Here is a 57,056-nt window from a genome sequence, read left to right as displayed (position 1 = left end):
GTTCTGTCCCCACCTGAACTGCGGCGAAGACGCTGCCGCAGCGGCGGCCTTGCGTGCCGCTGCACCTCAACTGCGTGCACTGCTCCAGCACGCCGGAGTACCCGAATGACATCCCACATCTACCAAGACGAGTACGACGCCTTGGCGCAAATGCTCGCCACCAGCGCGAAGAGCCCCCAGCAGTTGGCAATGCATCTGTTCCCCCACATGAAGCTGGCCTCTGCCCATGCTCGGCTGAGGGCCTGCTTGAACCCCAAAAAGGACGAGCGCTTGACCTTCGGCCAGATCATCGCAGCCATGCGGTTCTGCGGCCGGTACGACCCGCTCATGTACGCCTGCGACGAGACGTTGCATGCCAGGCCTGACCGCAAGGCGCCCGAGGACCAGGCGGCGCGCATTGCCGAGTCCATCGACAGCGCCACGGCCACGCTGAACCAGGCTCTGAAGGCGCTGGCAGCCCTGCAGGCGCACAGCGGCGGCCAGGGCATGAGGACTGCTGGATGACGGATGGTCTAGGAAAAGGGAGCTCGAAAACGATGGGCACAGATCTACCCCCACCCATGACGCCGCCCGACTGCAACCTGCGCGGCCTGCCATGGATGCCCCTGGAGACCGGGCGCCTGCTCGACTCCGACCTGTTTCTGCTGAGCACGGGGGACGAATTCAAGGCCGCCGTGGCCTTGTGGTGCAAGAGCTGGAACCAGATCCCAGGCGGCAGCTTGCCCAGTGATGAGCGCCTGCTCGAGGCACTGTCCGGATCTCGCAACTGGAAGAAGGTGCGCGACATGGCCATGCGGGGCTGGGTGAAGTGCTCAGACGGTCGCCTCTATCACCCCGTGATCGCTGACTTGGCGGTCCAGGCCTGGGACGGCCGGCAGGTCCACATGGAAGGCGTCGATTCGAAAAAAATCCGCCAACAACGTTGGAGAGAGCAATTGAAGGAGCTGTCAGCGCGCCTGCGAGACGCTGGCGTGACGCCTCCCGCCAATCCGACAAAGGCAGAACTGGTACGTCTCATCGCTCTATATGTAGACGGTCATGTAGACGCTCAACCGTCTACCAAAGCGTCTCGCGCACCGTCTACCAGAGACGCGACTGAGATGGCTAATAAGGGAGAGGGACAGGGAGAGAGACAGGGAGAGTTAATACCTCCCGTACCTGACGGTACGGCCCCTCCATCCGGCGACTCCAGCCATGGCGCGGCTCCTGGCGACGGAACCCGCAAGCGCAGCAGTGGCGAGGCAACACGGCCTGAAGAAGTGCCCGAAAAGGTCTGGCAGGACTATCTGGCCTTGCGGAAGAAGCATCGCGCACCCCTGACCGACACCGCCCTGGACGGCATTGCCCGAGAGGCCGCGACGGCCCGCATCACCCTGACCCGGGCGCTTGAGGTCTGCTGTGAAGCGGGATGGCGAGGCTTCAACGCGAGCTGGTACGCCAAGCGCATTGGCGATGACCGCGCACCGTCTGGAGGCCATGGCCAGCCCCGAAGCAATGCCGGCCGCCACAGCGGCTTCACCCATGAATATTTCGACCAAGGTATCCCCGATGACGGATCAATTCCAGCGTGAGCGCGAAGAGCGCATTGCAGCCCAAATGCGCGAGCAAAAGCAGGCGGAGTGGCGCGACCGCCAGAGCCGGTTTCAACTGCGCAGCGGCCTCGTTGGCCGTATGGCGGAGTCGTCCTTTGGCAGCTATCAGCCCATGCATCCCGGCCAGGCCGAGGTCTTGGCCGCATGCCGCCACCTCGCCGAACACAACGACTTCCGCTCAGGCGGCGGCCTGTGGCTGATCGGTCCGCCAGGCACGGGCAAGACCCATCTGGGCAGCGCCATGGTGAACCACGTCATCCGCGAGCGCGACATGGGTGCCCGCATCCTCAGCAGCCGGCAGATCGTGCGCATGCTGCGCGCCACGTGGGGCCAGGGCGGCTTTCAGGCCAGCGCCTGGGACCGGCCGGAGACCGAAAGCGAGCTGATCGAAAGCCTCGGCGGCGACGCGCTGCTGGTCATCGACGAGGTGGGAGCCAGCATGGGCACGGAAGCGGAGCGCCTGCAGCTGTTCGAGGTGATCGACCGCCGCTACGCGCTCAGCCGCCCCACGGTTCTGCTGTCCAACCTGGTGCCCGGCGACATCAAGGCGGCGGTGGGTGAGCGCTCCTACGACCGTCTGCGCGAGGGCGCGAAGATGCTGAAGTGCAACTGGCCCAGCCATCGTGGGGGCGCCGTCGAATGCTGATGGACGAGTTTCCTCCCGACGAGCAGGACCGCGCAGAATTGCGCAGTCCTGCCACCGGCCGCCACATGCCGGCCAGCGTGGCCTCGGAAGCCGCGCTCCTGGGCGGCCTGATGCTGGACCCGGAGGCGTGGGCAGCGCTGCCTGAGCTGGACGCCATGGCGTTCTACGCACCCATGCACCGCGAGGTGTTCTGTGCCGTCCGTGCCCTGGCCACGGCCGGCGCGCCCACCGATCCGGTGTCGGTCTTCGAGGAGCTGCGGCGCCAGGCGGCAGACACCACGCTGCCGCAGCTGACCGAACTCGCGCAGTTCCTGCCGGGCCGGGCCAGCATGCGGCGCTATGCCGACGAGATCCTGGACCAGCACCGCCTGCGGCAACTGATGCAGGCCGGCACGGCCATGGTGGACGCGGCCATGGAGCCCGGCGCGCTGGCGGCGACCGAGATCGACAAGGCCCAGATGCTGCTGGCCCAGCTGGCCACCAGCCGGGGCCGACGCGACCCCAGGCGCATCAGCGATTCGGTGACCGAGTACCTGGTGCTGCTGCAGCAGCTGAGCGACGGGTGCAGCCCAGCCATGGCCACGGGCATTCGAGGCTTGGACAGGCTACTGAACGGCGGCCTCCGGCGCGGTGAGCTCCTGGTGCTGGGCGCCCGGCCCAAGCACGGCAAGACCGCGCTGGCCCTGGCCATCGCCCGCCACCTGGCCCAGCGCCAGAGCGTGCTGTTCCTGAGCCAGGAAATGCCCATTGCGCAGCTGATGCACCGGCACACTGCGGCGGCCGCTGCCTTCGACCTGAGCCGCATCCTGGCTGCCGATCCCGAGGACGCGGACATGTGGCCAGCGGTTACGGCTGCTGCCCACCACCTGGAGCAGCTGCACCTGCACCACGACGATCAGACCAGCCTGACGCTGGGCGACATCCGGCGCAAGGCCCTCAAGGTCAAGCGCGAGGCCGGCCTGGACGTGATCTTCGTGGACTTCCTCCAGCGCATGGCGGCATCCGAGAAGGACAACCGCTCGCGCGACTTGGACCTGATCGTGAACGGCATCAAGGACCTGGCCATGGACCTGGACATGGCTGCCGTGGTGCTGAGCCAGATGAACCGCAAGGCCGACGAGACCTATGGCAGGCCCAACATGTCTCACCTGCGTGAGTCGGGCGCCATCGAGGCTGCAGCGGACCAGATCGCGCTGCTGTTCACGGACTGGGCGCACCCGCAGAGCAAGCGCCTGCCCGAGCTGCAGGGCTACAGCGAGCTGGAGATCGTGGCGCACCGCAACGGCCCGCAGGGCCTGGTGCCGCTGCGCTTCATCGGCCGGCACCAGCACATCACCGATTGGGACGGGCCCTTGCCGCGCCGCATGGCCGCTGGCCCGTCTACCCCTGTTTCCAAGCACTGGCAAGACCGCCAAGAGGAGGCGAATCCATGACCACCGAAGAAGCCAGCAGCACGCCCCCCCGAACCCACGCCAGAAGAGACTCGCACGACGCGGCAGATCATCTCCGATGCGATCCAGGAGCTCCACCAGCAGGGGCAAGTTGTCACCCGCGAGGTGTTGCGGGATCTCACTGGCCTTCGGCCCACCATCATCGACGACCACGTCAGCCGAATGATCAACATCGAGGGGACGGTGCGTCGCGTCAGGGCTGGCGTGTTTCTTCCCGTCACCCCTATGCCCGAGCCCCGGGCAGTTTCTGTGACTGACCTGCCTGACGGCACTTCAATCATCGAAATTGGTGAGATCGTGGCGCGGGTCTACCCCATTGAACGCCGTGCACTTGCGAATCGTCTTGCAGGTGATGCTGTGCAGCTGAGCAATATTCAAGCGGGCCATGACTACAACGTTCTGTTGAATGAGGTGGTGCGCGACTTGAGAAAGTTGAAGCGGGACTTGGGGGAGGCCTAAAAGTATGTCGCGAGTATATAAATGGTCCGAAGAAAATATTGCATTGCTTGGAACTATTTCTGATTACGCAATAGCCGATAGGCTTGGTATTTGCCGAGATACCGTATATTTGGAGCGAAAGCGCAGAGGTATAGAGCCATGGCGAATACACAAACTGCCAGAAAGTCTTTGGTCTCCTTCTGTGATCTCAAAAATGGGGAAAATGAGTGACAAATCTCTGGCTGATGAAATTGGAGTGAGCCAAGCAACTGTATCTACCAAGAGGCAAATGCTTGGGATTCCCAGTTTTGTAACGCATAGAGCCTGGGACGCAGGAGAGGTGGCCATGCTAGGCACAGCTCCGGATAAGGAGGTTGCGCAACTGATCGGCCGAGAGGTAGAGCAGGTAAGGGCTGCACGTCAGTTCAGAGGTATTCCCATACATAGGGCCGAACGATGGATAGATGGTGTTGTGCATCAATTGGGTGTGCTCATTGATGCAGAGATTGCTGCCGCAGTAGGGGTGAACCCAGAAGCGGTGGCAAACGCCAGGCGCAAACGGGGAATTCCCCCTGCGAGGGAGTGCAAGGGCGAAATATTTTCAAGTAGACCCCCGGGAGGCAGACAGCGGAAACCATGGACGCCGGAGGAAATCGCGCTTCTTGGAAAGATATCTGATGCTGAAGTAGCTCGACGAACCGGGCGCACAAAGTCTGGTGTGACTATGGAACGTCACAATCGCCGGATAACAGGCATAGATCCAGCAAAAGCAACTCAGCTTTACAAGCAAGCGCGCGCGCAAGAGTAGAAGGAATTTTCCCTGCGGCATGCTCTGGCCCGCAGTAGCTGCAATCGGAATCATTGGCGGGCCATCTAATAGGTGATATTTATGACAAACGCGACTCAAGAAAATAGCACTCGAACCATGTGCGACATCGAAAAGGCACTGGCCGCCCAGGCCCTGACTTTCTCGGTGTCTGGAATTTTTCACAGCGATGCACTGATCCAGCCGCGCCTCCAGCAGGCTTTCGGGGAGATGTTCGAGGCGAACCCCCGAGGCCTGATGGAGCTCTTCCCTTTCAAGGCGTCCAACGGCGTCGAGATCGGCTGCCAGCTGCCTCCCTCTCTTGAGGAACCGGGGACATCGCTGGAGCGGTAGGCCCTGAACTGACCAGATGGCCGAACTGAGCACAGTTTTGTGCTCAGTTGTTTGCCAATCCATTGACCTTGCTCGTCCCGCTCAATGTGCAAGATGGGGGAGGGGATCAGGTTAGGAGTTTGCTCAGCCCCGGGGCTTTGTGGAAAGAGTTCGAAGCGAATCGCTTACCATGTGTGCGCCACACATGGGAGATAGAATTGATTTCAGTTTATTTGGATAGTCAAGATTACTCTACATTGTCAAATCCGGTTTTATCTGAAGATTTGAAGAATATAAAAGAAAAGCTGAAGGCATACGCTGAAAGTGGGGGCGTTTCTTTCTATTTTTCTAGTTTGATTGTCAGTGAAGCTTCCCCCTCCGAACCGGCTGCTATTCAGCATGCCATACGAAGAGGAGACTTTTTAACTGCTATATGCAAGAGGCATGCATTAAGATTTAATCACGATGTTGTGAACGATGAGGTGAGAAATCTAGTGGAAGGAAATAGTGCGAAGGTAGAAGCTATTTGCAAGGATGGGGACTGGTTCCCCGCTGTAGACTTCCCGGAGCCGACTCCATTGGCTGAATTGGCAAAAGAGGCAGTTAATGAGGAGGCAGCAGCTCGAGGCCTAACACGCGAACAGCGACGGGCTGCACAGAGGAAGGTTTTGAAGGGTGGGGGCTTGAAGCCTGACGTCCTAAAGGCGATTCGGGAAATGAATGCCAGCGTCTATATATCAAGCGTTACAGAGCAGTATCCGATGCAGGCATGGCACGCAGAAGTGCTGTCGCGCTATTGTTTTGGAGAGGCCACGAAGGAAGAGGCAACTAATGCCTTTCGAGACGCTCTGCGTGACCCTTGCTGGCTGATGCGGTGGTTTGCAAATAAAGAGGAGCTAGCGCATCCGCTTGTTGCGATGGTTCGTAAACCAGGCAGGGAAATTGGCGAGAAATTCAGAGGTTTAGTTGGTCTCGCTGAGGAAATAAGAAGTCTTGAGCATTTGTTGGAGGATTCTCCGCTTTCGCGTGAGAGATGGAACAAGCTTTTGGATAAAGGAATTGTTGACGTTGCGACTGGTGTCGCTAAACAGCTCTTTCCTGGTTGGAGTGGTGAGTTTGATATTGAAGATGTCACTAGGCGCTGCCCCGGACTAACCGCAATGATCAGCTCCATTTATTCGTCTGTATGGGACAACGTCTCTGGGTCCAGAAAAGCGCTTCCCAGCGATAGCCAGTTCCCTGATGCTATGCATGCGGTCTACGCTCCCTACGTGGACCTGTTTCGCGCTGACCGATACATGGCTCCTCATATCCAAAAGCACGTTGGAGTTGGCGGAGCCCAGGTGGTGTCGAAGCTGGCGGATCTTCCAAAGGCAATAGAGCAGCGCCTACGCGCAGCCTCCCCCGTGTAGGGTTTCCAGTTTCCCCGCAGACCAGGAACCATCCTGGCTGTGGAAACCCCAGCTATCCCCCCATCTTCAAGCTCTCCCAATGCGGAGGGCACAGCACCGCCCAGCACCGACTGGACGGAGATCGAGCGCGTCTACCGCACCACGAACCAGTCTCTGCGGGAGATCGCTGAAGCCCATGGACTGACGCACTCCGCCATTGGCAAGCGGGCCCGGGCCAATGGCTGGACCCGGCCGGACAAGCCTGGCGCCACGCCCAAGGAGATCGCCAAGCTCGATCCGCGCCAGCAGCGCTTCGTTCGCGAGTACCTGATCGACCCCAATGGGACGCAGGCGGCCATCCGGGCGGGCTACAGCGCCCACACTGCTACCGTCCAGGCATCGGACCTCCTGAGGAGACCTCACGTCCAGGATGCGATCCAGGCAGGCCAGAAGAAGCTGCAGGACAAGCTGGACCTCAAGGCCGAGCATGTGGTGCGGCAGCTGGCCCTGATCGCCACCGCTGACCCCCGGGAACTGATCGAGGTGCGTGTCGGCTGCTGCAGGTGCTGCCACGGCCAGGGCCATCGGTTCCAGCGCACCGAGCTGGAGATGGCTGACGACCGCCAGCGCTGGGCCGCTGCAGGCAAGCAGGCCGACGACTTCGACATCCAGGGCGGGGCAGGGTACAGCCCGCACCTGCTGCCCCATCCTGCGTGCCCCAGCTGCGGCGGTGACGGCGAGCCGCGCACCGTGCTGAAGGACACGCGCCACCTGAGCCAGCGCGCGGCAGCCCTCTATGCCGGCGCCAAGCAGACCAAGTACGGCGTGGAGATCCAGATGCACTCGCAGCTGGAGGCCTGGGAGAAGCTGGCCAAGAACCTGGGCCTATACGCCCGGGACAACTACCAGCGCTCCGATCCGCTCTCGCTGCGCGACATGTCGGACGCCGAGCGAGCGATGCGCATGCAGCGTGTCCTGGCCGCCAACCCTGAGCTGATGTCCACGCTGGGCCTGGTGCTGGGCGGAGGGCTGCCCGAATGACGGCACCGGCCATCCCCACCTCGGCGGAGATCCTGCGCCGCCTGAAGCTGCTGCCCGAGGCCCAGCGCGCGCAACTGGACGTGTTCCTGCGCGAGGCTGACCCGGGCATCTGGGTGCCCCAGCCCGGCCCGCAGACCTTGGCCTACAACTGCCAGGCCGACATCCTCTTCTACGGAGGCGCGGCCGGCGGCGGCAAGAGTGACCTGCTGCTGGGCCTGGCCCTGACCGCGCAGGAGCACAGCATCATCTTCCGGCGGCAAGGCGTCCAGCTGAAGGGCTTGGTGCAGCGCATGTCCAAGATCCTGGGCTCGCGCGACGGCTTCAACAGTCAGGACAAGCTCTGGCGCTTGCCTGGCGACCGCCTGCTCGAGTTGGGCGGTGTGAACGACCCCGAGGACTGGGAGAAGTACCAGGGCCGCGCCCATGATCTCAAGGCCTACGACGAGATCTGCCACTTCACGGAGACGCAGTTCCGGACGCTCAATGCATGGATGCGTACGGACAACCCGAAGGTGCGCCAGCGCATCGTCTGCGCCGGCAACCCGCCGACGGGGCCGGAGGGCGAATGGGTGAAGCGCTTCTGGGCGCCGTGGCTTGACCCGCGCCACCCGAACCCCGCCAAGCCCGGCGAGCTGCGCTGGTTCATCTCCAACGACAAGGGTGAGGACCAGGAGGTGCCAGGCCCCGAGCCCGTGCTTGTGAACGGCGAGATGACTCAGCCGCTCAGCAGAACCTTCATTCCGTCGCGCATTGACGACAACCTCTTCTACATGGTCACCGGCTACAAGGCCACCCTGCAGGCCCTGCCGGAGCCTCTTCGCTCCCAGATGCTGCGCGGTGACTTCAGTGCCGGCGCGGCCGACCCGGTGTGGCAGCTGATCCCTACAGAGTGGATCAAGGCCGCCATGGCGCGCTGGAAGGAGCCCGAGAAGAAGGGACCGATGACGGCCATGGGGTTCGACCCGTCGCGCGGCGGGATCGACAAGTCCTCGGCGGCGCGGCGCCACGATCGCTGGTTTGACCGCCTGGTGACTGCGCCTGGCGTGGTGACGGTCGATGGTCCCACGGCGGCCGGCTTCGTCACGCCACTGGTCCGCGACGGCGCGCCCATCGCGGTGGACAGCATCGGCTGCGGCTCCAGCGCCTACGACTTCCTGGTGGGCCTGGGCCTGCACATCCATCCTGTGGTCGCATCCAACGCCAGCGAGCACATGGACAAGGCCGGCCAGCTGCACTTCCGGAACAAGCGGGCCGAGATGTACTGGCGCCTGCGGGAGGCCTTGGACCCGCACGGCCCTCAGCCCATCGCGCTGCCTCCAGACCCCGAGCTGGAGGGCGACTTGGCCGCACCCCGGTTCAAGGTCGTGACCATGGGCAAGGGCACGGCCATCCAGATCAACAGCAAGGACGAAATCCGCGATGTGCTGGGCCGCTCCCCCGACAAGGGCGACAGCGTGGCCATGACATTCGTTGACGATCTGCCGGCACCCATCCCCCTGATCCCTGGCCATGGCCCGCGCCAGAACCTGCAGGACCGCGTGCGTGCCCTGGCGCGCGGCAGCCGAGGTGGCTGGGACCAATCAGCAGCATGACCATGAACAACACCCTCTCCATCATCAGCACCGCGGACGACGCGGCACGTGCCAACTGGAACCGCTACCAGTACGGCAAGGACCGCGGGCACCTCGACTACCTGCCGCAGGCCCAGCGCTGCGAGGACATGTACATGGGCCAGGGCAAGCAGTGGACGCCCGGGGCGCGCGCGCAGCTCGAGGAGGAGCGCCGGCCCTGCTACGAGCTCAACGAGATCAAGCCCTCCATCAATGCGGCCATCGGCTACCAGATCCAGAACCGCGTGGACATCGCCTTCAAGCCACGCGGCGGCGACGCAGACCTGGACCGCGCCACGATCCTGTCGAAGGTCGCCATGCAGGTGGCCGACATGGCGGGCCTGCACTGGCACGAAACCCAGGTCTTCAGCGACGGCGTGATCCAGCAGCGCGGGTACTTCGACCTGAGGATGTGCTTCGACGACAACATCCTGGGCGAGATCGCCCTCAGCACGCTGGATCCCATGGACGTGATCCCGGACCCGGACGCCAAGAGCTATGACCCCGACAAGTGGAGCGACGTCATCATCACGCGCTGGCTCACCCTGGACGAAATCGAGCAGCTGTACGGCAAGCAGGCGCGGAAGAAGGCCGAGGAGAGCCACGACGGGGGCGTGGACTTCGGCGAGCTGGACGACGAGGAGTCGCGCAGCAAGTTCGCCAGCCGCAACCGCCTGGGCGCCTACGACGCTGGCTCGGTGGCTGAGGACGGTCTGGTGCGCTACCGCATCATCGACCGCCAGCGCTGGGTCTTCGAGCAGACGGCCTGCATGGTCTGGCCCAACACCGGGGACGTGCAGATCGAGGAGCACATGGCGCCGGACTCCATAGAGGACGCGCTGGCCCAGGGGGCGGTGCGTGCGAAGCGCATGCGCCGCCGGGTGAAGTGGACCGTCACCACGTTGACCGCGACGCTGCACGACACCTTCAGCCCCTACGAGCATTTCACGGTGGTGCCGTACTTCGCCTACTTCCGGCGCGGCCGTACCGGCGGCATGGTGGATGACGCCATCGGCCCGCAGGAGATCGTCAACAAGGCGATGTCCCAGATCATCCACATCCTGAGCAGCTCGGCCAATGGCGGCTGGATCACGGAGCAGGGCAGCATCACCAACATGAGTCCCGACGAGCTGGAGATGCGCGGCGGCGCCACGGGGCTGCACATCGAGGTGAAGAAGGGAGCCAGGAAGCCCGAGAAGATCCAGCCCAACCAGGTGCCCTCTGGGATGGACCGCATCCTGGACCGGGCCAGTGGCGTGCTCAAGGACGTGACGGTGCCCGAGGCCATGCGCGGCATCGGCGGCGCCAACGAGCCCGGCATTGCCATCCAGTCCAAACAGTTCGCGGCCCAGCAGCAACTGGCCGTGCCGCTGGACAACCTGGCGTACACGCGCCGGCTGCTGGCCAAGCAGATCCTGAAGCTGATCCAGCGCTACTACGACAGCTACCGCGTGTTCCGGATCACCGAGACCGATCCCCTGACGGGCAAGCCCACCGACCAGACACTGGAGATCAACCGCTTCGATCCCGGTACGGGCCGCTACTTGAACGACGTGACCATCGGCACCTATGACGTGGTGATCACGGAGCAGCCGGCCCAGGTCACCTTCGAGAACTCGCAGTTCAAGCAGGCCCTGGAGATGAAGCAGGCGGGCGTGGCCATCCCAGACCCGACGCTGATCAAGCACTCCAACCTGGCCGATAAGCAGGAGATCCTGGCCAGCATGCAGAGCCAGCAGCCGGTCGATCCGCGCGCCGAGGCACAGGCCCGGCTGATCGACGCCCAGGCCCGCAAGACCGATGCGCAGGCCGTGGACGTGGCCATCAAGGCTCAGTACAGCGGCACACAGGCCGCCCTAGAGATCGCGCGCAACCCGGGCGCGGCACCCATCGCCGACTCCATGCTGCGCTCTGCTGGCTACGTGGACCGGGACGCTGGACCCATCGTGCCGCAGCCCAGCCAGGCGCTGCCCGGCCTGGATGCCCCGCAGCGAAACACCGACCCGCTGACACCGGCCGGCCCCGCTAGCCCGGCGGCGGGCCAGGAGGCCGGTATCGAGCGACCCGGCCCGGATCTCGGCTGACACCAACGACCTGCCGGCGCGTGGCCGGACGTGAACCACCAAACCACCACTGAAGAGGAAGAACCATGAATCCGCTGCTGAAGAAAATCCTGTTCCGCTACATGGCGCCTGCTGGAGAAGACGGCACCGACACCACCGGCACCAACACCGCTGTGGCTGATCCCGACGACGACTACCTGGCCCTGCCCGAAGAGGAACGCCGCAAGCTGCGCGGCGACCTGGACGGCGACGACGTGAGCCAGGAATCCCTGCAATCCCTGATCGCCAGCGAAGGCGGGGAGGGCGGTGGTGGTGGCCAGCCGCCCGCCGGTGGCGACGCGGCCCATGGCGCCGAAGATGATGGCACTGGCGGCCAGGGCACGCGCGGCGGCGGCATCCCGCGGGCCCGCTTCAACGAGGTCAACGACGAGCGCAAGGCTGCGTTGGAGCGTGCCGCTGCGCTTGAGGCTGAGCTCGCCCAGCTGCGTGGCAGCCAACCGGTCCAGACGGCCGCTCCTGCTGCTGCACCAGCACCGGCTGCTGAGCGCCGGCAGCTCGATGTCGCCCAGGCCGAGGAGCAGTACGCCCAGCTGATGCTGGATGGCGACACCAAGGAAGCCGCCAAGCTGCGCATGCAGATCAATGCGGCCATCGAGGACTCCGCCTTCGAGCGCTACCGGCAAGCCAACGCTGCCAGCGCGGCGCAGGCACGGGCCACCGAGACCGTAGAGAGCCTGATCCAGGCCTATCCGTGGCTCGAGGAGCCCGAGGGCGCGGAGGCTATGGACCTCATCGAGGCCTCCGTGGCGTTCAAGACCGGTCGCGGCATACCCCTGCATCAGGCCGTGACCGAAGCAGTCCAGACCATCGCGCCGCGTTTCGCGCCGGCAGGTCACCCCCCTGGGGGTATCCAGGGGCAGGGTGGTTCTGTTGATATACGCCCTGGGCGAGCCGCACGACGCGGGGCCCAGCACTCGATGCTCCAGCCCCCCAGCGTGCAGGCCGGCCTTGGAAACCGCTCCACGGCGGCGGCGATTGATCCGACCAAGATCACCGACGACGAATACATGGAGCTTCCAGAGGCCGAGCGCAAGCGCCTACGCGGCGACTGAGCGCGGCTCACCCAGCCGGCAAGGCTTCACCCACCTTGCCGGCGCGGCATCAACGGGTTGTCGCCCTGGGCGGGCGTAAAGCTGCCTGGCGCCCTTGGCCGCCCAAAGCCATGTCTCTCGCAACTGGGCGGCGTCATGTCCCGAAAAGTGAACCAACTTCCAGGAGCATGAAATGGAAACCAATTTTGCTGCATTGACCCCAGTCCAGAAGCTGGCCTGGGCCCGTGAGACCTGGGCCGCCGCGCGCGACCTGATGTTTCTCAAGAAGTTCTCGGGCACGGGCGAGAACAACGTCATCCAGGTGGTCAAGGAGCTGACCAAGACCGATAAGGGTGCCGAGGCCTGTGTGATCCAGCTGGTGGCCGACCTGGTCGGCGATGGCGTGCGCGGCGACAACGAGCGCGAAGGCAACGAAGAATCCATGAAATCGCACAGCCAGATCATCACGTATGACCTGCTGAGCCATGGCGTGAAGAACACCGGCAAGCTCTCCGACCAGCGCACGACCATCAACTTCCGCCAGCAGGGCCGCGACAAGCTGTCCTACTGGCTGGCCAACCGCTGCGACCAGCTGGCATTTCTGACCATGTCGGGTATCAGCTACGAGTTCAACAATGACGGCTCCCGCCGCGATGCCGGCTCTGTGTTCCCCAGCCTGGACTTCGCGGCCGACGTGCGCCCGCCCAGCGCCAAGCGCTCGCTGATGTGGGACGGCACGGGCCTCGATCTGTCGAACACGGGCGCTATCGCCTCGTCGTTCAAGCCCAACTACAACATGATCGTGCAGGCGACCACCTATGCGAAGGAGAACCGCATCAAGCCGCTGATGGCCGGCGGCAAGCCCCACTACGTGGTGTTCGTGCAGCCCGGCACGCTGGGCCTGCTGAAGCAGGATCAGGCCTACCGTGAAGCGGTTACGGCCGTTGCTGCGAAGGATGGGCAGAACTCGCCATGGTTCACGGGCGCCATGGTAACCATCGACGGTGCCGTGATCCAAGAGTTCAACCTGGTCTACAACACCAAGGGCGCGGCCGTCGGCCAGAAGTGGGGTGCGGGCGGCAACGTCAATGGCACCCGCACGCTGGTCTGCGGTGCCCAGGCCCTGGGCATGGCGGACCTGGGTCCTGGCGATTGGGACGAAAAGAAGTTCCAGTACAGCAGCCAGGTGGGCCTGAACATCGACAAGTTCATCGGCTTCCTCAAGCCTCAGTTCCCTTCGATCTACAACAAGTCGGTCGAGGACTTCGGCCTCTTCACCATCGACCACTACCTGCCCTAAGCAGGCCTCTCACCGGGGCCCGCGGGTCCCGGTGCTCTCTCCCTTTGCTGTTGAAGGAGCGCACCATGCCCATCAAAAAGAACCCCTCGCGCCAGGAGCTGATCGTCGCCTATCTGGACATCGGTTTCGGCGATCCAGCTGCCTACGGCACGGCAGAAGCTGCCATCGACCTGCCCGGCAACGCCATCTTGGTCGGCGGCGACGTCACTGTGCTGACGGCCTGGAACTCTGCAACGAGCGCCACGCTGAAGCTGGGCGACACGGCCGACGACGACCGCTACACCGCCACGCCCATCGACCTGAAGACCGCAGGACGCACGGCGCTGACCATCACTGGCTGGCGTCACCCCATCGCCGAAAGCCTGAAGGCCCTGCTGGCCCAGGCCGGCGCGGCTGCCACGGCCGGCCAGGCTCGCATCTCCATCCAGTACTACGTGCCGGGCCGCTCGGCCTTCACGCAGGCCTGATTCTTTCTCGGTGGCCAGGGCCTGCGACGGCCCTTTACCCGGTGGCCACGTGCCGCCGGGCCTTTTCTCCCAAAGGACAAGACCATGAACTCCATGAAATTCCGTGCCCCCGGCACCGATCCTCTCCCCGTCTCGCTGACATCCGGCCACACGATGGTGGTGCCGGCCACGCCCGAGGGCATTGATGTGCCCCAGCGATTCCAGCGCGAAGCCATGGCGCGCGGCGCCGTGCTGGTCGAAGGCGGCACTGCCGAGGTGAAAACCCAGATCCTGTCGCGCCAACTGGCTATCCGCGAGGCGCTGCAGGCAATGGCCGAGGGTGGCAACAAAGACGACCTCACCAGTGACGGCAAACCCAACCTGGTCCGCCTGAAGGCTATCACTGGCTTCCAGGTCTCCCGCGAGGAAGCCGACCAGGTCTTCGCCGAGGTCAAGTCGGGCGCCCAGGCGTAAGCAGCCATGCGGGTCGAAGACATCATCCGGCGCTTCCGTGAAGCGGTCCGCGACACGGCCGACCCGCCGTTCTGGTCCACGGAAGACATCGTCGAGTACCTGAACGAGGCTGTGCAGGAGGCGTGCGAGCGGGCCAAGCTGATCGAGGACCGCGCCACGCCAGCCGTGTGCACCATCACCCTGGAGCCCGGCAAATCCTCCTACGACCTGCACCGAAGCGTGCTGCAGGTCAAGCGCCTGGTCTTTCGCGGCCGTGTGCTGGAGGAAACCAGCGTCGAGGAACTGGATTGCAGCCATGGCGCCTGGGAGACCCGCTCCGGCATGCCCCGCTACTGGGTGTTCGACGGCGCCAACAGCCGCGGCACGCCCCGCATCAGGCTGGTGCCCACGCCCGTGGAGGCCGGCGAAATCGCGCTGACCGTCTACCGTGGCGCGCTCAAGCCCATCGACCCGTGCAACACCCAGGCCCAGCCCGAGATCCATGAGCGCTTCCACATGCGTCTCATGGACTGGATGCTGCACCGGGCCTATCTCAAGCAAGATGCGGACGCCTTCGATCCGGCCAAAGCCGCCACGTCGCTGGCACTGTTCGAGCAGGCTTTCGGCGAGCGGCCCGACGCGAATGTGCAGCGCAAGCACCGGGACCGCCGGCCCCCCATCGTGCAGAGCAACTGGTGAGTGCCCCCTCTGGGGTTTCCAGTTTCCACAGGAGCCATAGAGACTGCATCGGGTAACACCCAAGAGGTCTCCCATGGCACAAGTTCAATCTCCGGCGGCGCGCCGGCTCCTGGCCCTCGGCAACGGTGGTCATATTCGCGGTCCTGGCACCAGCACCTCCGACTCCATCGATATCAAGGCATCCGACGGCGAATTCATTCTGCCCGCCGATACGGTGAAGAAGGTGGGCGTGAAAAGCCTGCGCGATCTGGTGGCCAGCACGCACACCCCCACGGGCAAAGGCCAAGCTGACCACTATGCAGACGGCGGATTGGTGGACGATCCCAGCGCTGTGACGCGCACCGGCAACAGCTACAGCGGCACCGACATTCGCGGGAATATCACCATCAACGGTCGCGCGCCCGGCGGAACCTACAGCGAGAACCCGGGCATGCGGCCTCCGCCCGCCGCCGCTCCTGCTCCTGCGGCACCGGGTGCTCAGCCAGCAGCATCTACTGGTGCTACACCTGCAGTTACCGCCGCTGCCACTCCAGCACCTGCACCGGCCGCACCCATGGATTGGTCGGCACGCAACGCCCAGCGCAACCTCGAAGTCACGGCCAGCTCCATCGTTCCGGGCAGAGACCGTGATGCCGCGCAGGCAAGGTTGAATGCGATGAACCAGCCTGCAGCTGTGCCGGCGCCTGGCGCTCCGCAGCAGCCCGGCGTGCCGGGCCTGCCCCAGTATCAGCAGCCCGCTGCCACTGGCACACAGCCTCGCCCTCTGTATGGCACGCAGCCGCGACCAGGATTCGCCGACGGCGGTTTGGTCAAGGCCGACGACCAGGGTGGCCGGCTGCGCAGTCTTGCTGAGCGCATGGCTCAGATCCCCGTGGACGGCTACCCCAAGGCTCCTGCAGCCGACGGATCGCAGGACTCTTGGGCAAACACCGAGGTCGGGCGCAATGCCATGAACCTGGCCAACGCAGTCCCAGGAGCAGCTGGGAATCTCACTTCCACTATCGCCAAGACCGGCGGCGCCGCCAGCAGGCTTCTGGACGCAGGTTTGCAGGCGGTGAGGACAACGGGGGCAGGTGGGACGCTTGCCCCCACTGGAGCCACGCCGCCCGTCGCCGTTGCCTCTCCTGCTATTGCGAATCGTGAATCCGGCCTGGCTCACTACAACGAAGGCGAGCTGATGGGGCCGCCTGGGGAGGCCATGCCCTCGCGGGCCACGGCCGCCGCTCAGACACCCGCGCCCGCGCAACCTGCCGGCAACGGCGCTGGCAATGAAGCCTATGGCCGTCTCCTGGCTTTGGCGACTGGAGCTGCCGCGCCCGCCCCTGGTGTGTCAGTCCCCACGATGCGCCACAGCGGCAACGACTGGCAGGCGCGCAACGAACTGCGCAATGCGCAGGTGTCTGCCAGCTCCATCATGAACACACGGCGGTTCGGCGGACGTGGTGCCGAGAACAATCCCGCCATGCAGGAGTACCGGGCCATGCTGGCCACGGACCAAGCGTTGCGCCAGGCTGAACCAGCACTCCAGATCGCGGGCATGCGCGAGCGCGGGTCGCTGCAGCGCGAGGGCGTCCAGCAGCAGGGGGCCAGCCAGCGTGCAGCCCTCGGCGCGCTGGGCACGGCAGATTCCAATGAGATCGCCCGTGGTCGCTTGAGCCTGGAGCAGATCGCGGCGGGCTACCAGAATCGCTCTGCCAATCGTCTGGAGGCGGCCCAGCAGGCAGTGGAAAACGCCCAGACGCCAGCCGAGCAGCGCAACGCCCGACAACGCCTGCTGACGCTGCTGGGCAAGGACGGTGAGGACCGCTGGAAGTCTGTTGCTCTGCAAGGCGGTACTGACGCTCAGGGCAACAAGACCGAGAGCATCTTGGGTGCGGTCAACGAGCGCACCGGGGAAATGCGGCGCATGCCGACCCAGGTGCAGCCTGCGGCCACGCCGCCCGACGGCAGCATGGTGCGCGGCAAGGACGGGCGACTGTACGAAGTGAAGAATGGCCAGCCCGTGCTGGTGGGAGGTTGAGCCATGGCGGACGTGAACTGGAACGACTACACGCCCGTGGGCGCAGGCGCGGCACCAGCGGCAGAGCCTGTGGACTGGTCGCAATTCGATGTGGTCAAGCCGGTCAGCACCGGGCGCAAGCTGGCGGACATTGCCACGGCCTTTGCCGGTGGAGCCGTGGGCGCCACGAAAGCCATCGCTGACGCCGGCGGCGCGGGCAATGCTGTATCCCAGCAGCTGGGCAGCGCACAGGACACTGTGCAGAGCTGGCTGAGCCCGCAGCGTCAGGCCGAGAAAGCCGCACGGGCGCAGACCATCCGCGAGGCTGAACAGTCCGGCTCCGTGCTGCGCGAAGTGGGCGCGCAGCTGGGCGGCATCGCTGAGGCGCCTGTCAGCACCGTGGCGGAAGCAGCCGGCTCTGTGGTGCCCATCGTGGCATCCATGTTCACGCCGGTGGGCCGCAGCGCGGCAGCCCGCACGGCGCTGGGCGCAGGCCTGGGTGCAGCGCAGGGCGCGGGCTCGGTGAAGGGCAGCATCCACGAAGCAGTGGAACAGCAGCAGCGGGAGCAGGGCGCCACGCCGGAAGCCGCACGCCAGGCCGCAGACCGTGCGCAGGCCTACATCGGCCCCAACGCCGACAACATTGCATTGGGCGCTGGGCTGGGCCTGGTGACGGGCACGACCGGCGTGGAGCGGCTGGTGAGCGGCGCGCTGGCCGGCCGGGCCACCAATCAGGCACTGCTGCGGCGCGCGGCCACGGGCGCCGTGACAGAAGGCCTGCCCGAGGCGGTGCAGGGTGGCCAGGAGCGCTTCGCGTCCAACGTGGCCCAGCAGCGTGAGGGTGGCGACGTGCCGACTTGGCAGGGCGTGGCCGGCCAGGCAGTGGCTGAAGGCGTGGCCGGAGGCCTGCTGGGTGCCGGTACCGGAGCAGCCGTGCGCGGTGGCCATGGTGCAGGCATGAAGCCCCAGGCTGAGCCAGGCGGGCAACTGCAGACGGATGCAGCTGGCGGCACCGCAGCGGCTTCTCCAGCTCAGCCAGGCGCGCAGCCGGACAGCACGCCCGTGCCGGATGCTGGCCAGCCGCTCTATGCCGACGCCGCGGGGAACGTTGGCGAAACGCCCGAGGCCGTGCAGGCGGCAGGCAATGCCGCCCAACCCGCAGCAGCGGCTGGTGCGCCAGCTATCGATCCCAACGCCGGTCCCCTGTCCAAGGCTGCTGTCATGGCTGGGGACCTGGGCCTGGCGCCCATGCCCGTGGCACCAGCAGCTGTCAGCGCGCAGGAGACCATGGCCGAAGCCATGCCGCGCATGACCGAGGAGCAGCAGCGCGCCGCCCGCATCGTTGAGGCCGACCTGGCCCGTGACATCCCGGCAGGCGTGCGAGCAGCGCGCGAGGCTGAGGCTCGCGGCCTGGCTGCAGCTGTGCCGGCCGCCGAGCCTGACCTGGCCCCCGCCGACATGGAGCAGGGGCGCATCCTGCGGAACTTCGAGCCGAGTGGGTCGCTGCCCGACGTGGCCGAGTACGCGCCGCTGATCGAGCAGGCCGTCAAGCCGGAGCTGCGGCCGCAGTACCGGCGTCTCCTGGCTGAGGCCATGGACGAGAACAGGGCGCCCGGGGCGGGGCTGGTGCCCGGCGCGCGTGAGGCTGCCGCGCAGGCGCTGCACGCGACGTTCTCCCCTGATGCTTTCATGGCGTCGCGCGCTGCCCGACCGGATGAACGGCTGACGCTGACACCAGCCGAGCGCCGGGCCTTCGGCAACGAGATCGACTTCGTGCCCGCTGCCGCTCCAGCCGTCGCCGACCCGGCAGCCGAGCAGATCAACCAGCTGGCCCTCGCGCAGCAGCTGCAGCCCGGCGCGCCACTACGTCTGGACCAGGCCCACGGCCTGCGCCGCCAGGCTGCCGCCGCCGGCATCCCTGTCTCCGTGGTGCCGCACCCCAGCGGCCGGGGCTACGACGTGCAGCCCACGGTGCGCCTGCCCGAGGAACAACGCGCCGCCGTGCCCCAGGCCGGCCCTGCGGTCTTGGGCTTCGATGCCGGTCCGTCGGGCCGTATGGTGGCGGGGCCGGAGGGGGTGCGTCCTGAGACGCGGGCTGAAGCGGTGGCGAAGATCAATGCCAACGAGGCAGAGCGCCAGGCGCTCGAGGCTGAACGCCAGCGCCGAACCGACTTGGGTATGAGCAACACCACGCCCGTGCGCCCTCTGAGCGCAGAGCCCACCTCGCCGGCACTGGCCTACGACAACTCGCCCTCTGGTCGCATGGTGGCCGGCACCGAAGGCGTGCGGCCGGAAACTCGCGCCGAGGCCGTCTCCGTGATCAACCAGCAGCGGCAGCGACGCCAGGAGGTGGAAGCAGAACGCGCGCGCCGCGCCGACCTGGGCCTGAGCAACCTGACGCGCATCACGCCGCTGGACGACCAGCAGGATGGGGCAGGGCTTGGCGCGCAGCCGGCGCCCACGCCCAGCACCGAAGTCATCGACGCGCCCGCGCGCGAGGTCGGCGCCGGCCCGGCCAGCACCATCACCATGCCCGACGGGCGCCCCTTCGAGACGCGCGCGCAGGCACAGGCCGAGCTGCAGCGCCAGGGCCTGACCAGCACCCACGAAGCCGCGCCAGCCCAGGGCGACCCGTCGCTGGGGTTCGTAGGCCAGCAACGCAGTGCCGCCCGGCCAGCGAACTGGCGGACCAACGCCATGCAGGCCGGCCGCGTGGCCCGTGGCCTGGGCCTGGAGCCGCGTGGCAAGCGTCTGGCGGAGATCGTGGCCGACATCGATGCGGCAGACGCTGCGCGCCAGCTACAGCCTGCAGGAGTGCATGCTGCAGAAACAGGAGCGTTAAGCGGCAACGCTTTGAAGCGGGAAAATCCCGTTGCAAGCAGCGCGGCCGTGGCGGCCCGGACGGCGGTGCCCGCTGGGCAGGAAGCGCCGAGCCAAATATGGGGGAATCCCACATTTGACCCAAGCGCAGAAATGCCCGGCTCGCCGTCCGCCGCCCCAGATAGGCAAGGGTCGGATCTCAAATCTGACCCCACCCAGGCGCGCCGGCCTGCGTCCGTGCGCTCGGCCCAGCAGGGAAGATCGGCGGAAAGTTCCGCTGATCCCTCGCCCTCGGCCGCCCGCGCTGCCCAGCAGCAGGGCCGCATCGAGGACTTCGGTGAGACCCTGACCGGCGCGCGCAAGATGCTCTATGCCGAGGCCTACGCCGACGGCATGGCCAAGGCCAAGGCGCTGGACGTGAAGGCGCACCCGCTTTCCAAGACCTGGCCCGAGCCCGACTATCAGAAGCTGCTGGAGGGCGGCACGCAGCCGCAGGCCGTGGCCCTGGTGCGCGCCATGCGCGATGCCGTGCCCACCAAGCCCCAGTCCTCCTGGAAGCTGCGCGGCTGGTCTGAGCGCGTGGCCACGCTGCGCGATTTCGCCGACGAGCTGCTGGCCGGCCGGCTCGACCCGCAGGCGGTGCGCACGCAGCTGAACAACACCAGCCTGCCCACGGGCATCGCCAACCAGGCGGCGCTGTACGAGGCCCTGGGCCATGAGCGTTCGCTGAAGGGCATCGAGGTGCACGCGGGCAGCTACTCCATGTATGACGGCGTGCGATATGACCCGCCGCGCAGTATCTGGACCGTCTCGCGCCAGGCCAAGGCCTCGGCCTTCGGGAGCTGGCCGCGCGAGCTGGCCAAGGGCGACACGCGCGAGGCGGCCATCGAGGCCTTCACGCGCCGCGCCGCGCAGCTGGCTGCAGAGCAGGATGCGCCGGCCCGTGGCGCCACGTTCGAGATCTACGCCAAGCGCGCCGGGGGCGCCCGCGCCTTCTTCATCGGCAAGAAGATCGGGCGCAACGTCGCTGAGCTGAAGCCGGGCTTCCAGGACATCAAGGCCGCACGCCAGTACCTGGCCGACAACCAGGCCGAGCTGGAGCAGCTGCTGACCGACTACAAGGCCGTGCCACCCGTGCGCTCGGCCAGCAATGCGCCTCGCATCGGCGAGGACTACCGCAAGGGCGCCGACGTGTCGCCCCAGCAGTTCCAGGATGCCTTCGGCTTCCGTGGCGTGCAGTTCGGCAATTACGTGGAGGGGCCGCGCCGGCAGCAGGACCTGAACCAGGCCTATGACGCGCTGATGGACATGGCCGGCGTGCTGAGCCTGCCGCCCCGGGCGCTGTCGCTGGGCGGCCGGCTGGGCCTGGCCTTCGGCGCGCGCGGCTCGGGCGGCGTGGACGCTGCAGCAGCGCACTACGAGCCGGGCCAGGTGGTGATCAATCTCACCAAGCGCCAGGCAGCCGGCGCCCTGGGCCACGAATGGTGGCACGCCATGGACAACTACTTCTCCCGCCAGCGCGGCGACGGTGCCGGCTTCATGACCGAAGGGGAGCGTGGTGGCGATGGCGTGCGCGAGGAGATGCGCGCAGCCTTCCGGGACCTGCGCAACACCATCAACGCCACGGGCATGCAGGAGCGCTCGCGCAAGCTGGACGACCGGCGCACCAAGCACTACTGGACCACCGGCCGCGAGATGTCGGCGCGGGCCTTCGAGAGCTACCTGATCGCCAAGCTGCAGGACCAGAGCGCTGGCAATGACTTCCTGGCCAACGTGGTGCCGGCCAGTGCGTTCGCGCTGGAGGGCGCCTATCCCTATCCGACGGCTGGAGAGCTGCCCCAGGTCCGCGAGGCCTTCGACCGCTTCTTCCAGACGGTGGACACGCGCCGCGGCGAGGACGGCTCGGTGATGCTGTTCAGCGCGACCAGCGATGTGCCGCCGGGCTCAGGCCTGACGCTTGAGCAGGCCCAGAAGGCGGTGGACGATGCCCTTTCGGGCCTGCGGACCCCGCCACCAGTTCGTATCGTGCTTCGGAGCGATGAGCTTGGGGTCGATGCGCCCGACGGTGTAATGGGGGCGGCGATACCCGGGGAGGGCCGCATCGTCATCGTTGCTTCCGCCCACCGCAGTGCTGACGCTGTTGTCGAGACCCTGTTTCATGAGATGTTCCACCTGGGTGTACGCAATGTCTTGCCAGGCTCCGATTATGTGCAGTCCATGCTGGATCTGGCAAAGCGCGATGCCAGGGTGCGGCAGTATGCCATCGACTGGAAAGAGCAGGCCCCCGACGCACCGCTGCAGCTGCAGGTGCTGCGCGACATGGGCTTGCATGGCTCCGACCTGACCGCCCGCTACGAGGCCCTGGCCATCGAGGAGGGCCTGGCCGTGGTGGCCCAGGAGCTGCGCGCCCAGCAGCAGGCCGGCACCAGGATGGGCCTGCGTATCCGCTCCCTGGCCAACTGGCTGGCCGGCGTGGCCGAGCGCATGGGCATGCAGCGCCTGGCCGGGCGGATCCGCAACATGACCTACAACGAGGCCGAGCGCTTCGTGCTGCGCGCCATCGACAGCGCGGGCGAGGGCCGCACCTCCTCGACGGCTGGTGGGCCCGCGGGCCTGGCGCGCTACCGCACCCTGGGCGACAACCCGGCCAGCCAGCGCGTGGGCGCCACGCTGCAGGCCATGACGGCGACCAACGTCAAGAAGCTGGCCGGCCACAAGGCGACGGACCTGCGGCCCCTGGGCCTGGGCTTCCTGGGCCGCAGGCAGCTGGTGGACGTTTACGGCGACATGCTGCCCGAGCTGCGCACGTACAGCGACCTCATGGCCAGGATGGATGCCGACAAGAACGAGGCCGGCGCCGGCGCGGACCAACTGGCCCAGAACTGGGCCAAACTGGCCGACGAGCGGGCTCTGGCCGAGCTGATGCACGATTCGACCCTGGCGCAGATGGATCCGGCCGCCGACTACGTGGCCGACGACAACCGCGTGCAGTACGGCGCGCTGCGCCGCCGCTTCGAGGCCCTGACGCCCGAGGCGCGCGAGGTCTACACCAAGGCCCGGGACACCTACCGCCAGCACATGCGCGACGTCCGTTCGGCCATCAAGGAGCGCATCGAGCGCGCCGGCGGCATGAGCAGCGACCGCAAGGCCGCCATGCTCAAGCGCATGGACGATGAGTTCTTCGGGCACATCAAGGGCGTGTACTTCCCCCTGGCGCGCTTCGGGCAGTACGTGGTGGTGGTCAAGGACGCAGACGGCAAGACCGCCAGCGTCAGCCGGGCAGAGACCATGGCCGAGGCGGATGCCATGCGCGGCCAGATGCTCTCCGCCTTCCCCAAGGACAAGGGCTTCAGCGTGGGCAAGGTGCTCAAGGCCAAGGACTTCGTGGCCGAGCGCGACACCGTGGGCCGGGGCTTCATGGAGCAGCTGTACGGCGTGCTGGACAAGCAGGGCATGGACGCTGCCCAGCGGGCCGAGCTCGAGGACGCGCTGGGCCAGCTGTACCTGTCCTCGCTGCCTGACCTGTCCTGGGCCAAGCACGGGATCCACCGCAAGGGCACGGCCGGTTTCAGCCAGGACGCGCGCCGGGCCTTCGCCCAGAACGTCTTCCACGGGGCCAGTTACCTGGCCAAGCTGCGGTATGGCGACCAGTTGCAGGACCAGCTCGGCGAGATGCAGCGGCGCGTGGACCAAGGCGCGGGTGATGCCGGCTTCGACTCGATCAAGGGCCAGCAGGTGGTCGACGAGATGGTCAAGCGCCACGATGCGGCCATGAACCCCAAGACCAATGCGCTGTCCACGGCACTGACCAGCGTGGGCTTCATGTTCCACCTGGGTCTGTCCCCGGCCTCCGCCATGGTCAACCTGACCCAGACCGCTCTGGTGGCCTACCCGGTCATGGGCGCGCGCTGGGGCTTCCGCAAGTCGGCCGCCGCGCTGCTCAAGGCCAGCCAGGAAGCGGTGCGCGGCAAGAACGACATCACCGGATCGCTGAGCCCGGACGAGAAGGCCGCCTTCGACGAGGCCGTGCGCTCGGGCGTCATCGACGTGACCATGGCCCACGACCTGGCCGGCATCGCCCAGGGCGAGGACCGCAACGTGTCGCACAAGCTGCGGCCGGTCATGAACGCTGCCAGCTGGATGTTCCACCACGCCGAGAAGTTCAACCGCCAGGTGACCTTCGTGGCCGCGTACCGCCTGGCGCGCGAGACGGGCACCAGCCAGCAGCACGCCTATCAGGATGCCGTACAGGCCACCTACGACGGCCACTTCGACTACAGCGCGAACAACCGCCCGCGCGTCATGCAGGGCAACGTGGCCCGGGTGCTGCTGCTGTTTAAGCAGTACGGCCAGAACATGGTCTACACCCTGGTGCGCAACGCCCAGCAGGCCCTGGCAGCTGCCAAGCCCGAAGACCGCGCCGCCGCGCGCAAGGCGCTAGCTGGCTTGCTGACCACGCACGCCATGGCGGCCGGTGTGCTGGGCCTGCCCATGGTGACCACGCTGCTGGCCGCGGCCTCGATGCTGGGCGGCGACGATGACGAGCCCTGGGACGCGCAGGTGGCCATGCAGAACATGCTGGCCGACGCCTTCGGGCAGAAGCCGGCCGAGGTGCTGTCCCATGGCCTGTCCCGCCTGACGCCCTGGGACATCTCGGGCCGCGTGGGGCTGGATCGCCTGATCCTGCCGGACGTGCAGGAAGGCCTGGAAGGCCAGCGCTTGGGCGAGTCGGCGATGGCCGCCGCCCTGGGCCCTGTGGCCGGCATCGGCATCAACGCCCTGAAGGGCCTGCAGGAGATGAGCGAAGGCCGATACCAGCGCGGGCTGGAGACCATGGCGCCCAGCGTGCTGCGTGGTCCGCTCAAGGCCTGGCGCTACGAGACTGAGGGGGTCAAGGACAAGACCGGCATCGTGGTGCAGGACCAGGTGGACGCGGCCGCCGTGGCCGGCCAGGCCGTGGGCTTTTCTCCGTCCAGCGTGCGCAACGCCTACGAAGGCAAGGCCGCCATCGTCGGCCAGGACCGCGCGCTGCAGGCTCGGCGCAGCGCTCTGGTGGAGCAGTTCGCCATGGCGGCCATGGCCAAGGACGAGGAGGGCAAGGCCGAAGCGCGGGAAGCCATCCAGCGGTTCAACGAGAAGAACCCGGCCCGCCGCATCCAGCCCATGCAGCTGGCCCAGAGCGTGCGCATGCGGGAGAAGCGGATTCGGGATGCCGAAGACGGGGTCTACCTGCCGAAGAAGCGGCGCGATGCCATGGAGGCAGGGCGTTTCGCAGGCGACGAGTAGGGATAGGGGGTGCGGGTCTTGCACCCCCTTCTAACGCTTTGATTTCTTTAATCTCCTGCAGAAAGCAGGAGACGCCCTCCTTGTTCCTTGCCGGCATCCAGAGGACGTAAGTCATTGATTTTGTTCAATTCCGGCACAAAACCGGAATTGATTCGGTTTCCTGAGAGGCCTTGCTAGCGCTCGCGAGCGAGATAGTTGCGTAGATGTGGGAGTTCAACGGGGCTGACGACAAAAGTGGTTCCATTGTTGTCCTGCTTAAATACAAAGCCTGCACGAAAGTCTGCTTCGTCCGGGCATGGGAACCACAGGACGCGAGGTTCTTGACGGAAGTCGCCCTCCCAGCCGTATTGTGTTGCTGCCTTTTTTGCACTCTCCCACAACGTAACGAAATAGTCGGCGTTCAAGCTGCCTTCTGCTGAAACCATATCCTTGCCATGCTCAGCTGCTGCCTCTGCTTCTATAGATGCAAGTCGCGCAGCAACTGATTTCACTGTCGAAAGCAGATGCCAGTTGAAGTCGATGGGTGGGCACTCATAGAAAAACCAAGTCATGTAGACCTCCGTGTTGATAGAAAACTGTCGCAATGGTTATTAAAAATGGAGTGGTCGCGCAGGATAGATGCGCTTGATCAGCGCCGCCTGCTCTCTTCTTTTTGTCGTTCGATTTCCTTGAGGCGGCGGATGCGTTCCTTCCGCATCTCTGCTTCTTCCCTCTCCGCATCAGTCTTGGGCTGCTGCTCCTTCCAGAGGATGAAGCCTACCGCCAAGAATAGAAGAGTTAGTAGAAAAAATTCCATTATTGACATATGTCATCTTTCCGAAGCTGGGGAATGCTAGGCCTACGATGCAGGGAAGCGATTCACTGTGATTGCATACAGAGTTGGCCGCTAGGCGAAATTTCACTACGCTATCATTGGCTTCCCGACACAAGTTAGATGGAGATGATATGTGCACATGTGACGTTTGCGAAGCGCCGGCCAGCCATGCGCTTGTTGACTACTACCACGTTCCGCTGGGAAGCTTGTACTGCCTGAAGCATGCTTTCTCAGATGAGCGCCAGCGGTGCCCGTGCTGTGACAACTATCTGGTGGAAGCTTGGTGCTCCAATGGTGAGCAGCGTGACTTTTCTCCCACTTACCCTAAGGGAACTCTCGATTCCGATGGTTGCTGTTCTGAGCACCCTTGACTCTGTGTCGTAGATAAGTTACGCCGCCCGCGACTTTTTTTGAAGAGTTTTAAATGGCAAATTTAAATAGCTACCTGTCTGATATTTTGTCGCCCGCCGCTGCATTAATTGCTGCTGTAGTCGCTTATGTGGCCGTGTATAGAAACTCTCAACCGCAGATTGTCGTTTACTATGAGCCTAGCTCTAGACAGCAATCAATAATTAATCTGGTTATTGAGAATGTTGGTACTGGAAGTGCTTTTGATATAAGTTTCTCGAGTCCAATACCGGTGGGGTTTTTTGGTATTGAGGCTTCTAATGGAAGTGGGAAATACATACCCGCCTCTGGAATTCCGTCCCTTGCACCCGGTCAGCGATTGGTGTTTTGTGGAGGGCAATATGCGGGGTTGCTGAAGGAGTTAGGTGAAAAAGGACTGAGATTAGATATTTCCTATCACTTTAATCCGCCGTTATGGCGTAAGAAAAATGCTACTGATACGTGTGTTATATCGGTATGGCATCTTCAAGGTATGCCGACTTTGAAGAGTATGGAGGAGGCCGTGGTTAATGCAATTGATGGGAGAAATGCGAGTACGGTTGTTGATATACGTAGTGCACTTCAGGGCATTGAAAACCACTTGGCAAAAATGACTGGGTCTACTGACGAGGGTTCTGAGCGAGACAGCGAATGAGCTAACACTTGCGAGGTTAGAAACGCTGGGAATAAGGCCTCGGGACCCGCATGAACGCTTGTCTGAAGTTAGGTTAATATTCCCGAAAAATAGTGTAACCCGTTGATTTGTATGGATTGAGAGTCTGACTTTTAATCCGTTGGTCGCGAGTTCGAATCTCGCAGGACCCACCAAAGAACACAAGGCCCCGTAGCAATACGGGGCCTTTTTTCTTTGCTATCGAAGAAGTAGCAAGAGTGGAGTTCAGGCCGCTTTTTTCTTGGCCGTTGTGCGGGGTTTTTTGCCAACCAACGCAACAGCACTTTTCAGCGTCTTCGTAGCCAGATGGCTGTACCACTTCGTGCTCACGGCAGACTTGTGCCCCAGCACGCCGCCCATGGTGTACAGATCCACGCCGGCGTTGATCATCTCGCTGGCTGTGCTGTGCCGCAGGTCATGCAGCCGGGCATGGCTGTAGCCGGCCGCTCGCGCGCCAGCCTTGAACGCTTTGCGCGCACGTCCACGCCGCGCTGATGAGCAGCCACAAGTGCCTGTGCAATGTCAGGAGCCTGGAAGGCGTAGGCCAGCACCTGAATGCTTGTCTTGGCGCTGGCGATTGTGTCCAGCACCAACTTGCGGGCGGAACCTTCGGGTGAGAACCCTACCTGCACGCTCGACTGGGCAAAGGAGGCGATCGGCAGAGCGAGCAGAGCCGCCAGTGCAATGCGAGGAAGGTTTTTCATACGCAGATAGTGCTGCGCCCGCGCTGTCTGCGGGCGCGGCGCCACTTCAATTCACGACTGAAATTTTGAGCGTGTACGCGGACGACTTGCCCTGCCGGGCGGCCGCACGATTGAGGAAGACTCGCACACGGTAGTCACCGCTGGCGGGCAAGGCGCCGGTCCAAGTGGGCCCGTCTGCCATTTCGCCGCGGAACAGCGCTTCATCGCTGCCAGGTGGGAGCACGTTGAAGTAGGTCGAGGTGGATTTTGTCTCCATCTGCACGGTCATCGTCTGCCCGGCGCCCGCGCGGACCACGTAGTCGCGCGTCTCCACCTTGTTGCCTTGGAGCTTGCCCTGGACGGTGGCGCTCGACGTGCCTTTCTTGAAGTTCACCGCAGTAGAGGGAACATCCGCCTGAGCCATCGCTGGCACTTGCACGACCGTGAGGCAGGCGACAAATGCAGCTGTGCAAATTCTGGAAAGCATGCAGGTCCTTTCTAGGAGGCGCATATCGCCCCGTTCGCATACAGGCTACCAGACGATCGGGCGCATTGTGCGACAGCCGCCTACGAGCCGCCTCGCAGAGATGACGGTGCCGCCCCAAGCCTGCCACGTTTGGCAGGATGAGCAAGGAACAGAAGCAAGCCCCCCAGTGGGAGCGCATTGAGCTGGACTACAGGGGCTGGCCCCCACAACGCGCCCGTAGGACTCTCGCCACCGGAATCTTGCTCAGGGACCGACAGCCTGCAGCCCGCTGGCGGGGCACCATGCAAGCTCTGAAGAAACAGGAGCAATGAATGGCGATTTCAGAAAAGATCCAGGACCTGCGCAAGTGGGATGACTCTCGCAAGGGATTCACGGGAGAGCACTGGCTGGTGCTCGGTGCTGGCCTATTGGCTCTGCGCCACGCCCGGCGCACGGAAAGTGGCATGGGCCGTGTCGTGAGTGGTGCGCTGGGCACGGCACTGATAGCGCGGGCGGTAACGGGCCGCGATGGCGTGCTGGGAACGGCAGAGCGCTTGACTGCAAAGCCCACGCTGGCCGAGCGCCTGCAGATCGCCGCGCGCCGCCTGTAGACACGCAGATGAAGAAAGGCCCGCAGTTGCGGGCCTTGTTTTTAGGTCAGGGCAGCATCAACGCTGGCGGCGCATGCCTCAGTGCTGGCGCCGCGTCCTGGCCACTCCGACCAAGGCCAGCAGGCCCGACAGCAGCAACAAGCTCCATTCGCCAAGCGTGGGGATGGCCTGGGCTGACGCGATTGGGGGCGCGAAGGTGATCAGAACGGACCCGTCCGCACCATTCGAATCTCCGACGCCACCCATACCCGCTCCGCTGGTGGCTGCTGCGAATGTGATTCCGGTGCCGTAGCTGCTGCCACCACCGCCAGCGCCGCCTATGTCGTCAGTGTTCCCGCCGCCGCCGCCACCCCCCCCGTAGCCGCCGCCACCACCACCGGCGTTGTAACCGCCGGCTCCGCCGCCGCCTGCGCCGCCACCGCCCAAACCGGGGCCCATGCTGCCGGCGCTGGCGCCACTGGCTCCTGGTCCTGCAGGACCCACGCCGCCGCCGCTGCCGCCTCCGTCATTGCCTGTGGCTGTGCTGCCGTCCCTGCTGCTGGTGCTGCCGCCAGCGCCTCCCGTGCCGTCGGTGCCGACGCCACCGGCCCCGCCCGTGCCGGCCACCGTGCCGCCTGCGCCACCGGGGTGTGCCGCGTTGCCCATCGTTCCGTTGCTGCCGTTGCCACCTCCTACGCCCACTCCCGCATTGCCACCGGAAACTCCAGCGGTGTCGTTGCGGCCGGCGCCGCCTCCGCCGCCCGCCACGGCCAGAACGGTGAGGGCGGATGTGTCGATGATGCTGCTGCTTCCACCGCCCCCTCCGCCGACAGGCCCTCCTGTGGCGCCTCCGCCACCGACGCTGATCAGGAGGTTGTTGGCAGGAGTCACCGCCAAGCTGCCTGTGCCAACGGCGGCGTTTCCTCCTGCCACCATGGATGAGCTGAGAACGCCCCCGCCGCCACCGCCGATGAGGGTGACGGTCATGGTCGTGATGCCTGCAGGTACGGTGCAAACCTGGGGTCCGCCAGCGGCGGTGTACACCGTTCCACTGACGCAGGGCGCTGCCCAGACCGCAGGGGCCAGGCACGCAGCGCAAGCTGCCAGAAGACGCGCATTCAATATGCCCTTGCGCAGTTCAGGCCAAGGCGTGATCCATCTTTGTTGACTCGGTGTTGTTGCTCGCATTTTTCCTCATCCCTTGGTGAATATATTTTGCGAGCGCGATGCTATGTGATGGCCTGAATATTGTCTATTGAGGAATTACTTGATTTCGGCTTGTGTAGTCATTTTGATGTTGTTTATATATTGATATAAATAAATCAATAGAAAATTCAAATGTATTGAGTTTGAGATTGTTGGGTTTTATTTGTTTGGGTTTATTTTTCCAGTTGAATTCCAATAAACCATCATGGTATTAATCAACGGCGATTAGCTTTGCTATTTTTGGTTTTCAATGGGAAAAGGCCTCGAATTAATGCGAGGCCTTTTCCTATGCAAAGCACAAAGCGAAATTGACATTGAGGCATCAGTGCGCGAGCCCATGGCCTGTGCCTGAAGTTGATTCTCACAATCCAAGAAACTCAAACGGTGCCGATTCCTGAAAATTCCGCGTGGCATCGCCCGAGAATGTGTGGTCCTGATCCGGTCCCAGGTCGAGCTTGAGCACCTTGCCTGTTTGCTTGCTGAAGTCCAGTGCCTTGAGGTCCACCCAGAAGGTATTCGGTGTCAGGGCCGACTCGAAGAAATAGAGCTTGCGCTGGTGGTCGAACACGGTCCGCCAGCGGGTGGAGGAGATATTGGGCTCCTCCGGCGTATTCAGGCCGTAGGGGACCGAGGCGTTGCGGATCACGCTGAAGACGCTGGCAAGCGCCTTGTTGGGGTCCGGGCTTTTGGGGATCGCGTTGACGTAGAACGATGCGCGGGCAAAGCGGTCGGCGGCCCGGTTGGTGCCGGGCAGCATGGTGGTGCCGCCCACTTGCTTCCAATAGGCGTTCAGGGCCAGTTGCTGATCAAAGGTCGGCGAGTTGGTCATGACCTGGTATTCACGGCCGTGGTGTATCACCTGCCGGCCGTTGATGTATTCGACGATCGCGCTGTCGCCGCTGGCGTCGGACATCGAGAGGTGCAGCGTTGTCAGGCGGTTCTCTCCGGGCACGTTGTCCGAGACGATGGTGAAGGGCTCTTTCTCCAAAGCCGCGACGGCTTCCTTCACGGTGGCGAAGTTGTCCAGCACATACTGCGCCCAAGCCGCAATGGTCAGGCCGGGTTTGCTGCCTGCGCCGAAAGCGGGGTATTGGGACTCCACGAGCCATAGCAGGTTGGCATTCAGGCCGGCCTCATTGACTCCATCGGTGGTGGAAACGTCATAGCCCGAGGTAACAACGCTGCCGTACCTGGAAGTCCAGCGCAGGGAATTGGGGCCGGCCTTGCCGCTGCGCTCCATGCCGCGCGGCAGTACCCAGAGATTGCTGACGATGTCGCTTTTCCAATCCATGGAGCGTGCCGTCACGACCTGGCCATTCGCACCCAAATAGACAAGGCGAGTACAGGCCCAGGCGCTGGAAAGGGCTGCAAGCCCGGCAAATCCCACCAGCAATGCGCCCACAACGGGACGAATCTGCAATGTGCTTTTCTTCACGGGCTATTCCTTTGTAAGCAAATGGACTGGCGCAGTGTAGGCGGCAGGCATTTGCATCCAGAGTCGGATAAAGCCGCATTGGAGACGGCCAAGGAGATGGCCGATGGTTTTATGGGCGTGGTGCAGGCAACGGCACGCGCGCTGGCAGCACGGTCAGATGGCGTGGCTGAGCATGGGGCTGGCCAGCATCGCCACGGCAAAGGAAATGGCGCAGATGGCAGACCACAGAAAGACGAGGAAGAGGTGTCGCATCAGAAGGTTCTCGGCAGTTCGGTGGCGAATGCGGCCCGCAAGGCGCGCAAGCCCCGCGCGTACAGGCGCCACAGGGGCGAGCGCGACTCCATGCGCAGCAGCAAAGGCTGGCTGCCGCGAAGGGGAAAGGCTTCCAGCAGGCTGCGGTGGTAGCGGGCATCCGGGTCGGGGTTGAAGCTTTCTGTCGGAACGACTCGACTCATCTTGTATCTCCGTCACATGATTTGGAGAGGTTTCTGGGTACGTGCTCTCCTATGGGCTCTATTTCAATTGGTTGCGCGGTGTTTCTGTGCGGGCCAAGGTTGAGGTCGCATGTAGGCCGCGCCTGTACGCCGTGTATGTGTTTTGCGGACGCGCTGTGCGCTGCGTCCTCAGGCCTCGCAGGGGTGCAAGGAGTGGCCTGCAAGCCTCTTTGCGGAGGCTTGCCGTGCCTAGAATTCCTGGTCCCCATTTCATTTATCTGCCAGGAGTTCCATGTCGTCCCTTGTTCCTCCGCTTCAGATCCGGCCTGTCACACAGGCGGATCACCACCAATGGCTTCCTCTCTGGCAGGGCTACAACGCCTTTTATGGGCGCGCTGGCGAGACGGCGCTGCCCGAAGGAATCACACAGGCCACCTGGGAGCGCTTCCTCAATCCGCTGGAGCCGGTGTTTGCGCTCGTGGCGGAGAGCGAGGGTGAGCTGGTCGGCCTGGCGCACTACCTGTTTCATCGCAGCACCACGCGGCTGGAGCCGGTGTGCTATCTGCAGGATCTGTTTGCCGATGCGCGGCGGCGCAAGCAGGGCATTGGCAAGTCGCTCATCCGTGCGGTCTATGCGCAGGCTGCGCAGGCGGGAGCGCGCCGCGTGTACTGGCAGACGCAGTCCTCCAACGAGGCGGGCCGCGCGCTGTATGACCAGGTGGCCGAGCACCGGGGCTTCATCGTCTACGGGCAAGAAGTGCAGGGCTGAGGCTGACGCTTTGTTGTCGGGTAGGCGGCCTGGATACGAAACCTGTTGAAACAGCGGGCGTGTGCTGCCGCTGCAAGGCCTGCGGGCAGCCCGGCAACCCTAGAATCACGCGTTGTCCTATCGCTGCTAGCGCTGCACCCCATGTCCAATCTCATCGTCCACGGCGGCACGCCTTTGCGCGGCCGCGTCGTTCCCTCCGCCAACAAGAATGCCGTGCTGCCGATTCTGTGCGCCACGCTGCTGACCGATCAGCCGCTGCGGCTGCATGGCGTGCCGGACATCACGGATGTGCGCAAGATCCTCGACATCTTTCGCACGCTGGGCAGCGAGGTGCAGCTGGACGAGACCACGCGCACGCTGCAGCTGCACCACCGCGACACGCGCTTTGACGCGTCCTCGCACCGCCTGCCCGAGGAAATGCGCTCTTCCATCATGCTGGTGCCGCCGCTGCTGGCGCGCTTTGGCGTGGCGCGGCTGGAGGACAACGTCAAGGGCTGCACGCTGGGTGTGCGCGAGATTGATCCGCACGTGGACATCTTTCGCTCCTTTGGCGGAGAGGTGGAACGCGCCAGCGGCTCCCTGCTGATTCACAGTGCCGCGCCGCTCAAGGCTGTGCGCCACTGGCTGGACTATGCATCGGTCACGGCCACGGAGAACTTCGTGCTGTGCGCCGTGGCTGCGCAGGGCGAGTCCATGCTGACCAATGCGGCCTGCGAGCCGCATGTGCAGGAGTTCTGCCGCTTCATGGTGATGATGGGTGCCGATATTGACGGCATCGGCACCTCGCGGCTGACGGTGCGCGGCGGTGCGCCGCTGGGCGGCGGCGATTTCACCTTCGAGGAAGACTTCCACGAGATCACCACCTTTCTCGCGCTGGGTGCGATCACGGGCGGCGATGTGGAGGTGCGCAACAGCACGCCGGACAACTTTCCGCTGATCGACCGCACCTTCGCCAAGTTTGGCGTTCAGGTGGAGCACAAGAACGGCTGGTCGCGCGCGCTGCGCTCGGGGCCGCTGAAGGTGCAGACGCCGTTCACCAGCAATGTGCTCACCAAGGTGGAAGCCGCTCCCTGGCCGTACTTTCCGGTGGATCTGCTGCCCATCTTCATTGCGCTGGGTGTGCATGCGCAGGGCAATGCGCTGTTCTGGAACAAGATCTACGACGGCGCGCTGGGCTGGACGGGCGAGCTGTCCAAGTTCGGTGCCCATGTGTTTTCTTCGGACCCGCACCGCGTGGTCACCTTTGGCGGCAATCCGCTGACGCCGGCCGTGGTGGAGAGCCCCTACATCATCCGCGTGGCGATTGCGCTGTTCATGGTCGCCAGCAGCATCGAGGGTCGATCGGAGATCCGCAACGCCACGCCGATTCGCCGTGCGCATCCGCACTTTGTCGAGAACCTGCGCAGCCTGGGCGCGCGGGTGGAGTGGACCAACGAGGAGTGAGGCCAGGCGGCGATGCGCAGGCCGCTATGCCTGCGGCGCCGCATCCGAGAATCTCTTGGCCGCCCTGAGCAGGTAGCTCACGGCATAGAGGATGGGGTCGTCCATCTCGTCGTCGTTCACGCGGTCAATGATTTCCAGCAGGCCTTGAAGGTCGGCCGACATCTGCGGCAGCACGCTGCTGGCCAGCGCCTCGACCGGCTGCTCTGCAGCGGCACGGTCTGCCTTGAGGTGGTAGCTGCGCAGCAGGTCGTGGACACCGACCACCATGGCGCGGTTGGATCTTTCCACATGCATTTCCAGCACGCTCAGCGCCGCGCTGATGTGGCATAGCGCATCGGTCGCCAGGCTCTCCGGATCGGGCGCTCTGGCGAGGGCCTGCGCAAGGCGCGCGCAGGCGTGCATGTCTGTGTCCGGCATGGTTCTGTTCTTGCGCAATAGGTCTGGGGTTCAGTGCTCGTACGCACTGGCATCGGCGTGTGCATGGCATGGGGGCTGGTTTGCCCGGTCCTCGGTCGGGCCGATTCAAATGTTATGCCAACTTGGAATCATGTCAACTAGGCATGAATCTGAATTTGCATCTGACAGGTACCATCGCCCAATGCAACGAAAACCCTTTCCCAGCGAAACCCAGGAGCGCTTCATCGTCCGTTTCCCGGATGGAATGCGCGATCGCATCTCGGAAGTGGCAAAGGCAGGCCACCGTTCCATGAATGCCGAAATCGTTGCCCGCATACGGCGCAGCTTCGAATTGGATGAAGCCGGCGACACGGCCCAGACTGGCCCGGACCTGGATGTGGCGGAGTTGAAAAAGGAAATCGCGCGCCTGTGCCGCTTGCTGCAAGAACACAAGGACGCCGCTGCAGGCCTGTTCGAGGCGCACAAGGAGGCCGTGGTGACCGAAGCCCTCAAGCGCCTGCGCTCCGAAGCGGGTGAGGCCGCGTCTTTGCCCAAGGCCACGGGGGATGGCGTGCAGGCCCGTCGCACCAGCAAGAAGACCTGAGGCTGTAGGCCTCAGACCACGCGTATCGTTGCAGCGCGCTGTCGCGCGTCCCGGTTTGCCACGCGTATCGTTGCGTTGGGTGTTAAACAACCTATCCCTTTTTGAAGGCTCTTGCAGCAAAGGACGCAACTATGAACACGGATCAGATCAAGGGCACGCTCAAGGATGCCGCAGGCAAGGTGCAGCAAAAGGCTGGCGAGTTGATCGACAGCCCCGAGCAACAGGCCAAGGGCATTGCCAAGCAGGTCGAAGGCACGGCCCAGAAGAAGCTGGGTGATGTGAAGGAAGTCTTGAAGGACGCGAAAAAATAAGGCATTCACCCTGCCTTTGCGAACAAGCCCGCCACACCCTGGCGGGCTTTTTCTTTTCCACAGATTTTGATGAATGGGCGTGCGAAGAAGGCGCTGCGCGCTTCCTGTTTCAGACGGCCTGCGGCACCCTGCGGCCAGGGTCGGTGGCCACATGCACGCTGCGGCCAGGGTCGGTGGCCACATGCACGCGGTCGCGGCCCGCCTGCTTGGCGGCATACAGCAGGCCGTCGGCGCGCGTCAGCGCATCGGTCAAGGCGGTGTTGGCGGCCACGGGTGCGATGCCGAAGCTGATGGTCACCCGCTGGCCGGCCGCCAGCACATAGCCGTCCGCGCTGAGCTGGGCACGTATGCGCTGGGCCACGTGCTCGGCCTCCTGGGGCGTGGTGCGCATCAGCAGCAGCACGAATTCCTCGCCGCCAAAGCGTGACACCAGATCGTCGTTGCGCACGTGTTGCTGCAGGGTCTGGGCCACGGCCTGCAATACACGGTCTCCACAGTCATGTCCCCAGCTGTCATTGATGCGCTTGAAGTGGTCTATGTCGCCTATCAGCACGGAGATCGGGGCCATGTGCGGATCGGCCAGGCGCAGCTCGGCTGCCTCCTGGAAGGCGCGGCGGTTGAGCAGGTTGGTCAGCGAGTCGTGGTTGCGCTCCTCGCGCAGCGCGGTGAAGACATCGCGCACCGTGCACGCCAGCAGCATGAGGGTGAACAGCAGCGCAAACGACAGCGTGCTGACCAGGGTCACCAGCCAGTAGGTGGAGCGTGCAATCTCATTGAGATCGGTGCTGCCAAGGGCCAGCACCAGCAGCGGCCGGGCAGCGGTATAGCCGGCAAACACGACGTAGGACCAGTAGAGCATTCTCTCCAGCCAGTCCTGCGGCGGCCGGCGCCGCAGCATGGCGGGCGCCGGCAGCATCTGCAGCAGGCCCAGGCCGGTGTTGAGCCAGTGCACGCGCACCCACAGATCGACCTGGACCCGGCTGTAGTAGTACAGCGCGGCCAGGACGACGGCGCCTATGAGCAGCCCCAGCAAGGGATGGGCCGAGACGCCATAGCGCCCCGCCATGCAGCGCGCGAAGCACCAGGTGCCGAACAGATACATGGCGCCCGTGAACACGGCCCAGTGGTGCAGTTCTTCCCGGGGTGCAAGGCTTTGCCAGGCCAGCGCCAGAGAAACCAGGGCGTATCCGCCCGCAATCCACAGCAGGTAGCGCTGGCGCCGCTGCACCAGCCAGCACACGGCCAGCGTGCAACTGAGCAGCAGAATGCTCAGCGGCGCAATCAATACATAGAGGCGATCGGTATCGAGTGACACATCCACAGCGTGTTATGCACTTGCAGGTGCGGGTGGCAACAGCCTCGCGATTGCGGCATTGAATGGTGCTGCATTCCGAAGCGCCGGTCCATTTTGCATCCGTTGCCACGGCGCTTGCGGCCGCATGGGCGCATGTTCCGCGTTGTGCACGGCTGGCGATATCGGGCCTACCCGTGCAGCGGCCTCAAGTCCCGGGCATTTGTGACGAAAAAGCAGGTCATCTTTTCCGGATTGGTGGCCTATGCCGATATGGCAAGGCGTTGCGCCGGGAAACGGTCGCCGCTGATGTGCGGGGCCTGTTGTTTCACCTTTCCTGTATTCGGTTTTTCCGACGAGAGTGCTACGAATGAAATTTGATCAATGGAGCGTGTCCGCCAAGCTTTGGGGCACGCTGGGCGGCTTGCTGGCGATGATGCTTGCGGTATCGCTTTGGGCACAGTTTGCGGCGGCTCGCGCCATGGACCACGGCATGCAGACGCTGTCCGAGTACGAGAGTCGCATCAGCCTGGCCATTCAATGGAAGGGCGCAACGGAGACCACGGGCGAGCGGGTTCTGGCCAGCAATGCCTCCACCGATGAGGAACTGACCCGCCTGCTCGACGGCCGGGTCAAGGAAGGCTCGGCACTGATCACCAAGCTGCAGGCCGAGATCGTCAAAGGCGCCAGCGATGCCGACAAGGCGGCGCTGGAGCGCATTGCCGCCATCCGCACGGAGGTGCTGGCACTGAACAAGCGGGCGCGCGAGATCAAGTTGACCGGCGATGCAGCGGCATTCCGCGAGTTCGTCCAGCAGCAGTACCTGGGCGCCATTGGCCGCTACGTGGACTCGCTGGAAGTCTTCGTGCAGCTGCAGCGCAGTCAGCGCGATGCAGCCCGCGAGCAGGCCCAGGCCGCCCGGCAGCAGGCCAGCGTGCTGGCCTGGATCGTCCAGGGCGTGGTCCTTCTGGCGGGCCTGGCGCTGGCCTTGGTGTTGACGCGGGCCATCACCCGCCCGCTGGAACGTGCCGTGCAGCTGACGGACGCCATCGCCCAGGGCGACCTCACGGTGTCGGCCGATGACAGTCGCAAGGACGAGTTCGGCCACCTGCTGCGCTCGGTCTCGGGCATGGCGGCGCGGCTGCGTGGGCTGGTGACGGAGGTGCGTGACAGCGTGCATTCCATCTCCACCGCATCCACCGAGATTGCCGCGGGCAACCACAACCTGTCTTCGCGCACCGAGCAGACGGCGTCCAATCTGGAGGAAACGGCCGCCAGCATGGAGCAACTGACCGCCACCGTGGGCCAGGCGGCCGACACCGCGCGCCAGGCCAATCATCTGGCCGGCAGCGCCGCCCAGGCCGCCGAGCGCGGCGGCGCCGTGGTGGGCCATGTAGTGGCCAGCATGGATCGCATCGGCGACAGCGCACGCCGCATCTCCGACATCATCGGTGTCATCGACTCCATTGCCTTCCAGACCAACATCCTGGCGCTGAACGCCGCCGTGGAAGCAGCCCGTGCAGGCGAGCAGGGCCGCGGCTTTGCCGTGGTGGCCGGTGAAGTGCGGGCCCTGGCCCATCGCAGCGCCGAGGCCGCCAAGGAGATCAAGGTGCTGATCAGCACCTCGGTCGATGCCGCGCAGGAAGGCTCGGCCCAGGTGGCCCAGGCCGGACAGGTCATGGACGATATCGTGGGCAGCGTGCGCAAGGTCTCGGACATGATCGGCGAGATCACGGCATCTTCCACGGAGCAGCGCGACGGCATTGGCCAGGTCAACCAGGCAGTCAGCCAGCTGGACCAGATGACTCAGCAAAATGCGGCTCTCGTGGAGGAGTCCGCAGCGGCGGCCGCCGCCCTCAGCGACCAGGCGCAGCGCCTGTCGGGCATGGTGGCCGTGTTCAAGGTGGGCCATGCCGTGCCAGCCTTGCGTTGACCAGCACCAAGGGGCAATAACACACGCAGAAAAAAGGACCGCCCGAGGGCGGTCCTTGAAGAGAAAAGCCGGTGCCCTTGCGGGCCTGCCAGGGTAAGTCAGTGAGAGGGGAGGGAGGAGATAGTCTCCCTGGCCCGGCTGGAAAATGGTTCGTGGTGGCTGCGGATCGCTCCAGTGGCCGCCTGGACTTTGCCGCTGCGTGGTTGCATCCACATGGCTTGCGCTTGCTGCAAAGGCGTGGCCAACATGATTTTGGAGAGCAGGGTTGTAGGACAGTTCCCTGTGTGATACCTGCTGTTTCCCTTGTTGTGATTGCTTGGGTACCGAAACATGCCGGCACCCATCGGGTTCACGCATCTGCACTACATTGAAGAATTTGTAACTTCTGAGCAATAGGGTTAACCCGTTGCTTCTGGCAGCAAAAAGCCCGCACTTGGCGGGCTCTGTCGCAGCTTGGTGGCCGCCAGGGGGGGAGTTGCGCCGGACCTCATATGGCGAAGGGAGTGCGGTCCTTGCCTTCGATCCAGCGGGGCTGCTTGCCACGGCCGGTCCAGGTCGCGCCCGTGGCCGGGTCGCGGTACTTGGGGACGCCGACCACGCGGAAACCGCCACCAGCCTTGGCTTTGGACGAAGGGAAGACGTCGGCCTCGGTCAATCCGTATTGGTCGATGATAGTGCGCACCTGGGCAATGGCTCCGGACTTCTCGGTCTTGAGCACTTCGGCGATCTGGGCTTCGAGATGGGCTTTCTGCTGCAGCAGTGTCTTGTAGTCGGTAGTCATGTATATCAATGGATGTTGATCTGCCAATATAAAGGAATCTTAGGAGACTTTTAGCAAAGTGAGCCTACACTGCCGCGCAACACCCGGACGACGACAGGCGTATTGCCTCGAACCTGTCTGAGAACAGATTCCCATCTTGCCCGAGTCTAGGCGAGTCGGACGCTGATTTTTGTAGCGTATGGAAACCGGGCCATCGCGTCTGCCACAGCGGCGCAAGTGCTGGGGAACAGGGCTGTGTAGCAGGCGCCGGCCACTTTGATGATGCATCGCTTCATGTTTCTCTTCCCTTGAATGACAGATCTGCCTTCTTATCGGCATTTTTGTATCAAGGTGAAACACTTTCTTGCCCGGCTCCCTGCCGGCCCCGATGGGAAGCCACTCTCGATCAATGGCAGTCCATGCAAGGGAAGAAAAGGCCGCGTGGTGCACCCCAAAAATATGAGGGAGGGAAAAACACAGGGTGCGCGGCGCAAACGGCAGGGTCCTGGAATCAAGGCTCTGGCGTTTGCGACAGAAAAATCCCGCAGCCAGGGCGGCAAGTGTCTGTGTTACAAATTGACACTATAGCACGCATCCTTCAAGCTTGTGACTGGTTCTTGCAAAAGGCTGACTACTGCAGCTTGGGCGGCGCTGCCGGCAATGCAGTGCCTGCACGAAGGGGCTAGCCAGCTGGCTTCTTCGCACGCAAGAAGCAGGCAATTACAAGGGCAAGTACGCACTCTTCGAGCTCTGGCGGCCGATGCGTCTCGGATAGGCTCGGTGGGCATTCACAGCCCTCGTTTTGCCTTCACTACGCATCATGTTTCAAACACTTCGTGCCCGCCTGATCCTCATCTGCGTAGCAATCACCGTGGCCGCGCTGTTCGCGCTGTCCATGGCCACCTTCTGGACGGCGCGCAGCAGTACGCTGTCCGATATCGACGAAAACATCGGCCAGCTCACGCGGGCCCATGCATCCACACTGACCGACTGGGTTCAGGACAAGCAGCGCATCACCGGCTCATTGAAAAAAGCGGTTGACCAGCCGGACCCCGTTCCCTTCCTGCTGGCCGGCCAGCAGGCTGGCGGCTTCGATGACGCCTATTTCGTCCATGCCGACAAACGCGCCGTGTTCACCCATCCCATGCCGGAGAACTACGACGGAACCCAGCGCGACTGGTTCAAGCAGGCCGTGCGCGAAGGCCGGCCAGGCGTGACGCCGGCCTATGTCGATGCCAGCACCGGCGAGCTGACCATCAGCTTTGTCGATCCGGTCGGCAGCTCGGGCGCCATCACGGCTGTTGTCGGCACTGATGTGCGGTTGGCCGCCATGTCCAGGAAAGTGGCCGCCATCCGTCCCCAGGAAAAAAGCTTTGCCTTTCTGATTGATGGCGAAGGCCGCCTGCTGGCCTACGCCAAGCCCGAGCTGGCGCTCAAGCCCGCTTCCGCGATTGCCCCTGAACTCGATGCCGCGCTGATCAAGCGCCTGGCCGAGCAGGGCGGCCGCGCCGATCTGGTGCTCGATGGCGAGCCGCAGATGCTCTACGCAGCCAAGGTCGAGGGCACGCCCTGGACGCTGGCCGTGGTGATCGACCGCGCACAGGCCACGCATTCGGTGCGGGCGCTGCTGCAGGTGGCCGCCCTCATCACCGTGCTGTCCGTGCTGGGCGCGGCGGTGCTGCTGACCGTGGCGCTGCGCCGCATGCTCAACCGCCTGGCCGTGGCACGCGATGCGCTGCAGGACATCGCCTCGGGCGAAGGCGATCTGACCCGCCGCCTCACCTCTGCCGGCCGCGATGAGCTGGCGCAGATCGGCCAGTCCTTCAACCAGTTCGTGGACAAGATCGCCACGGTGCTGCTGCGCATTCGCGAGTCGTCGGAATCGGTGCGCATGGCTTCGGCAGAGATTGCGGGTGGCAACCAGGACCTGTCGTCACGCACCGAGCAGCAGGCCAGCTCGCTGGAGCAGACGGCAGCCGCCATGGAGCAGATCACGGCAACCGTGCAGCAGAACGCGGCCAATGCCCGCCAGGCCAGCGAGCTGGCCACCAGCGCCTCGCAGATCGCCACCCAGGGCGGAGAAGCCGTGGGCCAGGTGGTGCAGACCATGGGCGGCATCGAGGCTTCGGCACGCAAGATCGAAAGCATCATCGGCGTGATCGATTCCATTGCCTTCCAGACCAACATCCTCGCGCTGAACGCGGCGGTGGAAGCGGCGCGCGCCGGCGAGCAGGGTCGGGGCTTTGCCGTGGTCGCCAGCGAGGTGCGCACGCTGGCGCAACGCAGCGCCACGGCGGCCAGGGAGATCAAGGCGCTGATCGATGATTCCGTGGGCCAGATCGACACGGGCAGCCGCCTGGTGCGCAATGCGGGCACCACCATCGACCAGGCCGTGGACGGCGTGCGCAAGCTCAGCACGCTGGTGGCCGAGATCAGCAACGCCAGCCAGGAGCAAAGCCGTGGCATTGCCGAGGTGGGCAGCGCCATCGGCCAGATGGACCAGGTCACGCAGCAGAACGCTGCCCTGGTGGAAGAGGTCACGGCCGCAGCGCAGTCGCTGCAGCAACAGGCGGTGCAGCTGGCGCAGGCCGTGGCGGGCTTCAAGCTTGAAGATGCAAGCGCGGCAAGCGCAGGGAGCGCAGGAAGCGGCATGCGCCGCCTGCGCTGAGCGCGGGCAAAGCCAAGGCGGGCCGGGCGGTCAGGCCGCCTTGGCGCCACCCGGATGCTCGCAGGCAAAGGCCGGTGAATCGGCCTCGCCCGGCCGCTCGCCGGCCACGAAGTAGCGGTCGCGGCCGCTGGCCTTGGCCTGGTACAGCGCCGTATCGGCCATGCGCAGCAAGGCACTCAAACCCAGCGGTGGGTAGGCCATGTTCGTGCAGCCTATGCCAATGCTCAGCGTGGGGCAGATGGCTGCGCCATCGTTCATGTCGATGCGAATTTCGCGCGTGGCCTCGCACAGCCGCTGGGCCACGGCGATTGCCGTGACGCAGTCGGCACCGGGCAGCAGCACCGCAAACTCCTCGCCGCCCAAGCGGCCTATGAGTTCATGCGGGCGCAGCGCCTGCGACAGGCGGGCCGAGACTTCCTGCAGCACCCGGTCGCCGGCGGCATGGCCATGGCGGTCGTTGATGTGCTTGAAGTGGTCCAGGTCGAGCATCAGCATGGCGCCTGACTGGCGCTCGCGCTGCAGGCGCTCCAGCGTGCGCTGTGCGCGCTCCAGAAAGCTGGTGCGTGCCAGCAGTCCGGTCAGCGCATCGTGGTTCACTGCATGGCGCAGCTTGCTGAGCATGTCCTTGAAAGCCATGAGCGTGCAGGCTACGGCCAGCGGTCCGATCGACAGCATGGCCAGACCCAGGCGGAAGGAGAACGTGGTCTCCAGCTCGGTGTTGGGCGAGCTGAACAACACATGGGAAAACGTGGCCAGCTTGATGGCACAGCTGACCAGGTTGAGCAGGGCGACCACGAACAGCCGATAGCGCATGGCGCACAGCAGCATGGCCGGCATGGTGAGCGACAGCGCGCCTGGTCCGCCCAGGTAGATGGCAATGGATTCGGAAATCGCCAGGGCAAGCAGCGGCAGCAAGGCCTGCGCCGTTTGTTTGAATGGCTGGCTGCGCCAGGACAGCGGCTCCAGCTTTGCCGGAAGGCTCAGCAGCACAGGCAGCAACAGGGTCATGTGCATCAACTCGCTGCTGAACCACATGGCCATCATGGGCTGCCAGGGCCAATGCATGAGATGGTGCATGCCCGCCGAGCCCAGCACGGCTCCGACCACGCTCACTAGCAGGCTGCACATCACCAGATGCAGCACCGAGGAAGGGGAGCGCATCTGCTGCACCCGCTGCGGCAGGCGCCGCATCATCACCCAGCCGCAGGCCACGGCGGCCAGGTCGGCAAAGGTCAGCCACAGGGTCTGGTCCAGCGGACTGCCGGAAAGCCATTCGGCCAGCGCCATGGCAATGGCGGCAGCCGTCCAGCCGTGTCTATGGCTGTAGGCAGGGCTGCGAAGCATCCAGCCCAGCAGCAGGGCGTTGGACAGCCACAGGGACGACAGATGCTCCGGAGAGCGAAGGCCCAGCGCCACGGCCGAGCACAGAAACAGCACCCCGCCCAGCACAAAGCTGTCCCGCCAGGGCGTTGCAGCTTGTGGAAGGCTCCACGGATCTCCGGATGCGGCGCGATGTGACATATGTCTCCCCTGTGGAGACCGAATGGAGGCACCGGACTCTGCGCGCGTTCGTCGGGCATGGCGGCCATGCCTTTGTCATGGTGATGAACGAGCGGCCCGGCGGGCAGCGGGAACAGGAAATCCTCCTCGGGGCAGATAAAACAAGACGCGCGGGGTAACTTGAGTACACAAAATTTACGCCTGCGGGGCCAATCTAGCGGAAATGCATGTATTTGCAAGTACTGATCCATCTTGCATACAGCACGCGATGAAAGCGTTTCGCAGGCGCCGGTAAGCCCGATCAGCACTGCCGCAAGTGGCAGCGGTGCGCCTGGAGCAGCTTTTGTGAAGGAAAGATGGGATGCATGCTAAGGATTCATGCGGTTCCGTAGTCAGGTCCCTGCGTGGTCCCTGCTTTCTGTCGCGCCAGGAATTTGTAATTAGTTACTTTTGTTTCTGATGAATATCCCAAGAGCTGGTGGTGCCAGTTGGGGCGGCTGCTGGTCGGCGAGGGTTGAAGAGGCATTCCAGCCACCGCGGTGCCAGGAAAAGTGCAGCTCCTATCGATAGAACGACGATGCGCAACGCATAAAATCGCCGGATTGGGGGAGATCTCTGCCGAAATGTGGAACCACATCCGGGCAGCCTTCATGGGTGCTTGCCGTTGAAATCCAGGGAACCGCATGGAATACCGTCTTGATGAAACCGACCGCCAGCTGCTGCGGCTGCTGCAGACCAATGCACGGGCTTCCACCGCACATCTGGCTCGGCAGATGAATCTGGCGCGCACCACGGTGGTGGCGCGCATTGCCAGGCTGGAGCAAGAGGGCGTGATCGCCGGCTACGGCGTGCGCCTGGGCGCACGCGTGGAGCAGTCTGCCGTGCGGGCGTATTGCGGCATCCGCGTGCAGCCCAAGACGGCCACGTTGGTCATGCAGGCGCTCAACCGCTTCACCGAGGTCGAGGAGGTCTCTGCCGTCAGCGGCCAGTACGACTACATGGTTTTCGTGCGCTGCGAGAGCAATGAAAAGCTCGATGCGCTGCTGGACCGCATCGGCCTGATCGACGGCATTCAGCAGACCTACACCTCGGTGGTGCTCAGCCGCAAGATCGACCGGCGCACGACGGCGGCCCTGAGCCAGCCGGGCGAATCCGCTGCCTGAGGGGCGCGCTGCAGCCCTTGCAACCACTGTCGGGTCTCTGACATCTGCTAGTGAAACTGCCGGGTAGGCAGTCCCTTGCGGCCCTCCTATGCTGTTGTGGGCCCCCGTACCAACAGGGGCCTTTCTTTGTGTACGCATAACACCAGGAGACAAAGCATGTACCCAGCGGTTCGCAGTGGATGGAAGCCCCTGTCATTGATTTGCCTGGCCGCCTTGGCGGCCTGCGGCGGTTCGGGCGACGGCTCCAGCAGCAAGTACAGCGCGGAGATCCGCCGCACGGAAATGGGCATTCCGCACATCAAGGCCAAGGACTGGACGGGCCTGGGCTATGGCGCCGGCTATGCCCAGGCGCAGGACAACCTGTGCACCATGGCCGACTCCTTCCTGACGTACCGTGGGGAGCGCTCGCGCTACCTTGGCGGCGATGCCCAGGCCGTCTACGACAGCACCATCGACCGGCCGCGCAATCTCGACTCGGACTTCTTCTTCCGCCATGTCGTCTCCGATGACGCCGTGGCCGCCATGATCCAGGCCCAGCCGGACAAGCTCAAGCAACTGGTCGATGGCTTCGTGGCCGGCTACAACCGCGTGGTGCGCGAGACCCCGGCCGGGGCCAAGACCAATGCGGCCTGCGCGGGCCAGCCGTGGGTGCAGGCCATCACCGCGCAGGACATCTGGCGGCGCATGTACACGGCCAATTTGGCCGGTGGCTACAGCAACTTCGTGGCCCAGATCGCCAATGCCGTGCCGCCTGCAGCGGCTGCGGCAGCAACGGCCTCGGCCAAGCCGGCGAAGGCCCGGCCGGCCGCGACACAGCTGGCCGCGCTCAAGCCGGGGCAGGTGGTGGCGCCATCATTGCAGGTGGGCGGCACCACGGGCATCGGCAGCAACATGTACGGCTTTGGCCAGCAGGCCACGGGCGGCGGCAGCAGCGTGCTGTTCGGCAATCCGCACTGGTACTGGAAGGGGCCGGACCGCTTCTATCAATCGCATCTCACGATTCCGGGCGAGATCGATGTCAGTGGCGCAAGCTTTCTGGGCATTCCGATGGTGCTGATCGGCTTCAACAACGACGTGGCCTGGAGCCACACCGTGTCCACGGCGCGGCGCTTCGGCCTGTTCATGTACCAGTTGGCGCCCAATGACCCGACCCGCTATGTGCGCGACGGCAAGACCGAGGCCATGCAGGCCAGCAAGATCACCGTGAGCGTGCGCAATGCCTCCGGCGGGCAGGACCAGGTCACGCGCACGCTGTACAAGACCGTGCACGGCCCGGTGGTCAACCTCGGCGCCATGGACCCGGCGCTGGGTTGGACCACGCAGAGCGTGTTCGCCATCCGCGACATCAACGCCTACAACTACCGCACCTTCCGCAACTGGCTGCGCTGGAACCAGGCCAGGTCGCTGGACGAGTTCATCCGCATCCAGAAGGAGGAGTCGGCCATTCCTTGGGTCAACACCGTGGCCGCAGGGCGCGGCAACGCCCAGGTCTGGTATGCCGACATAGGCGCCGTGCCCAACGTGCCGCCCGCGCAATTGCAGGCCTGTGCCACGCCGGCCTCGGCCGCCATCAACGCGGCGCTGCCCCAGGTGCCGGTGCTGGCCGGCGGCAGCAGCCAGTGCGACTGGAGTTCGGATGCGGATTCGGTGCAGGCGGGCGCCATCGGCCCCGCACGTATGCCCAATTTGCTGCGCAGCGACTACGTGGGCAACATGAACGACAGCTACTGGCTGTCCAATGCCTCGGCGCCGCTGACCGGCTATCCGGCCATCTTCGGCTCCACTTCGTCGGCCCAGAGCCTGCGCACGCGCCTGGGCCACACCATGGCGCTGCAGCGGCTGGCGGGCACGGACGGCTATCCGGGCAAGCTGGCCACCAGCGACATCGTTCGCCAGATGGTGCTGGACAGCCGTGTCTACAGCGCGCGCTTCAAGGACGAGGCATTGGCCCAGGTCTGTCCAGGCCCCGTGTCCTCGGCTGGTGAAACGGTGGACGTATCGGCTGCCTGCACGGCGCTGCAGGCCTGGGACGGCACGGGCACGGCGGCATCCAGGGGTTCCCATGTCTGGGATGAGTTCTGGAAGCGCGTGGCCAGCCAGATCAAATCGGCCGACCTGTATGCCGTGCCCTTCGATGCGGCCGACCCCGTCAACACGCCGCGTGGCATCAAGCCCACTGCCAAGGCGGCGCTGCAAAAGGCGTTCGCCGAAGCAGTGAAGGCCGTGCAGGGCAGCGGCTTTGCCATGGATGCGGCGCGCGGCACCGTGCTGTTCTCGCAGCGCGGCGGCGAAAAGATCGCGCTGTATGGCGGCTGCGGCGAAGTGGGCTACTTCACCATCACCTGCTCGGAAAACAAGATTGAGCAGGGCGGCTACAGCATGGACGGGCAGCCGCATGGCAACAGCTACATGCAGGTGGTGAGCTTCCCTGCGGCCGGTGTGGAGGCCCATACCTTCCTGACCTTCTCGCTGTCGGACGACCCGGCCTCGGCCCACTACGTGGACTACACCAAGGCCTACGGCGCCCGCCAATGGCTCAAGCTGCCGTTCACCGACAGCGCCATCCAGGCCAGCCCGGCCTACAAGACGCAGACCGTGAGCGAGTGAAGCAACCTGTGACCCGGTGACGGGCCGCCGGTTCGCTGGCGGCTCGCCGGGAGTGCAAAAAGCGACGGGGGCCGAGGCCCCCGTTGCTTTTGGAATGCGCTGGCCGTCAGTCCACGATGACGCGCGGCTCGCCCGCCTCCATGCGCCCGACGATGGCGGCACTGCCAAAGCCCTGCTCGGCAAACAGTGCAAGCACCTGATCGGCAACATCCGGCGTGCAGGACACGAGCAGGCCGCCCGAGGTCTGCGGATCGGTCAGCAGCGCGCGCTGCGCATCGGTGATGCCGGCGCCCAGCGCAATCTGCGCGCCATAAGAGGCCCAGTTGCGGCCCGAGGCGCCCGTGATGACGCCCTGCTCGGCAAAGCCCTGCACCGTGGGCAGCACGGGCAGGCTGCGGCTGTCGATGCGTGCCGTCAGGCCCGCGCCGCGTGCCAGTTCCAGGCCGTGGCCCAGCAGGCCGAAGCCCGTCACATCGGTCAGCGCGTGCACGCCGTCCATCTTGCCCAGCGCCGTGCCGGGGCGGTTGAGCAGGGTGGTCGCTTCCACCATGGCGCGGTAGCCGGCCTCGTCCAGCAGGTTCTTCTTGAGTGCGGCCGACAGAATGCCCACGCCCAGCGGCTTGCCCAGGATCAGTACGTCGCCGGCCCGGGCGTCGGCATTGCGCTTCATCTGGCGGGGGTTGACGATGCCTATGCCGACCAGGCCGTAGATGGGCTCTACCGAATCGATGGAGTGGCCCCCGGCCAGCGGAATGCCGGCATCGCGGCAGACCGATTCGCCGCCTTCCAGGATCTTGGCAATGGTGTCGTGCGGCAGCACATTGATGGGCATGCCCACGATGGCCAGGGCCATCAGGGGCTGGCCGCCCATGGCGTAGATGTCGGACAGCGCATTCGTCGCGGCGATGCGGCCGAAGTCATACGGGTCGTCCACGATGGGCATGAAGAAGTCCGTGGTCGCCACGATGGCCTGCTCGTCGTTGATGCGGTAGACGGCGGCGTCGTCGGCGGTCTCCGTGCCCACCAGCAGGTCCGGGAAGAACTGCTTGGGCAGCGCGCTCTTGCCGATCAGCTCCGCCAGCAGGCCCGGCGCGATCTTGCAGCCGCAGCCGCCGCCATGGGACAGCGAGGTGAGTCGGGGGGCTTGGGAGGTGTCTGTGGTCATGGAGCAATCCGGCGATCGGCGGCGATCGCAGTAGTGGGAAAGAGTGCCTGCCGCCAGCGCGGCGGCGCGCCATATTATGGGCGGGCACGGCGGGCGGCCATGGTACAAGCGGGCATGTCCAAGTCTTTCACTCATGACCGCGCATCCGTGGAATGCGATCCCGAGACGGTGGTGGGCGTGGAGCAGCGCGGCTTCAACGCCTGGCCAGCCCAGCGCACCGTGCTCTGCGGGGATTGGCTGCTGCGCGCTGCGCAGGGCCATACCAAGCGCGCCAACTCGGCCAATGCCCAGCAGCCCGGCGCCCGCCTTGGCGCCTTGCTGCCGCAGATTGAGGCCTTCTACGAGCGCCAGGGCCTGCCTGCCATCTTTCGCCTCTCGCCCCTGGCAAGTCCCGATGCAGATGCGCAGCTGGCGCAGGCCGGCTACCTGCTGGCCGACCCTTCCCTGGTGATGCGTGCCGCATTGACGGACATGGCGCCGCCAGCGAACGATCAGGGCTGGACCCTTGCCATTCAAGCCCAGCCTGGCACGGCCTGGCTGCAGGGCTTTGCCGAGGCCGGCGCCGTGCCGGAGCAGCACAGGCAGGCGCACCACCATATGCTGCAGTCCATTGCCTGGCCCGCCGCATTTGCTTCGCTGCAAGTGGGCGGTGGAGTGGGCGGCGAGGTGGTCGGGTTTGGCCTGGCCGTCGTGGAGCGCGGCTGCGTGGGCCTGTATGACATCGTCATCACGCCTGCGCTGCGCGGCCAGGGACTGGGCCGGGCGCTGGTGCATGGCCTGATGCACTGGGGGCAGACACAGGGAGCGCAATGGGCCGAACTGCAGGTGCGTGCGCCCAACATGGTGGCGCGCGGGCTGTATGAAAGCCTGGGCTTTCAGGCGCTTTACGGCTATCACTACCGGCTGCCTGCCTCTGCTCTTTGATGCCTTACCGCATTGGGCCATCCAGGGCGCCCCGGCGTGAAAGTCCCGGCGGCCAGATGGGGTCGATATGTGAAAAAATGCTTCAGTGCGCCAGCGTGGCGCAATGCATGGATATTCCGTTCAAGGAGCCTTGGTTGGCAGCTCGCACACATCGCATACATCACACATACCGCAGGTGGGGCATGGATTGCAGGATCAAAGGCCTGTCTCCCGGGCCTGGCTGGTCGTGGGTCTGCTGGCCTTGCAGGCCGGGCTGGTGGGGCAGGCACATGCGGAGCCGGCGGCCGATGAGCATGAGCTGGGGGTGACCTGCACCGTCGTAGGCATCCTGGGCTACACGCGCTGGCCCACGGAAAGCCCCGTGCTGCGGCTGTGCGTGGTGGGCTCCACCGAATATGCCGACGACCTGCTCAATGGCGCCCCGCAGACCGTGGGCAGCCAGCGGCTGGAAGTGCGGCGCGTGGTGCCCGTCGATGCGCGCGCCCTGGTCGAATGCGAGGGCATTTATGTCGGCCAGCTTGATGAGGCTGCGTGGCGCAAGCTCATGGAGCAGCTGGCCGGGCGGCCGCTGCTGACCATCAGCGAGCGGGGCGAGCTGTGCCGCATCGGCGCCATGTTCTGCCTGCGCCGCCGTGGCGAGGGCGCGGGCTTCGAGGTCAGCCTCGACTCCGTGGCCCGCAGCGGCCTGCGTGTCAATCCCAAGGTGCTGCAACTGGCGCGCCACAGGACCTTGCCATGAAGTTGTCCCTGTCCGGCAATGCCTCCCTGCGCAACGTGATCCGCCGCGCGCACCTGCGCATGGCGGCGGTGGCCATCGCGCTGGCGGGGGCGCTGCTGCTCATCGTCGGCGTGGCCACCCTGCGCCTGTACCTGTCCAACAACCTGCATCTGGTGGCCCGTTCGCTGGCCTATACGGTCGAGGCATCGCTGGTCTTCGGTGACCGCGACGAGGCCGCCCGCGTGCTGGACCAGCTGCTGCGCGGCGAAGGCGTGGCCCATGCCGAGGTCTTCGATGCCGAGGGCCGCCCGTTCGTGCGGTGGTCGGGCCATGGTGGCTCGGCGCTGTCCAGCATCGGGGAGCTGCTGGCCGTGGGCATTGGTCTGCCGCGCGCCGAGGCCGATGTGCGCCAGGACGGCAGGCTGGTCGGCAGTGTGCAGCTGGCCAGCGATGGCGTGGGCCTGGTCCGCTTCCTGGGCGCAGGTTTCATCGTGCTGGTGCTGTGCGTGGGTGTCAGCGGCTATGTGGGCCTGCGCCAGTCGCGCCGCATGCTGCGCGACATTGCCGAGCCGCTGCAGCAGCTGGCGCGCGTGGCCCGGGCCGTGCGCCATGACCGATCCATGGACCAGCGCGTGCCGCTGGCGCGCATTGCCGAGCTGCGCGAGTTGGGCGACAACTTCAACGCCCTGCTGGCCGAGCTGCAGACGCGCCATGAGCGGCTGCAGCAGCAAAATTCGGCGCTGGAGCGACAGGCTTCGCGCGACAGCCTCACGGGGCTGGCCAACCGCCTGCATTTCGAGCAGCGACTGCAGCAGGCGCTGGACAGTGCGGCGGAGAGCGGGCAGAAGCTGGCCGTGCTGTTTCTGGACAACGACCGCTTCAAGCAGGTCAACGATGCCTACGGCCATGCCGTGGGCGATGTGCTGCTCAAGGCTGTGGGTGCCCGGCTGCGCTCGCAGGTGCGCGAGACCGACCTGGTCGCCCGCCTGGGTGGCGACGAATTCGCCATCCTGCTCTATCCCATCGGCGGCGGCGGCGACGCGCAGATGGTGCAGGACAAGATAGAGGCCGCCATGCGCGAGCCCCTGGTCGTTGGCGACGGCGTGGTGCTGCAGCCTTCGGTCAGCGCGGGCGTCGCCCTTTTTCCCAAGCATGGCCAGAGCATGGAGACGCTGATGCGCCATGCAGACCAGGCCATGTACCAGGCCAAGGCCATGCGCCAGGCCGAAAGAATCACAGGAGGATGACATGTTGAAACGACGGAGCTGGATCCGGATGTGCGGTGCAGGTGCGGCCGCAGTGCTGGCCCTTGCGCTGGCAGGTTGCCAGACGGTGCCGCAGGCGCCGGCCAAGGCGCCGGGGCTGACCGAAGAACAGCAGCAGTTGCTGCGCAGCCAGGGTTTTGCGCAGGCAGACCAGGGTTGGGAGCTGCAGATGTCGGGCAAGCTGCTGTTCGGCTTTGATTCGGCCGAAGTCGGCGCCCAGGCGCGCACCAAGGTGCTGGAGCTGGGCCGTGCCCTCAAGGGCGTGGGCATAGAGCGGCTGCGCGTGGAAGGCCATACGGACGATCGCGGCAGCGATGCCTACAACATGCGCCTGTCGCTGCGCCGCGCAGAGGCCGTGGCCGATGTGCTGGCCGAAGCTGGCCTGGCGCGCCAGGATATCGAGGTCAAGGGCCTGGGCCGCGCCATGCCCGTGGTGCCCAGCGATGCGGCGGAGAACCGCCGCGTGGCCATCGTCGTGCCCTTGCAATAGCCGGAACCTGGCTGGAATCAGAGTCGGGGGGATTGGCGGAAAGCAGCAGGAGTCGAACCTACCCAGGAGCGGCTGACGCCCCTGACCGGGTTTGAAGCCCGGGCGCACCACCGGGTGCGTATGCTTTCCTTCTGGATGTTGGGCACCCCCTGAGGCGCTTACGCGCCTTCCCCCTCTCTACCCGCTTCGCGGGGGAGGGGGACGACGCCATCGGCTAGGCGCCCCCGCCGCGAGGCGGCTCTTGCTCGGCGTCCCTGGGTTGGGCCGCGCCATTGCAGGTGCTATGCCCAAAGCCGGCTATTGTAGCGGTCCCATGGGAGCGTCATGGCTTAGCTTTTGGCTGGGGTGGGCGAATTTCCGCCAGTGGTCCACTGCACATCGGGGCGCAGCAGGTGGGCGTCGCGCAGGCGGCGGGTGTAGCCGATGCGGTCGAAGAATTCGAGGATCTGGATGGCGCGTTTGCGGCCCAGGCCGGTGGCGTCGCGGAAGGCGTGGGCCTGGATTTCGGCGTTGGGGGTGGAGGAGGCCAGCTCGCGGACCAGGGCCGCGAGTTCGTCCATGCGGGCTGCCGTGTAGAACAGGTCCTTGGTGACTTGGAACAATTGGCCCTGGCGTGCGAGCTTGCGCAGCAGCTGGCGCACGGTTTCCTCGCCGGTGGCGCTGTCGCGGGCCAGGTCGCGCACCCAGGGCGGGTCGTAGCGGCCGGCCTCGATGGCGGGCAGCAGTTTCTGGGCGATCTGCGTTTCACTGTCCGACAGCTGCACGCTGTGGCCGGGCAGGTGCAGCCAGGCGCCGCTGGCGGCCAGGCTGCCGTCCTGCAGCAGGGCTTGCAGCAGGCCTTTCCACAGCGCGTCATGCCCTGCATGTACCAGGCCCGACAGTGCCATGCGGCGCAGGCGTGCGGCGTTCACGCCAGGCTCGTCGGGGCTTTTGTCGTGGAAGCGCGCCATGCTGTCCAGCACCTGGTTGCGCAGCTGCTGCAAGCGTGCCTCGCCCAGCAGCAGCGTATCGCCCTCGGCCAGGGGGAGGCGGTGCAGGCGGGCATCCGTGGCCACCGATGCGCGGCCCGTCAGGCGCATGAGCTGCGACGTGGCAATGCCGTGCGCCGCGCCTTGCACCAGCGCGCTGGCGTCCCCGGTGGCAATCAGCGATTCCAGCGCCTGCAGATAGGCCGTGCGCTCGGGGCTGCGGCGCTTGCGTGCGGGTGCAAAGGGGTCGATGACGCTGCCGCCTGCAATGGTGCGGCTGGCCTGGGCATTGCGCACGATGAGCCGGTCGCCGGGTTGGGCATGTACGGGCATGTCCAGCACCAGTTGGACGATGGCCTGTTCGCCCGGGCCCAGCGGCTGGTCCTGCAGCAGGGCCACGTGGGCCGTGCAGCGCGCCGTACCGATGTGCACATGCACAGGCGTCCATTGGGCCAGTGATGGCGCATCGGCCAGCAGTTGCAGGCGCACGTCGATGCGGTCGCTGGCCTGCAGCAGCCGTGCGTCGGCGATCCAGTCGCCGCGCGTGATGGCTTCCTTGGCAATGCCCGACAGGTTGAGCGCGCAGCGCTGTCCGGCCAGGCCCTGTTCGCTGGCCTGGTTCTGGGCATGCAGGCTGCGCACGCGCACCTCGGTGCCCGAGGCCGAATGCACCAGCGTGTCGCCCACTTTCACCTGCCCGCCGAACACGGTGCCCGTGACCACGGTGCCCTGGCCCGGCAGCGTGAAGCTGCGGTCCACGGCCAGGCGGAACAGCCCGTCGCTGGCCCGCGCGGGAATGGACTGGGCGCGCGCCATGAGGTGCTCGCGCAACTGCGCCACGCCAGCGTCATCAGGCAGGGCTGCCGCGGTAGGGAAGACCGGCGCGCCGGCCAGCGGCGTGGGGGCCAGCAGGGCCCCGATCTCGGCCCGCACCTGCTGCAGCCGCTCGGGCGTGGCGCGGTCGGCCTTGGTCAGGGCCACGGTGGCTTCGCGCACGCCCAGCAGCTGCAGGATGTCCAGGTGCTCGCGCGTCTGCGGCATGACGCCGTCGTCGGCGGCCACCACCAGCAGGGCATGGTCTATGCCCACGGCGCCTGCGGCCATGGTGTGCACGAATTTTTCGTGGCCGGGCACGTCGATGATGCCCAGCACCTCGCCATTGGGCAGCGGCGTGTAGGCATAGCCCAGCTCGATGGAGATGCCGCGCGCCTTCTCTTCCTTGAGGCGGTCGGTGTCCACGCCCGTGAGCGCGCGCACCAGGGTGGTCTTGCCGTGGTCGATGTGGCCGGCGGTGCCGATGATCATGCGTTCGTCCTCAGGCGATGTGCAGCAGCGGCAGCTGTTCGGTAAAGGCAGGCTCGTCGGCCGCTTCCAGGCAGCGCAGGTCCAGCCACAGCGCGTCGTCATGCAGCCGGCCGATGACGGGGCGGGGCAGGCTGCGCAGGCCGGCCTCCAGCCGGGTGAGCTGGCGGCCGGCCTGGCGACCGTCGGCCGGGTGCAGGCGCAGGCCCCAGCTGGGCAGGTTCTCCACGGGCAGGGCGCCGCTGCCGATCTGGCTGTTCATCTCGGCGGTTTCCACCACATAGCGGCTGCCCAGCGCCTGCTGCACCAGCGGCTGCAGCGCCTGCGCGCGGGCCTGCATGTCGGCCTGGGGCCGAGTGAACAGGCGCAGCGTGGTCAGGCGCTCGGCCAGCTTTTCGGGGTGCAGATACAGGCGCAGCGTGGGCTCCAGCGCGGCCAGGGTGAGCTTGCTCACGCGCAGTGCGCGCTTGAGCGGGTGTTTCTTGATGCGGACGATCAGGTCCTTGCGGCCCACGATCAGGCCGGCCTGCGGGCCGCCCAGCAGCTTGTCGCCGCTGAAGGTGACGATGTCGGCGCCCGACTCGATGGTCTCGCGCACCGTGACCTCGTAGGGCAGGCCCCATTCGCGCAGATCGACCAGGGTGCCGCTGCCCAGGTCCACCACCATCTGCAGGCCGTGCGCATGGGCAATGGATGCCACCTCGGCGTCGCTCACGGCCTTGGTGAAGCCGGTGATGGCGTAGTTGCTGCAATGCACCTTCATGAGCAGGCCGGTATGTTCGCCGACAGCACCTTCGTAGTCGCGCGCATGGGTGCGGTTGGTGGTGCCCACCTCGACCAGGGTGGCGCCTGCGCGCGTCATCACGTCGGGAATGCGGAAGGCCCCACCGATCTCCACCAGCTCGCCGCGCGAGACGATGACCTCGCGCCCGGCCGCCAGCGTGGCCAGGGTCAGCAGCACGGCGGCGGCGTTGTTGTTGACGACGGTGCAGGCCTCGGCGCCCGTGAGTTCGCAGACCAGGGATTCGATCAGGTCGTCGCGGTCGCCACGGCCGCCGTCTTCCAGGTCGTACTCCAGGTTGGCAGGCGCCGTCATGGCGGCCACTACGGCGTCCACCGCCTCCTGCGGCAGCAGGGCGCGGCCAAGGTTGGTGTGCAGCACCGTGCCCGTGAGGTTGAAGACCGTGCGCAGCCGGGGCGCAAAGCGCCGCGCCAGGCGCAGGCCGGCCGCCTGGACCACCTCAGTAATGCCGGGCGCGCCTGCATCGGGCTCGCCGGACCGCAGCCGCTCCTGAGCATCGGCTCGCATCTGCGCCAGGGATTCGCGCACGGCCTGGGTGCAGGCATCGAGGCCGTGGCGCTCGCGCAGCGCGAGCATGTCGGTGCTCAGCAGCACCTTGTCCACGGCAGGCAGGCGCAGCGCGGACGGGACAGGGGAGGCGGCAGGGGAGGCGGCAGAGGGGGCGGCGGTATCGGTCATGGCGTGCGAAAGGGTCAGGCAGCAGGCGTGGCGGGGTCGATCAGCGCGTCGCCGGCCTCGTCCTGCTCCTCGGCAAAGGCCACGTAGAGCAGGGGATTGGCGCTGGCGCGCTGAAAGCGCGTCTCCTCGCCCATCAGCAGGTCCAGCATCAGCGAGGCCAGGTCGTCGGCCAGGGGCTCGGCCATCGGGTCCTTTTCCTGGTTGACCACCTTGCGGTAGCTGCCGCATTCCTCGCAGGTCTCGGCCAGCACGGTATCGCCTGCGCCATCGATGCCCTGGTACTCGACGCCCTTGGTCGACTCGCAGTGCGAGCACTTGACGCGCACCATGTGCCACTCCGTGCAGCAGGTGCCGCAGTGCAGGTAGCGGTGGCCCGCCGCCTTGCCGCCAATGCGCAGCACGCTGGCCACGGGCTCGCTGGCGCAGACGGGGCAGATCGAGGCGGGATCGGTATAGGGCACGTCGCGTGCGCTCAGGCCGCTGGCGCGCGTGGCAAACACCACCTGCAGCGCAGCCATCACAAAAGGCGCCATGCCCACGTGGCGGGCCGCCACTTCCTTTTGCAGCAGCCGCTGCGCGATCTCGTCACGCCCGGCCGTGTCCAGCGCGCGCAGCTCCTGCAGCAGCGGCTGCAGCGGAGCAGGCAGGCCATCGGTGCCCGACAGGGCATCGAGCATGCGGTCCAGCACGCCGTGCCAGGCGGCATCAATATGATCAGCGGCAGGCAGCAGCGGCATCGAATGCTCCTGCGCCCGCGCAATCAGCGCCGCATCGGGCGCGGCCAGCGTCAACTGCCCGGCTGCCTTGGCCTGCGCGTCCACGATCTGCGCCACAAACCGCAGGTAATCGGCAATCGGATTGCCCTCGGCCAGCTGCCGCAGCCGCGCCGCGCGCTCGCTGAACAGCCCCGGCAACTGCGGCAGCAGCACGCGCGGAAAACTGGTGTGATCCAGCGACTCGATATCGCCGGGTTGAAGAATGCGTTGCATTGGAATGTTCCAAAAAGACAATCGCCCAGCGTCCAGGGACGCCGGGCGGCTGGTGGCTGGTGGCTGGTGGCTTCAGGCGAAAGGCTAACACGGGGTTGCGCATTGTCCTTGGCCTATGAAACCGGCGTGCCCCAGATCAGGGGCACCGAGGAAGGGCC

The 57,056-nt window shown here is 65.3% G+C and carries 48 protein-coding genes and 1 tRNA gene (1 of these 49 cut by a window edge); 32 read left to right on the top strand and 17 right to left on the bottom strand.

The window, feature by feature from the left end; translation table 11 throughout:
- From KDK82_RS11545 to KDK82_RS11465, 18 genes are all read left to right on the top strand, one after another.
- On the top strand, nucleotides 1-109 hold the 3' end of the coding sequence (locus KDK82_RS11545) for a hypothetical protein (RefSeq protein WP_143343458.1). It extends 251 nt beyond the left edge of the window; only the last 109 of its 360 coding nucleotides appear in the window; the start codon falls outside the window, past its left edge; it ends in the stop codon at nucleotides 107-109.
- A complete protein-coding gene (locus KDK82_RS11540; protein ID WP_088164944.1) occupies nucleotides 106-504 on the top strand; it encodes a hypothetical protein in 399 nt (132 codons plus the stop codon). The genes KDK82_RS11545 and KDK82_RS11540 overlap by 4 nt, the downstream gene beginning before the upstream one ends.
- Before the next feature lie 56 nt (nucleotides 505-560).
- On the top strand, nucleotides 561-1,571 hold the full coding sequence (locus KDK82_RS11535) for a DUF1376 domain-containing protein (protein WP_179217891.1): 1,011 nt from the start codon (nucleotides 561-563) through the stop codon (nucleotides 1,569-1,571).
- A complete protein-coding gene (locus KDK82_RS11530; RefSeq protein ID WP_179217890.1) occupies nucleotides 1,549-2,238 on the top strand; it encodes an ATP-binding protein in 690 nt (229 codons plus the stop codon). Before KDK82_RS11535 ends, KDK82_RS11530 begins: the two co-directional genes overlap by 23 nt.
- Nucleotides 2,238-3,671 carry a replicative DNA helicase gene (locus KDK82_RS11525; protein ID WP_256974456.1) on the top strand — a complete coding sequence of 478 codons (1,434 nt, stop codon included), beginning with the start codon at nucleotides 2,238-2,240 and terminating at the stop codon, nucleotides 3,669-3,671. Before KDK82_RS11530 ends, KDK82_RS11525 begins: the two co-directional genes overlap by 1 nt.
- Nucleotides 3,672-3,851: 180 nt before the next feature.
- Nucleotides 3,852-4,148, top strand: coding sequence for a hypothetical protein (locus KDK82_RS11520; RefSeq protein WP_143343457.1), 297 nt, complete (start codon nucleotides 3,852-3,854; stop codon nucleotides 4,146-4,148).
- Between the two features lie 904 nt (nucleotides 4,149-5,052).
- Nucleotides 5,053-5,286, top strand: a complete 234-nt coding sequence (locus KDK82_RS11515) for a hypothetical protein (protein ID WP_088164940.1) — start codon at nucleotides 5,053-5,055, stop codon at nucleotides 5,284-5,286.
- Between the two features lie 62 nt (nucleotides 5,287-5,348).
- A complete protein-coding gene (locus KDK82_RS32025) occupies nucleotides 5,349-6,677 on the top strand; it encodes a hypothetical protein (RefSeq protein WP_143343456.1) in 1,329 nt (442 codons plus the stop codon).
- A 39-nt stretch (nucleotides 6,678-6,716) separates the two neighbouring features.
- Nucleotides 6,717-7,697: a terminase small subunit gene (locus KDK82_RS11510; protein WP_179217889.1), complete on the top strand. Its 981-nt coding sequence runs from the start codon at nucleotides 6,717-6,719 to the stop codon at nucleotides 7,695-7,697.
- On the top strand, nucleotides 7,694-9,289 hold the full coding sequence (locus KDK82_RS11505; protein WP_088164938.1) for a terminase: 1,596 nt from the start codon (nucleotides 7,694-7,696) through the stop codon (nucleotides 9,287-9,289). The genes KDK82_RS11510 and KDK82_RS11505 overlap by 4 nt, the downstream gene beginning before the upstream one ends.
- Before the next feature lie 2 nt (nucleotides 9,290-9,291).
- On the top strand, nucleotides 9,292-11,391 hold the full coding sequence (locus KDK82_RS11500) for a genomic island protein (RefSeq protein WP_256974455.1): 2,100 nt from the start codon (nucleotides 9,292-9,294) through the stop codon (nucleotides 11,389-11,391).
- Nucleotides 11,392-11,456: 65 nt separating this feature from the next.
- Entirely contained in the window at nucleotides 11,457-12,482 is a 1,026-nt protein-coding gene (locus tag KDK82_RS11495; RefSeq protein ID WP_088164936.1) for a hypothetical protein, read from the top strand.
- 172 nt (nucleotides 12,483-12,654) lie between these two features.
- Nucleotides 12,655-13,761, top strand: a complete 1,107-nt coding sequence (locus KDK82_RS11490) for a DUF4043 family protein (RefSeq protein WP_256974454.1) — start codon at nucleotides 12,655-12,657, stop codon at nucleotides 13,759-13,761.
- A gap of 65 nt (nucleotides 13,762-13,826) precedes the next feature.
- Entirely contained in the window at nucleotides 13,827-14,228 is a 402-nt protein-coding gene (locus KDK82_RS11485; RefSeq protein WP_088165496.1) for a hypothetical protein, read from the top strand.
- 84 nt (nucleotides 14,229-14,312) lie between these two features.
- Nucleotides 14,313-14,681: a hypothetical protein gene (locus tag KDK82_RS11480; protein WP_088164935.1), complete on the top strand. Its 369-nt coding sequence runs from the start codon at nucleotides 14,313-14,315 to the stop codon at nucleotides 14,679-14,681.
- 6 nt (nucleotides 14,682-14,687) lie between these two features.
- Entirely contained in the window at nucleotides 14,688-15,359 is a 672-nt protein-coding gene (locus KDK82_RS11475; protein ID WP_088164934.1) for a DUF6682 family protein, read from the top strand.
- Nucleotides 15,360-15,432: 73 nt separating this feature from the next.
- A complete protein-coding gene (locus KDK82_RS32020) occupies nucleotides 15,433-17,379 on the top strand; it encodes a hypothetical protein (protein WP_143343455.1) in 1,947 nt (648 codons plus the stop codon).
- A 3-nt stretch (nucleotides 17,380-17,382) separates the two neighbouring features.
- The gene (locus KDK82_RS11465; RefSeq protein ID WP_088164932.1) at nucleotides 17,383-25,464 is read left to right on the top strand and encodes a PLxRFG domain-containing protein; all 8,082 of its coding nucleotides are present in this window, start codon (nucleotides 17,383-17,385) and stop codon (nucleotides 25,462-25,464) included.
- A gap of 173 nt (nucleotides 25,465-25,637) precedes the next feature.
- Here the strand turns inward: KDK82_RS11465 and KDK82_RS32015 are convergent, their stop codons facing one another.
- Nucleotides 25,638-26,015: a hypothetical protein gene (locus KDK82_RS32015; RefSeq protein WP_143343454.1), complete on the bottom strand. Its 378-nt coding sequence runs from the start codon at nucleotides 26,013-26,015 to the stop codon at nucleotides 25,638-25,640.
- Nucleotides 26,016-26,092: 77 nt separating this feature from the next.
- On the bottom strand, nucleotides 26,093-26,269 hold the full coding sequence (locus tag KDK82_RS32750; RefSeq protein WP_179217888.1) for a hypothetical protein: 177 nt from the start codon (nucleotides 26,267-26,269) through the stop codon (nucleotides 26,093-26,095).
- 433 nt (nucleotides 26,270-26,702) lie between these two features.
- Here KDK82_RS32750 and KDK82_RS32010 point away from each other — a divergent pair, with 433 nt between their 5' ends.
- A complete protein-coding gene (locus KDK82_RS32010) occupies nucleotides 26,703-27,320 on the top strand; it encodes a hypothetical protein (RefSeq protein WP_143343453.1) in 618 nt (205 codons plus the stop codon).
- Between the two features lie 243 nt (nucleotides 27,321-27,563).
- On the opposite strand, the gene KDK82_RS11460 is transcribed toward KDK82_RS32010, so the two are convergent.
- The 3 genes from KDK82_RS11460 to KDK82_RS11450 are packed head-to-tail and all read right to left on the bottom strand — an operon-like array spanning nucleotide 27,564 to nucleotide 28,508.
- A complete protein-coding gene (locus KDK82_RS11460) occupies nucleotides 27,564-27,761 on the bottom strand; it encodes a tyrosine-type recombinase/integrase (protein ID WP_306417382.1) in 198 nt (65 codons plus the stop codon).
- Nucleotides 27,725-28,042: a phospholipase D-like domain-containing protein gene (locus KDK82_RS33165; RefSeq protein ID WP_174549406.1), complete on the bottom strand. Its 318-nt coding sequence runs from the start codon at nucleotides 28,040-28,042 to the stop codon at nucleotides 27,725-27,727. Before KDK82_RS33165 ends, KDK82_RS11460 begins: the two co-directional genes overlap by 37 nt.
- 46 nt (nucleotides 28,043-28,088) lie before the next feature.
- Complete coding sequence (locus KDK82_RS11450) at nucleotides 28,089-28,508, bottom strand: hypothetical protein (protein ID WP_034398464.1); 420 nt, start codon at nucleotides 28,506-28,508, stop codon at nucleotides 28,089-28,091.
- Nucleotides 28,509-28,819: 311 nt separating this feature from the next.
- Between KDK82_RS11450 and KDK82_RS11445 the strand changes: the two genes are divergently transcribed.
- Nucleotides 28,820-29,098 (top strand): hypothetical protein, encoded by a 279-nt coding sequence (locus tag KDK82_RS11445; RefSeq protein WP_043781835.1) that lies wholly within the window; start codon nucleotides 28,820-28,822, stop codon nucleotides 29,096-29,098.
- Between the two features lie 78 nt (nucleotides 29,099-29,176).
- Here the strand turns inward: KDK82_RS11445 and KDK82_RS33385 are convergent, their stop codons facing one another.
- From KDK82_RS33385 to KDK82_RS11430, 3 genes are all read right to left on the bottom strand, one after another.
- Nucleotides 29,177-30,064 (bottom strand): IPTL-CTERM sorting domain-containing protein, encoded by an 888-nt coding sequence (locus KDK82_RS33385; protein WP_306417370.1) that lies wholly within the window; start codon nucleotides 30,062-30,064, stop codon nucleotides 29,177-29,179.
- 580 nt (nucleotides 30,065-30,644) lie between these two features.
- Nucleotides 30,645-31,697 carry a linear amide C-N hydrolase gene (locus tag KDK82_RS11435; RefSeq protein WP_256974497.1) on the bottom strand — a complete coding sequence of 351 codons (1,053 nt, stop codon included), beginning with the start codon at nucleotides 31,695-31,697 and terminating at the stop codon, nucleotides 30,645-30,647.
- A 272-nt stretch (nucleotides 31,698-31,969) separates the two neighbouring features.
- Complete coding sequence (locus KDK82_RS11430; RefSeq protein WP_088164929.1) at nucleotides 31,970-32,173, bottom strand: hypothetical protein; 204 nt, start codon at nucleotides 32,171-32,173, stop codon at nucleotides 31,970-31,972.
- Between the two features lie 271 nt (nucleotides 32,174-32,444).
- Here KDK82_RS11430 and KDK82_RS11425 point away from each other — a divergent pair, with 271 nt between their 5' ends.
- Entirely contained in the window at nucleotides 32,445-32,921 is a 477-nt protein-coding gene (locus KDK82_RS11425; protein WP_088164928.1) for a GNAT family N-acetyltransferase, read from the top strand.
- Nucleotides 32,922-33,062: 141 nt separating this feature from the next.
- Nucleotides 33,063-34,364 (top strand): UDP-N-acetylglucosamine 1-carboxyvinyltransferase, encoded by a 1,302-nt coding sequence (locus tag KDK82_RS11420; RefSeq protein ID WP_043820918.1) that lies wholly within the window; start codon nucleotides 33,063-33,065, stop codon nucleotides 34,362-34,364.
- A 24-nt stretch (nucleotides 34,365-34,388) separates the two neighbouring features.
- Here the strand turns inward: KDK82_RS11420 and KDK82_RS11415 are convergent, their stop codons facing one another.
- Nucleotides 34,389-34,781, bottom strand: a complete 393-nt coding sequence (locus KDK82_RS11415; protein ID WP_012205307.1) for a hypothetical protein — start codon at nucleotides 34,779-34,781, stop codon at nucleotides 34,389-34,391.
- A gap of 181 nt (nucleotides 34,782-34,962) precedes the next feature.
- Between KDK82_RS11415 and KDK82_RS11410 the strand changes: the two genes are divergently transcribed.
- Nucleotides 34,963-35,364: an Arc family DNA-binding protein gene (locus KDK82_RS11410; protein WP_088164927.1), complete on the top strand. Its 402-nt coding sequence runs from the start codon at nucleotides 34,963-34,965 to the stop codon at nucleotides 35,362-35,364.
- Between the two features lie 131 nt (nucleotides 35,365-35,495).
- Nucleotides 35,496-35,675: a CsbD family protein gene (locus KDK82_RS11405; RefSeq protein ID WP_012205309.1), complete on the top strand. Its 180-nt coding sequence runs from the start codon at nucleotides 35,496-35,498 to the stop codon at nucleotides 35,673-35,675.
- 109 nt (nucleotides 35,676-35,784) lie between these two features.
- On the opposite strand, the gene KDK82_RS11400 is transcribed toward KDK82_RS11405, so the two are convergent.
- The gene (locus KDK82_RS11400) at nucleotides 35,785-36,996 is read right to left on the bottom strand and encodes a diguanylate cyclase (protein WP_088164926.1); all 1,212 of its coding nucleotides are present in this window, start codon (nucleotides 36,994-36,996) and stop codon (nucleotides 35,785-35,787) included.
- A gap of 340 nt (nucleotides 36,997-37,336) precedes the next feature.
- On the opposite strand from KDK82_RS11400, the gene KDK82_RS11395 reads away from it, so the two are divergent.
- On the top strand, nucleotides 37,337-38,899 hold the full coding sequence (locus tag KDK82_RS11395; protein ID WP_065345697.1) for a methyl-accepting chemotaxis protein: 1,563 nt from the start codon (nucleotides 37,337-37,339) through the stop codon (nucleotides 38,897-38,899).
- A 487-nt stretch (nucleotides 38,900-39,386) separates the two neighbouring features.
- Here KDK82_RS11395 and KDK82_RS11390 read toward each other — a convergent pair whose 3' ends face one another.
- A complete protein-coding gene (locus KDK82_RS11390; RefSeq protein ID WP_012205312.1) occupies nucleotides 39,387-39,680 on the bottom strand; it encodes an H-NS family nucleoid-associated regulatory protein in 294 nt (97 codons plus the stop codon).
- A gap of 799 nt (nucleotides 39,681-40,479) precedes the next feature.
- On the opposite strand from KDK82_RS11390, the gene KDK82_RS11385 reads away from it, so the two are divergent.
- Complete coding sequence (locus tag KDK82_RS11385) at nucleotides 40,480-42,327, top strand: methyl-accepting chemotaxis protein (protein ID WP_088164925.1); 1,848 nt, start codon at nucleotides 40,480-40,482, stop codon at nucleotides 42,325-42,327.
- A gap of 30 nt (nucleotides 42,328-42,357) precedes the next feature.
- Here KDK82_RS11385 and KDK82_RS11380 read toward each other — a convergent pair whose 3' ends face one another.
- On the bottom strand, nucleotides 42,358-43,848 hold the full coding sequence (locus KDK82_RS11380) for a diguanylate cyclase (protein WP_088164924.1): 1,491 nt from the start codon (nucleotides 43,846-43,848) through the stop codon (nucleotides 42,358-42,360).
- Between the two features lie 662 nt (nucleotides 43,849-44,510).
- On the opposite strand from KDK82_RS11380, the gene KDK82_RS11375 reads away from it, so the two are divergent.
- Together KDK82_RS11375 and KDK82_RS11370 are read left to right on the top strand one after the other, a co-directional pair.
- The gene (locus KDK82_RS11375; RefSeq protein ID WP_012205315.1) at nucleotides 44,511-44,990 is read left to right on the top strand and encodes an Lrp/AsnC family transcriptional regulator; all 480 of its coding nucleotides are present in this window, start codon (nucleotides 44,511-44,513) and stop codon (nucleotides 44,988-44,990) included.
- Nucleotides 44,991-45,146: 156 nt separating this feature from the next.
- On the top strand, nucleotides 45,147-47,597 hold the full coding sequence (locus KDK82_RS11370) for a penicillin acylase family protein (protein ID WP_088164923.1): 2,451 nt from the start codon (nucleotides 45,147-45,149) through the stop codon (nucleotides 47,595-47,597).
- A gap of 106 nt (nucleotides 47,598-47,703) precedes the next feature.
- Here KDK82_RS11370 and selD read toward each other — a convergent pair whose 3' ends face one another.
- Entirely contained in the window at nucleotides 47,704-48,762 is a 1,059-nt protein-coding gene (gene selD, locus KDK82_RS11365; RefSeq protein ID WP_088164922.1) for a selenide, water dikinase SelD, read from the bottom strand.
- A gap of 99 nt (nucleotides 48,763-48,861) precedes the next feature.
- On the opposite strand from selD, the gene KDK82_RS11360 reads away from it, so the two are divergent.
- From KDK82_RS11360 to KDK82_RS11345, 4 genes are all read left to right on the top strand, one after another.
- Nucleotides 48,862-49,686 (top strand): N-acetyltransferase, encoded by an 825-nt coding sequence (locus KDK82_RS11360; protein WP_088164921.1) that lies wholly within the window; start codon nucleotides 48,862-48,864, stop codon nucleotides 49,684-49,686.
- 187 nt (nucleotides 49,687-49,873) lie between these two features.
- Nucleotides 49,874-50,425, top strand: a complete 552-nt coding sequence (locus KDK82_RS11355) for a YfiR family protein (RefSeq protein WP_256974453.1) — start codon at nucleotides 49,874-49,876, stop codon at nucleotides 50,423-50,425.
- Complete coding sequence (locus tag KDK82_RS11350; protein WP_013802667.1) at nucleotides 50,422-51,651, top strand: sensor domain-containing diguanylate cyclase; 1,230 nt, start codon at nucleotides 50,422-50,424, stop codon at nucleotides 51,649-51,651. The genes KDK82_RS11355 and KDK82_RS11350 overlap by 4 nt, the downstream gene beginning before the upstream one ends.
- Before the next feature lies 1 nt (nucleotide 51,652).
- On the top strand, nucleotides 51,653-52,159 hold the full coding sequence (locus KDK82_RS11345; RefSeq protein WP_065345702.1) for an OmpA family protein: 507 nt from the start codon (nucleotides 51,653-51,655) through the stop codon (nucleotides 52,157-52,159).
- A 33-nt stretch (nucleotides 52,160-52,192) separates the two neighbouring features.
- On the opposite strand, the gene KDK82_RS11340 is transcribed toward KDK82_RS11345, so the two are convergent.
- The 4 genes from KDK82_RS11340 to fdhE form a co-directional block, all read right to left on the bottom strand.
- A tRNA-Sec gene (locus KDK82_RS11340) sits at nucleotides 52,193-52,288 on the bottom strand.
- A gap of 200 nt (nucleotides 52,289-52,488) precedes the next feature.
- Entirely contained in the window at nucleotides 52,489-54,432 is a 1,944-nt protein-coding gene (gene selB / locus KDK82_RS11335) for a selenocysteine-specific translation elongation factor (protein ID WP_088164920.1), read from the bottom strand.
- Nucleotides 54,433-54,442: 10 nt separating this feature from the next.
- Complete coding sequence (gene selA / locus KDK82_RS11330) at nucleotides 54,443-55,909, bottom strand: L-seryl-tRNA(Sec) selenium transferase (RefSeq protein WP_088164919.1); 1,467 nt, start codon at nucleotides 55,907-55,909, stop codon at nucleotides 54,443-54,445.
- Between the two features lie 14 nt (nucleotides 55,910-55,923).
- A complete protein-coding gene (gene fdhE / locus KDK82_RS11325) occupies nucleotides 55,924-56,898 on the bottom strand; it encodes a formate dehydrogenase accessory protein FdhE (RefSeq protein ID WP_088164918.1) in 975 nt (324 codons plus the stop codon).
- Between the last annotated feature and the right edge of the window lie 158 nt (nucleotides 56,899-57,056).

Origin of the sequence: Delftia sp. K82 (genome assembly GCF_002193035.1) — a bacterium.
Lineage (GTDB): Bacteria > Pseudomonadota > Gammaproteobacteria > Burkholderiales > Burkholderiaceae_C > Comamonas > Comamonas acidovorans.
Note: the sequence above shows the minus strand (reverse complement) of the source record. Positions and strands in the feature narration are given on the sequence as shown.

Bases quoted from the DNA above. Each gene is read 5' to 3' on its own strand.
- KDK82_RS11530 (WP_179217890.1), top strand. From the start codon at position 1,549: ATGACGGATCAATTCCAGCGTGAGCGCGAAGAGCGCATTGCAGCCCAA.
- KDK82_RS11345 (WP_065345702.1), top strand. From the start codon at position 51,653: ATGTTGAAACGACGGAGCTGGATCCGGATGTGCGGTGCAGGTGCGGCC.
- KDK82_RS11415 (WP_012205307.1), bottom strand. From the start codon at position 34,781: ATGCCGGACACAGACATGCACGCCTGCGCGCGCCTTGCGCAGGCCCTC.
- KDK82_RS33385 (WP_306417370.1), bottom strand. From the start codon at position 30,064: ATGACCGTCACCCTCATCGGCGGTGGCGGCGGGGGCGTTCTCAGCTCA.
- KDK82_RS11360 (WP_088164921.1), top strand. From the start codon at position 48,862: ATGGTACAAGCGGGCATGTCCAAGTCTTTCACTCATGACCGCGCATCC.
- selB (WP_088164920.1), bottom strand. From the start codon at position 54,432: ATGATCATCGGCACCGCCGGCCACATCGACCACGGCAAGACCACCCTG.
- KDK82_RS11410 (WP_088164927.1), top strand. From the start codon at position 34,963: ATGCAACGAAAACCCTTTCCCAGCGAAACCCAGGAGCGCTTCATCGTC.
- selD (WP_088164922.1), bottom strand. From the start codon at position 48,762: ATGACCACAGACACCTCCCAAGCCCCCCGACTCACCTCGCTGTCCCAT.
- KDK82_RS11350 (WP_013802667.1), top strand. From the start codon at position 50,422: ATGAAGTTGTCCCTGTCCGGCAATGCCTCCCTGCGCAACGTGATCCGC.
- KDK82_RS11490 (WP_256974454.1), top strand. From the start codon at position 12,655: ATGGAAACCAATTTTGCTGCATTGACCCCAGTCCAGAAGCTGGCCTGG.
- KDK82_RS11465 (WP_088164932.1), top strand. From the start codon at position 17,383: ATGGCGGACGTGAACTGGAACGACTACACGCCCGTGGGCGCAGGCGCG.
- KDK82_RS11540 (WP_088164944.1), top strand. From the start codon at position 106: ATGACATCCCACATCTACCAAGACGAGTACGACGCCTTGGCGCAAATG.
- KDK82_RS11445 (WP_043781835.1), top strand. From the start codon at position 28,820: ATGGCGATTTCAGAAAAGATCCAGGACCTGCGCAAGTGGGATGACTCT.
- KDK82_RS11535 (WP_179217891.1), top strand. From the start codon at position 561: ATGACGCCGCCCGACTGCAACCTGCGCGGCCTGCCATGGATGCCCCTG.
- KDK82_RS11475 (WP_088164934.1), top strand. From the start codon at position 14,688: ATGCGGGTCGAAGACATCATCCGGCGCTTCCGTGAAGCGGTCCGCGAC.
- KDK82_RS11405 (WP_012205309.1), top strand. From the start codon at position 35,496: ATGAACACGGATCAGATCAAGGGCACGCTCAAGGATGCCGCAGGCAAG.
- KDK82_RS11385 (WP_088164925.1), top strand. From the start codon at position 40,480: ATGTTTCAAACACTTCGTGCCCGCCTGATCCTCATCTGCGTAGCAATC.
- KDK82_RS11525 (WP_256974456.1), top strand. From the start codon at position 2,238: ATGGACGAGTTTCCTCCCGACGAGCAGGACCGCGCAGAATTGCGCAGT.
- KDK82_RS11505 (WP_088164938.1), top strand. From the start codon at position 7,694: ATGACGGCACCGGCCATCCCCACCTCGGCGGAGATCCTGCGCCGCCTG.
- KDK82_RS11390 (WP_012205312.1), bottom strand. From the start codon at position 39,680: ATGACTACCGACTACAAGACACTGCTGCAGCAGAAAGCCCATCTCGAA.
- KDK82_RS11500 (WP_256974455.1), top strand. From the start codon at position 9,292: ATGAACAACACCCTCTCCATCATCAGCACCGCGGACGACGCGGCACGT.
- KDK82_RS11430 (WP_088164929.1), bottom strand. From the start codon at position 32,173: ATGAGTCGAGTCGTTCCGACAGAAAGCTTCAACCCCGACCCGGATGCC.
- KDK82_RS11480 (WP_088164935.1), top strand. From the start codon at position 14,313: ATGAACTCCATGAAATTCCGTGCCCCCGGCACCGATCCTCTCCCCGTC.
- fdhE (WP_088164918.1), bottom strand. From the start codon at position 56,898: ATGCAACGCATTCTTCAACCCGGCGATATCGAGTCGCTGGATCACACC.
- KDK82_RS32015 (WP_143343454.1), bottom strand. From the start codon at position 26,015: ATGACTTGGTTTTTCTATGAGTGCCCACCCATCGACTTCAACTGGCAT.
- KDK82_RS11425 (WP_088164928.1), top strand. From the start codon at position 32,445: ATGTCGTCCCTTGTTCCTCCGCTTCAGATCCGGCCTGTCACACAGGCG.
- KDK82_RS11520 (WP_143343457.1), top strand. From the start codon at position 3,852: ATGATCAACATCGAGGGGACGGTGCGTCGCGTCAGGGCTGGCGTGTTT.
- KDK82_RS11395 (WP_065345697.1), top strand. From the start codon at position 37,337: ATGAAATTTGATCAATGGAGCGTGTCCGCCAAGCTTTGGGGCACGCTG.
- KDK82_RS11515 (WP_088164940.1), top strand. From the start codon at position 5,053: ATGTGCGACATCGAAAAGGCACTGGCCGCCCAGGCCCTGACTTTCTCG.
- KDK82_RS32020 (WP_143343455.1), top strand. From the start codon at position 15,433: ATGGCACAAGTTCAATCTCCGGCGGCGCGCCGGCTCCTGGCCCTCGGC.
- KDK82_RS32750 (WP_179217888.1), bottom strand. From the start codon at position 26,269: ATGTCAATAATGGAATTTTTTCTACTAACTCTTCTATTCTTGGCGGTA.
- selA (WP_088164919.1), bottom strand. From the start codon at position 55,909: ATGACCGATACCGCCGCCCCCTCTGCCGCCTCCCCTGCCGCCTCCCCT.
- KDK82_RS11420 (WP_043820918.1), top strand. From the start codon at position 33,063: ATGTCCAATCTCATCGTCCACGGCGGCACGCCTTTGCGCGGCCGCGTC.
- KDK82_RS32010 (WP_143343453.1), top strand. From the start codon at position 26,703: ATGGCAAATTTAAATAGCTACCTGTCTGATATTTTGTCGCCCGCCGCT.
- KDK82_RS11370 (WP_088164923.1), top strand. From the start codon at position 45,147: ATGTACCCAGCGGTTCGCAGTGGATGGAAGCCCCTGTCATTGATTTGC.
- KDK82_RS11485 (WP_088165496.1), top strand. From the start codon at position 13,827: ATGCCCATCAAAAAGAACCCCTCGCGCCAGGAGCTGATCGTCGCCTAT.
- KDK82_RS33165 (WP_174549406.1), bottom strand. From the start codon at position 28,042: ATGAAAAACCTTCCTCGCATTGCACTGGCGGCTCTGCTCGCTCTGCCG.
- KDK82_RS11375 (WP_012205315.1), top strand. From the start codon at position 44,511: ATGGAATACCGTCTTGATGAAACCGACCGCCAGCTGCTGCGGCTGCTG.
- KDK82_RS11380 (WP_088164924.1), bottom strand. From the start codon at position 43,848: ATGTCACATCGCGCCGCATCCGGAGATCCGTGGAGCCTTCCACAAGCT.
- KDK82_RS11450 (WP_034398464.1), bottom strand. From the start codon at position 28,508: ATGCTTTCCAGAATTTGCACAGCTGCATTTGTCGCCTGCCTCACGGTC.
- KDK82_RS11495 (WP_088164936.1), top strand. From the start codon at position 11,457: ATGAATCCGCTGCTGAAGAAAATCCTGTTCCGCTACATGGCGCCTGCT.